This window comes from Saccharopolyspora sp. NPDC000995 (genome assembly GCF_053599315.1).
This window is the reverse complement of the sequence record NZ_JBSFLZ010000018.1, coordinates 1-57,671: the sequence shown is the minus strand read 5'-3', so window position 1 is coordinate 57,671 and position 57,671 is coordinate 1. Positions and strand designations below refer to the sequence as shown.

General features: G+C 69.7%; 48 protein-coding genes and 1 pseudogene (1 of these 49 running past the window's edge). 29 read left to right on the top strand and 20 right to left on the bottom strand.

What is annotated here, in order from left to right; translation table 11 throughout:
* Together ACWDKQ_RS09295 and ACWDKQ_RS09290 are read left to right on the top strand one after the other, a co-directional pair.
* A protein-coding gene (locus ACWDKQ_RS09295; RefSeq protein WP_010315655.1) for a response regulator transcription factor crosses the window boundary here: on the top strand, positions 1 to 83 show its final stretch. The gene continues 592 nt to the left of window position 1, outside the view; only the last 83 of its 675 coding nucleotides appear in the window; its start codon lies off the left edge, out of view; the stop codon is at positions 81 to 83.
* A gap of 6 nt (positions 84 to 89) precedes the next feature.
* A complete protein-coding gene (locus tag ACWDKQ_RS09290) occupies positions 90 to 1,364 on the top strand; it encodes an ATP-binding protein (RefSeq protein WP_450138256.1) in 1,275 nt (424 codons plus the stop codon).
* 309 nt (positions 1,365 to 1,673) lie between these two features.
* Here the strand turns inward: ACWDKQ_RS09290 and ACWDKQ_RS09285 are convergent, their stop codons facing one another.
* Positions 1,674 to 2,201, bottom strand: coding sequence for a GtrA family protein (locus ACWDKQ_RS09285; RefSeq protein WP_450138255.1), 528 nt, complete (start codon positions 2,199 to 2,201; stop codon positions 1,674 to 1,676).
* Positions 2,202 to 2,250: 49 nt separating this feature from the next.
* Positions 2,251 to 4,710, bottom strand: a complete 2,460-nt coding sequence (locus tag ACWDKQ_RS09280; protein WP_450138254.1) for a sigma-70 family RNA polymerase sigma factor — start codon at positions 4,708 to 4,710, stop codon at positions 2,251 to 2,253.
* Between the two features lie 225 nt (positions 4,711 to 4,935).
* Between ACWDKQ_RS09280 and ACWDKQ_RS09275 the strand changes: the two genes are divergently transcribed.
* The 3 genes from ACWDKQ_RS09275 to purE all read left to right on the top strand — a co-directional run bounded on the left by ACWDKQ_RS09275 (position 4,936) and on the right by purE (position 7,635).
* A complete protein-coding gene (locus ACWDKQ_RS09275) occupies positions 4,936 to 5,709 on the top strand; it encodes a hypothetical protein (protein WP_450138253.1) in 774 nt (257 codons plus the stop codon).
* Between the two features lie 185 nt (positions 5,710 to 5,894).
* The gene (locus ACWDKQ_RS09270; protein ID WP_450138252.1) at positions 5,895 to 7,079 is read left to right on the top strand and encodes a 5-(carboxyamino)imidazole ribonucleotide synthase; all 1,185 of its coding nucleotides are present in this window, start codon (positions 5,895 to 5,897) and stop codon (positions 7,077 to 7,079) included.
* 67 nt (positions 7,080 to 7,146) lie between these two features.
* Entirely contained in the window at positions 7,147 to 7,635 is a 489-nt protein-coding gene (purE, locus tag ACWDKQ_RS09265; RefSeq protein ID WP_450138273.1) for a 5-(carboxyamino)imidazole ribonucleotide mutase, read from the top strand.
* A 383-nt stretch (positions 7,636 to 8,018) separates the two neighbouring features.
* Here purE and ACWDKQ_RS09260 read toward each other — a convergent pair whose 3' ends face one another.
* The 5 genes and pseudogenes from ACWDKQ_RS09260 to ACWDKQ_RS09240 form a co-directional block, all read right to left on the bottom strand.
* Positions 8,019 to 8,729, bottom strand: coding sequence for a TIGR03089 family protein (locus ACWDKQ_RS09260; protein WP_450138251.1), 711 nt, complete (start codon positions 8,727 to 8,729; stop codon positions 8,019 to 8,021).
* Between the two features lie 16 nt (positions 8,730 to 8,745).
* Positions 8,746 to 8,877: pseudogene (locus ACWDKQ_RS09255) on the bottom strand (LuxR C-terminal-related transcriptional regulator); the annotation flags it as partial.
* 37 nt (positions 8,878 to 8,914) lie between these two features.
* Positions 8,915 to 9,319: a hypothetical protein gene (locus ACWDKQ_RS09250; protein WP_450138250.1), complete on the bottom strand. Its 405-nt coding sequence runs from the start codon at positions 9,317 to 9,319 to the stop codon at positions 8,915 to 8,917.
* 248 nt (positions 9,320 to 9,567) lie between these two features.
* Positions 9,568 to 10,749, bottom strand: coding sequence for an LCP family protein (locus ACWDKQ_RS09245; protein ID WP_450138249.1), 1,182 nt, complete (start codon positions 10,747 to 10,749; stop codon positions 9,568 to 9,570).
* A 136-nt stretch (positions 10,750 to 10,885) separates the two neighbouring features.
* The gene (locus tag ACWDKQ_RS09240) at positions 10,886 to 12,301 is read right to left on the bottom strand and encodes an LCP family protein (RefSeq protein WP_450138272.1); all 1,416 of its coding nucleotides are present in this window, start codon (positions 12,299 to 12,301) and stop codon (positions 10,886 to 10,888) included.
* Positions 12,302 to 12,855: 554 nt separating this feature from the next.
* On the opposite strand from ACWDKQ_RS09240, the gene rfbB reads away from it, so the two are divergent.
* Positions 12,856 to 13,845, top strand: a complete 990-nt coding sequence (gene rfbB, locus ACWDKQ_RS09235; RefSeq protein WP_450138248.1) for a dTDP-glucose 4,6-dehydratase — start codon at positions 12,856 to 12,858, stop codon at positions 13,843 to 13,845.
* A complete protein-coding gene (rfbD, locus tag ACWDKQ_RS09230) occupies positions 13,842 to 14,759 on the top strand; it encodes a dTDP-4-dehydrorhamnose reductase (RefSeq protein ID WP_450138247.1) in 918 nt (305 codons plus the stop codon). Before rfbB ends, rfbD begins: the two co-directional genes overlap by 4 nt.
* A 170-nt stretch (positions 14,760 to 14,929) precedes the next feature.
* Here the strand turns inward: rfbD and ACWDKQ_RS09225 are convergent, their stop codons facing one another.
* From ACWDKQ_RS09225 to ACWDKQ_RS09215, 3 genes are all read right to left on the bottom strand, one after another.
* Entirely contained in the window at positions 14,930 to 15,988 is a 1,059-nt protein-coding gene (locus tag ACWDKQ_RS09225; protein ID WP_450138246.1) for a glycosyltransferase family 4 protein, read from the bottom strand.
* Positions 15,978 to 18,488, bottom strand: a complete 2,511-nt coding sequence (locus tag ACWDKQ_RS09220) for a glycosyltransferase (RefSeq protein ID WP_450138245.1) — start codon at positions 18,486 to 18,488, stop codon at positions 15,978 to 15,980. The genes ACWDKQ_RS09225 and ACWDKQ_RS09220 overlap by 11 nt, the downstream gene beginning before the upstream one ends.
* 384 nt (positions 18,489 to 18,872) lie before the next feature.
* Positions 18,873 to 19,820: a glycosyltransferase family 2 protein gene (locus ACWDKQ_RS09215; protein ID WP_450138244.1), complete on the bottom strand. Its 948-nt coding sequence runs from the start codon at positions 19,818 to 19,820 to the stop codon at positions 18,873 to 18,875.
* A gap of 171 nt (positions 19,821 to 19,991) precedes the next feature.
* On the opposite strand from ACWDKQ_RS09215, the gene ACWDKQ_RS09210 reads away from it, so the two are divergent.
* The 3 genes from ACWDKQ_RS09210 to ACWDKQ_RS09200 all read left to right on the top strand — a co-directional run bounded on the left by ACWDKQ_RS09210 (position 19,992) and on the right by ACWDKQ_RS09200 (position 23,382).
* A complete protein-coding gene (locus ACWDKQ_RS09210; RefSeq protein ID WP_450138243.1) occupies positions 19,992 to 21,092 on the top strand; it encodes a glycosyltransferase family 4 protein in 1,101 nt (366 codons plus the stop codon).
* A gap of 129 nt (positions 21,093 to 21,221) precedes the next feature.
* On the top strand, positions 21,222 to 22,352 hold the full coding sequence (locus ACWDKQ_RS09205; protein WP_450138271.1) for a glycosyltransferase family 4 protein: 1,131 nt from the start codon (positions 21,222 to 21,224) through the stop codon (positions 22,350 to 22,352).
* A gap of 169 nt (positions 22,353 to 22,521) precedes the next feature.
* Positions 22,522 to 23,382 carry a glycosyltransferase family 2 protein gene (locus ACWDKQ_RS09200; protein ID WP_450138242.1) on the top strand — a complete coding sequence of 287 codons (861 nt, stop codon included), beginning with the start codon at positions 22,522 to 22,524 and terminating at the stop codon, positions 23,380 to 23,382.
* A 60-nt stretch (positions 23,383 to 23,442) separates the two neighbouring features.
* Here the strand turns inward: ACWDKQ_RS09200 and ACWDKQ_RS09195 are convergent, their stop codons facing one another.
* Positions 23,443 to 23,808 (bottom strand): hypothetical protein, encoded by a 366-nt coding sequence (locus ACWDKQ_RS09195; protein ID WP_450138241.1) that lies wholly within the window; start codon positions 23,806 to 23,808, stop codon positions 23,443 to 23,445.
* Positions 23,809 to 23,978: 170 nt separating this feature from the next.
* On the opposite strand from ACWDKQ_RS09195, the gene ACWDKQ_RS09190 reads away from it, so the two are divergent.
* Positions 23,979 to 25,076, top strand: a complete 1,098-nt coding sequence (locus ACWDKQ_RS09190) for a sugar phosphate nucleotidyltransferase (RefSeq protein WP_450138240.1) — start codon at positions 23,979 to 23,981, stop codon at positions 25,074 to 25,076.
* Positions 25,077 to 25,096: 20 nt separating this feature from the next.
* Positions 25,097 to 26,008, top strand: coding sequence for a DNA-3-methyladenine glycosylase family protein (locus ACWDKQ_RS09185; protein ID WP_450138239.1), 912 nt, complete (start codon positions 25,097 to 25,099; stop codon positions 26,006 to 26,008).
* 90 nt (positions 26,009 to 26,098) lie between these two features.
* On the opposite strand, the gene ACWDKQ_RS09180 is transcribed toward ACWDKQ_RS09185, so the two are convergent.
* The 4 genes from ACWDKQ_RS09180 to ACWDKQ_RS09165 all read right to left on the bottom strand — a co-directional run bounded on the left by ACWDKQ_RS09180 (position 26,099) and on the right by ACWDKQ_RS09165 (position 29,907).
* Entirely contained in the window at positions 26,099 to 26,635 is a 537-nt protein-coding gene (locus ACWDKQ_RS09180) for an NUDIX hydrolase (protein ID WP_450138238.1), read from the bottom strand.
* Positions 26,632 to 27,975, bottom strand: coding sequence for a coenzyme F420-0:L-glutamate ligase (locus tag ACWDKQ_RS09175; RefSeq protein WP_450138237.1), 1,344 nt, complete (start codon positions 27,973 to 27,975; stop codon positions 26,632 to 26,634). The genes ACWDKQ_RS09180 and ACWDKQ_RS09175 overlap by 4 nt, the downstream gene beginning before the upstream one ends.
* Positions 27,972 to 28,964, bottom strand: a complete 993-nt coding sequence (gene cofD / locus ACWDKQ_RS09170) for a 2-phospho-L-lactate transferase (RefSeq protein ID WP_450138236.1) — start codon at positions 28,962 to 28,964, stop codon at positions 27,972 to 27,974. The genes ACWDKQ_RS09175 and cofD overlap by 4 nt, the downstream gene beginning before the upstream one ends.
* Before the next feature lie 181 nt (positions 28,965 to 29,145).
* Positions 29,146 to 29,907 carry a site-2 protease family protein gene (locus tag ACWDKQ_RS09165; RefSeq protein ID WP_450138235.1) on the bottom strand — a complete coding sequence of 254 codons (762 nt, stop codon included), beginning with the start codon at positions 29,905 to 29,907 and terminating at the stop codon, positions 29,146 to 29,148.
* Positions 29,908 to 30,395: 488 nt separating this feature from the next.
* Between ACWDKQ_RS09165 and ACWDKQ_RS09160 the strand changes: the two genes are divergently transcribed.
* Both ACWDKQ_RS09160 and ACWDKQ_RS09155 read left to right on the top strand, forming a co-directional pair.
* Positions 30,396 to 30,710, top strand: a complete 315-nt coding sequence (locus tag ACWDKQ_RS09160) for a WhiB family transcriptional regulator (protein WP_044577168.1) — start codon at positions 30,396 to 30,398, stop codon at positions 30,708 to 30,710.
* 117 nt (positions 30,711 to 30,827) lie between these two features.
* Positions 30,828 to 33,947 carry a glycosyltransferase gene (locus ACWDKQ_RS09155; RefSeq protein ID WP_450138234.1) on the top strand — a complete coding sequence of 1,040 codons (3,120 nt, stop codon included), beginning with the start codon at positions 30,828 to 30,830 and terminating at the stop codon, positions 33,945 to 33,947.
* A gap of 201 nt (positions 33,948 to 34,148) precedes the next feature.
* Here ACWDKQ_RS09155 and ACWDKQ_RS09150 read toward each other — a convergent pair whose 3' ends face one another.
* Positions 34,149 to 34,622: a metallopeptidase family protein gene (locus ACWDKQ_RS09150; RefSeq protein ID WP_450138233.1), complete on the bottom strand. Its 474-nt coding sequence runs from the start codon at positions 34,620 to 34,622 to the stop codon at positions 34,149 to 34,151.
* A 320-nt stretch (positions 34,623 to 34,942) separates the two neighbouring features.
* Here ACWDKQ_RS09150 and ACWDKQ_RS09145 point away from each other — a divergent pair, with 320 nt between their 5' ends.
* From ACWDKQ_RS09145 to ACWDKQ_RS09115, 7 genes are all read left to right on the top strand, one after another.
* Positions 34,943 to 35,302, top strand: coding sequence for a DUF3499 domain-containing protein (locus ACWDKQ_RS09145; RefSeq protein ID WP_083822372.1), 360 nt, complete (start codon positions 34,943 to 34,945; stop codon positions 35,300 to 35,302).
* Between the two features lie 107 nt (positions 35,303 to 35,409).
* Entirely contained in the window at positions 35,410 to 36,759 is a 1,350-nt protein-coding gene (locus tag ACWDKQ_RS09140; RefSeq protein ID WP_450138232.1) for a phosphomannomutase/phosphoglucomutase, read from the top strand.
* A gap of 59 nt (positions 36,760 to 36,818) precedes the next feature.
* A complete protein-coding gene (locus ACWDKQ_RS09135; protein ID WP_450138231.1) occupies positions 36,819 to 37,034 on the top strand; it encodes a Trm112 family protein in 216 nt (71 codons plus the stop codon).
* A 5-nt stretch (positions 37,035 to 37,039) separates the two neighbouring features.
* Positions 37,040 to 38,119, top strand: coding sequence for a hypothetical protein (locus ACWDKQ_RS09130; RefSeq protein WP_450138230.1), 1,080 nt, complete (start codon positions 37,040 to 37,042; stop codon positions 38,117 to 38,119).
* 102 nt (positions 38,120 to 38,221) lie between these two features.
* Positions 38,222 to 39,478: a mannose-6-phosphate isomerase, class I gene (gene manA / locus ACWDKQ_RS09125; RefSeq protein WP_450138229.1), complete on the top strand. Its 1,257-nt coding sequence runs from the start codon at positions 38,222 to 38,224 to the stop codon at positions 39,476 to 39,478.
* Positions 39,479 to 39,590: 112 nt separating this feature from the next.
* Positions 39,591 to 40,514 (top strand): cation diffusion facilitator family transporter, encoded by a 924-nt coding sequence (locus tag ACWDKQ_RS09120; protein WP_450138228.1) that lies wholly within the window; start codon positions 39,591 to 39,593, stop codon positions 40,512 to 40,514.
* A gap of 134 nt (positions 40,515 to 40,648) precedes the next feature.
* Positions 40,649 to 42,187: an amino acid permease gene (locus ACWDKQ_RS09115; RefSeq protein ID WP_450138227.1), complete on the top strand. Its 1,539-nt coding sequence runs from the start codon at positions 40,649 to 40,651 to the stop codon at positions 42,185 to 42,187.
* A gap of 398 nt (positions 42,188 to 42,585) precedes the next feature.
* On the opposite strand, the gene ACWDKQ_RS09110 is transcribed toward ACWDKQ_RS09115, so the two are convergent.
* The 3 genes from ACWDKQ_RS09110 to ACWDKQ_RS09100 form a co-directional block, all read right to left on the bottom strand.
* The gene (locus ACWDKQ_RS09110; protein ID WP_450138226.1) at positions 42,586 to 45,315 is read right to left on the bottom strand and encodes a hypothetical protein; all 2,730 of its coding nucleotides are present in this window, start codon (positions 45,313 to 45,315) and stop codon (positions 42,586 to 42,588) included.
* A 376-nt stretch (positions 45,316 to 45,691) separates the two neighbouring features.
* Positions 45,692 to 45,880 (bottom strand): hypothetical protein, encoded by a 189-nt coding sequence (locus ACWDKQ_RS09105; protein ID WP_450138225.1) that lies wholly within the window; start codon positions 45,878 to 45,880, stop codon positions 45,692 to 45,694.
* A gap of 66 nt (positions 45,881 to 45,946) precedes the next feature.
* Entirely contained in the window at positions 45,947 to 46,267 is a 321-nt protein-coding gene (locus tag ACWDKQ_RS09100; protein WP_450138224.1) for a hypothetical protein, read from the bottom strand.
* Between the two features lie 4 nt (positions 46,268 to 46,271).
* Here ACWDKQ_RS09100 and ACWDKQ_RS09095 point away from each other — a divergent pair, with 4 nt between their 5' ends.
* The 7 genes from ACWDKQ_RS09095 to secA all read left to right on the top strand — a co-directional run bounded on the left by ACWDKQ_RS09095 (position 46,272) and on the right by secA (position 56,542).
* Entirely contained in the window at positions 46,272 to 46,919 is a 648-nt protein-coding gene (locus tag ACWDKQ_RS09095) for a dTMP kinase (RefSeq protein WP_450138223.1), read from the top strand.
* Positions 46,920 to 47,175: 256 nt separating this feature from the next.
* Positions 47,176 to 47,853 (top strand): MtrAB system response regulator MtrA, encoded by a 678-nt coding sequence (gene mtrA / locus ACWDKQ_RS09090; RefSeq protein WP_450138270.1) that lies wholly within the window; start codon positions 47,176 to 47,178, stop codon positions 47,851 to 47,853.
* 298 nt (positions 47,854 to 48,151) lie between these two features.
* Positions 48,152 to 49,912, top strand: coding sequence for an MtrAB system histidine kinase MtrB (mtrB, locus tag ACWDKQ_RS09085; protein WP_450138222.1), 1,761 nt, complete (start codon positions 48,152 to 48,154; stop codon positions 49,910 to 49,912).
* Entirely contained in the window at positions 49,909 to 51,639 is a 1,731-nt protein-coding gene (locus ACWDKQ_RS09080) for an LpqB family beta-propeller domain-containing protein (protein ID WP_450138221.1), read from the top strand. Before mtrB ends, ACWDKQ_RS09080 begins: the two co-directional genes overlap by 4 nt.
* Positions 51,640 to 51,694: 55 nt before the next feature.
* Positions 51,695 to 52,381: a ComF family protein gene (locus ACWDKQ_RS09075; protein ID WP_450138220.1), complete on the top strand. Its 687-nt coding sequence runs from the start codon at positions 51,695 to 51,697 to the stop codon at positions 52,379 to 52,381.
* Positions 52,382 to 52,796: 415 nt separating this feature from the next.
* Positions 52,797 to 53,474 carry a ribosome hibernation-promoting factor, HPF/YfiA family gene (gene hpf / locus ACWDKQ_RS09070; RefSeq protein WP_450138219.1) on the top strand — a complete coding sequence of 226 codons (678 nt, stop codon included), beginning with the start codon at positions 52,797 to 52,799 and terminating at the stop codon, positions 53,472 to 53,474.
* Between the two features lie 182 nt (positions 53,475 to 53,656).
* On the top strand, positions 53,657 to 56,542 hold the full coding sequence (gene secA, locus ACWDKQ_RS09065) for a preprotein translocase subunit SecA (protein ID WP_450138218.1): 2,886 nt from the start codon (positions 53,657 to 53,659) through the stop codon (positions 56,540 to 56,542).
* On the opposite strand, the gene ACWDKQ_RS09060 is transcribed toward secA, so the two are convergent.
* The gene (locus ACWDKQ_RS09060; protein WP_450138217.1) at positions 56,543 to 56,899 is read right to left on the bottom strand and encodes an Rv3235 family protein; all 357 of its coding nucleotides are present in this window, start codon (positions 56,897 to 56,899) and stop codon (positions 56,543 to 56,545) included.
* A gap of 109 nt (positions 56,900 to 57,008) precedes the next feature.
* Between ACWDKQ_RS09060 and ACWDKQ_RS09055 the strand changes: the two genes are divergently transcribed.
* Complete coding sequence (locus tag ACWDKQ_RS09055; protein ID WP_450138216.1) at positions 57,009 to 57,416, top strand: HAD-IA family hydrolase; 408 nt, start codon at positions 57,009 to 57,011, stop codon at positions 57,414 to 57,416.
* Positions 57,417 to 57,671 lie beyond the last annotated feature (255 nt).

Sequence of the window (57,671 nt, the reverse complement as noted above, 5' to 3'; positions counted from 1 at the left end):
AGCTCAGCGACAGCAACGGGCGACTCGACGAGACCCGGATCGCCACCGTGCGCGGCGTCGGGTTCCGCTTCAACGCGGACTGATCCGCGATGCGCCGTCGGATCCTGCAGGCCACGTTGCTCGCGGTAGCGGTCACCGCGGTCGTGCTCGGTCTGCCGCTGGGGTTCAGCGCACTGAAGCTCGTCCAGGACCTCACCGCAGGCGACCTGACCACCCGGGCGCAGCAGATCGCGACGCTGCTCGACGAGCAGATCGCCTCGCAGCGCTCGATCGACCTCAACGCGGCGCGGCTGGCGGTGCCCGACGGAGCCCGGCTGATCGTGCGCACGCAGGCGCACGACTACGTCTACGGCCCGGATCCCGGGCAGGATCCGCTGGTGGAGAGCGTGCCGATGGTGCAGAGCGGCACGGTCACGATCGCCGCGCCGAGCGCCTCGGTGCGCACTCAGCAACTCCAGGTGGCGGCGTTGGTGCTGATGCTGGTGGTGCTCTCAGCTGGAACCGGGATGATCGTCGCGACGCTCACCGCCCGACGGCTCGCCGACCCGTTGAAGCACGTCGCGGCGCGTGCGGCCCGGCTCGGTGCTGGCGATTTCCGCGCCGATCCGCAGCGGCACCAGGTCCCGGAACTGGACCGCGTCGCCGATGCGCTGGACGCCTCCGGCGCGGCGTTGTCGCAGCTGGTGCAGCGCGAGCGCGATCTCGTGGGCGACGTCTCGCACCAGTTGCGCAGTCGGCTCACCGCGCTTCACCTGAGGCTGGAGGCGATCGCTGCGGCGGACGACCCGGAGATCTCCGAGGAGGCCAGCGCGGCTCTTGAGCAGGCCGAAAGGCTCTCCGGGGTGCTCGACGACCTGCTCGCGGCGGCCACTGCGGCGCGAGCCCGGGACGCCGAGCCCGTGGACGTGTCCAACCTGCTCACCGATGTCGCGGGCGAGTGGCGGGAGCCGCTGAAGGCTGCTGGGCGGACGCTGCGGCTGAAGGTGTCGGAAGGCCTGCTCGCGCGGGCCACCCCCACGCGCCTGCGGGAGACGATCGGTGTGCTGCTCGACAACGCGCTGCGGCACGGCGAGGGAACCGTGATGCTTGCCGCGAGGCAGGGCGGCGGAACCGTCGTCGTCGAGGTCGGCGACTCCGGACCAGGCGTCCCGGATGCCCTGGTGCCGTACCTTTTCGAACGCGGCTTCTCGGGCAGGGGCTCGACCGGTGTCGGCCTGGCATTGGCCCGAGCGCTGGTGGAGGCGGACGGCGGGCGCCTGGAGCTGAGCCAAGCGCGCCCGGCGATGTTCGAGGTGTTCCTCCCGATCGCCCGAGCAGACGACATCCTCGGCGTCTCCTGGAACCGCGAGTCCACCCCCCGCTGACCCGGCACGGCACTCAACCGGAGAAGACCACGTCTTTCGCTGTTCAAAACCCGTGAGTGGTTTAGGGGCAGCGACAGGGGCTGATTGAGAACCCCTGCCTGGCGGTTCCGGTACTGACCCCATCGGGTGTGGCCCGACTCCGCCTCACCAGTCGGGGCGTCGGGCGAGCGGCCTGTTCATGTCGGTAGGTGGCGCGAACGGCCCGTTCGCACCAAACAGCACCGTCCAAAACAGCCTTTACAGCCCAAGGCACTCACGGCGGGGATCCGCTAACCGCAGCGCCAGGTGGGGCGAGTTCGCGAACAGTTCTCAGCGGGCCGAGATTCGGTCGCGGGGCGAGGGGCGGCGGGCGGGCTGCTCGGCGGGGAAGACCCACTTGCGAAACGCCCACCAGCGGAACGCCATGCCGACCAGCAGCCCGATGATCTGCCCCGCCGTGAAGTCGGCGATCTCCTCCACCAGCCGACTCGTGAAGGGCGTCTGCAGGTGCAGCACGTACCGCGATATCCACAGCGGCGCCGAGTAAAACCCGACCCCGATGCCGCTGATCACGAAGTACAGCGTCGCCTCGTAGTGCCGCCGCCGACCGCCGCGGGTGCGAAACGACCACTCCCGGTTCAGCACGTACGACACGATCGTCGCGACCAGCACCGCGATGACCTTCGAGGTGACGGGCTTCGGCGACAGGATCGTCAGCTTCAGCGCGTAGAAGATGCCTGTGTCGATGAAAAACGTGATCGCGCCGACGACCCCGAACTTGAGCAACTCGCGGTGCCGGATCGCGAAAGATCGGTACGGCTGCGGGATGCGCGCGAGTACCGAATCGACAGCGGACACGTCCCCGAGTCTACGGAGCTACTCCACCTGAGCGACTTCAGTCGGCGATTTAACTCGGTTGTGGGCGCGTCGTGGAACCCGTCGTAGAGCTGTTGAGCGGCGCGGTGCTGCTCGGCGGCGCTGACGTCGTCGGCGTCGTCGAGCTGGTGTGCGGCGTTGTGCTGGTCGGCGGCGTGCTGCTGGGCGGTGTCGACGTGGTCGGCTGCGTGGTGGTCAATGGCATCGTGCTCGGCGGAGCGGTCGTCGTAGTACTGCTCGATGGCGGGACCGGCTGCGACAAGTTCGACGGCCAAGCCCACCAGCAGTGCGGCGGGGTCCACGGCGGCCGGTCACCCCAGCCGTCCTCGTCCCACGGCGGGCGGTTGCCCCAGCCCGGCGGCCACCATGGGCACTCCAACGGAGTGCTTGTGGGTGTCGGGGTCGGCGCGGGAGGTTCCGGCGGTGCGGGCGGCACCCACGGGTACCAGAGCCGCACGGACACCGGGTCGCTGTCGCGAGCCGAACCCAAGGTCCCGGACACTGGGATCGTCACATCACGGATGATCCAGCGGTCGTCCGGCTCGGCCCCGGCCGGCATGGGCCCTGCCGGGTCGGCTTCGACGAGAGAAGCCCAGATCGGTTCCGGCCATGGGAAGCCGGGCAGGGCGCTGACCCAAACCTCGCTGTGGAAGGACTTGCCCGGGGCCAGCTCGGCGGCGCACCGGACCTGGCGTTGGTTTACGGGCTCGGCGGCGCACTTCGGCGACATCCCGGCCGCATGGACGCCCTCGGGCAGCTGGGCCACGGCTTCGGCGCGCCCGGTGCTGGTCCCGGTGTTGCGCACGTCGATCGTGATCCGGCTGCACAGCCACGGCGCGTGGTCCAAGGTGCCGGTTGCGCACAGCTGCAGCGTTCCCGGGTTCCAGGCGGAAGTCCGGACGTCCACGCCGTCCACCGGTGCCGGCGGGCGTACCACGACCGGAACCGTCGGCAGCCGCAGCTGGATCTCGGTACCGGCGTTGATGCGCGCCGTGATATCGCCGCCGGTGGCGGACTCGTCGGCCTGCACGCGGTAGTCGAAGACGAACGTCTCGCCGGGCCGGAGGCCGCGATCGGCGGTGCAGGTGATCGCGCTGGTCTGGTTCGTGCAGCTCACCGACGGCGCGTCCGGGGCTTGGGAGCGGGCGGGGGTCGATGCGACCCAGCTCTGCGGAGTGGTCGAGGCAGGCCCGGACCGCACGGCGGTCGGCAGCTGCGCGGACACGCCCGGCGGCAGCTTCAGCGTCGAGATGACCGGCTCGGACGGCCCGGAGCCGCTGTTGCTCACCGTGATCGGCAACGCCGCCGGGGCGCCCCCAGCGACCAGCTGGATCGGCCCACCCGGGCCCGAGGCGTTCAGGCTCGGTGTCACCGGCGGCGGTGCGGGCTGCGGAGCCGGTTGCTGCGGCGGCGGGGGCTTCGGGGCTGGAGGCTTGGGCGCCGCCGGAGCCGGGGACTGCGGAGCCGGAGGCGGCGACTGGAGCGCGGGTGGCGGAGTCGACGCGACGGGCACGGGCTGTTCCGTGCCGGAGGTCAAGGCGATGGCGATGGCTGCGGCGAGCACTGCGGTCGCCGCTCCGGCAGTGAGCGCTTGGCGGAGCGCACTGCTGCTCGCCGCGCCCGCAACTCCGGAGGCGTTACCGGCGGCGACCGCCGCACCAGCGGCCGTTCCTCCGGAGGAAGCGAGCGCGAGGTAACCGGTGACCGAACCACCGAGCATCAGCGGCGCGATGATGACCCGCAGTGCACCGTTGACGTCGGCGAGCTCGGCGGCCAGCGCGCGGCAGCGGTCGCAGCCGTCTAGATGCGCTTCGACCTGGGTCGTTTCCCGCTTGGACAGCCCGCCTCGGGTCCAAGCACCGAGCCGGTCGACGGCGGCCCGGCACTGCTCGACTCCGGACTCGGCGTCGTCCAGCTGCCCGAGGTGAACCTGCAGGTAGGCCTGGCGGAGTCCCTCGCGGGCCCGGTAGGCGAGTGCGGAAACCCCGTTGGGGGTCAGGCCGAGCAGCGGCGCCACCTGGGCCGGGGTCTGGCCTTCGACCTCGACGTGCCACAGCACGGTCTGCCAGCGTTCCGGCAGCCGCGCGAACGCCTGCGCGGCGAGCGTGCGCTCCAGGCCGGCGACCGCGGTGTCGGTGAAGGGCACGCTGACGTCGGCGCCGGACACCTCCGCGACGTCGTCGGCGAGCTGCACCTTGCGCTCCCGGCGGGTCCGGTCGTAGGCGGTGTGCCGCAGGGCCGTGAGCAGGTAGGCGCGGAATGCGGTGTTCGGCCCGCGACCGTCCCGTAGCGTGTCGAGCACCTTCGCGAAGGCCTCGGACACCAGGTCATCGGCTTCCGCCGGGGACTTCGCGACCTGCCGAGCCATGTTGTACGCGGCTGCCACGTGTCGCTCGTACAGCTGCGCGTAAGCCGTGGACGAGCCGTTGCGGACCTTTTCCAGCAGTTCACCGTCGCTGGGGCCCTGCACTTCCGCCGGGACTGTCGCCACGCCGCACCTACCTCCCCGCAGGGCGCTCGCCGTTTTCGTGTGTTCTAGGGAGCCATCCTCGCCAGATGACATGACGCGAAAAAGCTGAAGAATATTGTGATCTAGATCTTATTGGTCGCGCCATCAACTCCACCGTCATGGGCGACCCGCTGCTTCGTCCCATCGGCGGGTTGTTGAAGAGGAGGAGCGTTGAGCATGAGGGAGTGGCCGCTGCGGTGTGACGCAATGACCGACGAGGGACGGCGCAGGGCGCTTCGGTTGCGCTGGCGCACCGCGAGCCTAACTGCGGGGTGGCCGTTTCCGAGCGACTGGGCGTCGGATGCGGTCGACGCGGTGTGCTCGGCGGTCGTCGCGAAAGAAGACCTGGAGGATCCGCTGGCCGATCTCGGCGCGTCCCGAGCGGAAGCCGGTGTCGGGCTCGCCGGGACGTTGCAGGACCTCGCCGCGTTGCACGCGGTGTCGGAAGGCGAGCACGACGGGCTGGTGTCCGCCGACCCGGATGCGGTGCCGACGGCGATGGTTCGCGCCACCGCGCTGGGCTGGTCGGACGTGGTGGCCCGGATGTCGGTTGGCCGCGAGGTGGAGGACCCGCTCACCGGCCTGACCACTGCCAGCTACCTGCGCACCCGGCTGCACGAGGTCTACCGCGCGGCACGCGTGGAGGGGCGGGCAGCTGGTGATGGGCACGCCTTGGTGACGGTTTCGCTCGCCGTCAACGCCGACGACTACCCCCGGATGATGGCGATGGTGTTGATCGCCGACGCGCTGCGGACCGTGTTCGACGGCGGGGAGACGACATCGCTGCTGCGGTCCGCGACGGCAGTGGTGCTCGCGTCGCGCGACCGGTTGCTTCCGGCCCGCTGTCTCCAGGCGCGTTGGACCATCCAGCACCGCCTGGCGGTGGACCCGGCACTGCACGGTTGCGGGCCTTTGCTCTTGCGGGAGGAGCTCCTGCCGCAAGAGCACGACCAGGCCTGCGAGCTGCTGGCGTCCCTGTGACGGCAGTTTCAATTGAAACTGCGCAAGTCCTCCAAGTCGTCGGGGGCCGGGGTCGGGGCCGTCGGCACGTCCCCAGTTTCGATTGAAACTGGAGGACCGATTCCGCGGACCTCCGTGCTGTGAGGTGGGTCGCGTCGGGGTGGTCCCCACGCAGGTTCGGGGCATGCGCGCTTTAGGCTTGCGGGGTGGACCACCGCACCGGAACCCCAGTTGTCGGCATGATCGGTGGCGGCCAGCTCGCGAGGATGACCCACCAGGCTGCGATCCCGTTGGGGCAGTCGCTGAAGGTGTTGGCCACCTCGGCGGACGACGCCGCCGCGCTCGTCGCGCCGAACGTGGAGATCGGGCACCACGCGGACCTCGACGCGCTGAAGAACTTCGCGCAGGGGTGCGATGTGGTCACCTTCGACCACGAGCACGTGCCTGGCGAACACCTCCGCGCGCTGGCTGCGGCGGGGGTTTCCGTGCAGCCGGGCCCGGATGCGTTGCTGCACGCGCAGGACAAGCTCGTGATGCGCCGCAAGCTGACCGAACTCGGTCTCCCGGTGCCGCCGTTCGCGGAGGTCACCGAGGTCGCCGATGTGCTGGAGTTCGGCGCGGAGCACGGCTGGCCGTGCGTGCTGAAGACCGCCCGCGGCGGCTACGACGGCCGTGGCGTTTGGGTGCTCGACACCCCGGATGGCGCCAAGCGCACCGTCACCGAGCTACTGGGAAGCGGCTCGCAGCTGCTCGTCGAGCAGCTGGTGCCGCTGCGCCGCGAGCTCGCTGCGCTGGTCGCGCGCTCGCCGTTTGGACAGGGCGCGGTGTGGCCGCTGGTGGAGACGGTGCAGGAGGACGGCATCTGCATGCAGGTGCTCGCGCCAGCCCCGAACGCCTCAGAGGAACTCGTCGAGCAGGCCCAAGGCCTCGCGCTGAAGATCGTCGAATCGCTTGATGTCACCGGCGTCCTCGCGGTCGAGCTGTTCGAGACCGACGACGGCCTGGTGATCAACGAGCTGGCGATGCGCCCGCACAACTCCGGGCACTGGACTATCGAAGGCTCCCGGACCTCGCAGTTCGAGCAGCACCTGCGCGCGGTGCTGGACTACCCGCTGGGCAGCACCGAGCAGACCGCGCCGGCCGTGGTGATGGCCAACCTGCTGGGCTCGCCGATCGAGCTGAAGATGGGCGTGGACGAGCGGCTGCACCACTTGTTCGCCCGCTACACGCACGCGAAGGTCCACCTGTACGGCAAGAGCGAGCGCCCGGGGCGCAAACTCGGCCACGTGACCGTCCTCGGGGACCAGATGGACGAAGTGCGGGAGCAGGCGCGGCTGGCCGCGCACTGGCTGTCGCACGCCGAGTGGCTCGACGGCCACCAGATCCACTGACGCAACACGACGCAGCGAAGCGAGAGGTCCGAGCGTGGCAGGCGAGAATCCCCTGGTCGGCGTGATCATGGGCAGCGACTCCGACTGGCCGGTGATGCAGGCCGCCGCGGACGCGCTCACCGAGTTCGACGTGCCGTTCGAGGCGGGTGTCTACTCCGCGCACCGCACGCCGCAGCGGATGCTCGACTACGCGCGCACCGCGGCCGACCGCGGCATCCGGGTGATCATCGCCGGAGCCGGTGGTGCCGCGCACCTGCCGGGCATGGTCGCCTCGGCCACTGTACTGCCGGTGATCGGCGTGCCGGTGCCGCTGAAGTACCTGGACGGGATGGATTCGCTGCTGTCGATCGTGCAGATGCCCGCCGGGGTGCCGGTGGCGACGGTGTCGGTGGGCGGGGCGCGAAACGCGGGTCTGCTCGCGGTCCGGACGCTGGCGGCGGACTCCGGAGAACTGGGTGCCCGCCTTCGCGCGGACATGGCCAAGTTCCAGTCCGACCTGGAAGAGATGGTGCTCGGCAAGCACACCGCCCTCCAGGAGAAGGCCTCCCAGCGCTGACCCCACCCGGGGTTGCCCACAATGTAAGGGAAGTCGGACTTTCGATTTTCCATTGATCCTTTTTCATCTTGGTCGGCCGATTCGCGGCCGTGACGCCGGAAATCCCACGGTGCGGGGCTATCGCGAGCGGCGAAGCCGTATTAGCGCATGCCGGCGACTTGCACCGCCGCTGAGGTTCCGCCACCCGCACCGCTACGCAAGAACGGGTTGGAAAACACTCAATTGAAATTGCGGGGAAATGGGGTGCTCAGCCGAATTGGTTGACCCATCACTGCTTCTTGGGCGTTGCCGATCGGGGCGCTTGACCGGAGATTCCACAGCCCAGGCGGCGTCTGGGGTTCCGCTATCCGCACCGCCCCGCAGAACGAGCTCGGGAACAGTCCCTAGTTCAGCTCGACGGTGATGCGTTCGTCGCAGCGGCGTTGGTCCAGCTTCTGCGGATCCGGGTTGGTGCAGTGCACGAGGGATGCCTGCGCGGCCAGCACCGCGAGGAAGCCGTCCACCACCCCGCCCGGCAGCCACCATTCCAATGTCGACATGACCCGGTCGTCGCGGCCGATTTGGAGGGATTCGGCGCGCTGCCGGGCCTCGGCGACAAGTTCGTCGACCGACAGCTCCAGCAGCGCCGGGTCATCACCGCTGGTCGGCGAGAGCGGTCTGAAGTCGTCGCCGTGCACGCGGATGTCCGATGCGTAATCGGCGACGCCGCCGGGCAGGTCGCGCACCGGAGCTCCGAGCGCGTCCAGGCCCACGGCCGCGATCGTGTGCGCGCCCTTGCCGCGGTCCAGGTCGGCCGCCGGGACGAACGCCACCTCGGCGCCCTGCGGTTCGTCCGTGATGTGCGCCCCGCACCACCAAGCCCCCAGCAACACCCCGACGGTCTGCCAATGCGAAGGCAGCGCCACCAGCACCGGCGCGCCCGGCTCCAGGTCGAGCTCGTCGACCAGCCAGTTCGCTGTCTTCGCCGCCCAGTTCGCGGTGGTCGCGCGGGACAGCTCGATGCGCGCACCGGTGGCGTCGTCGTAGTGCGTGATCAGCGGTTTCGGCGCCCCGCTGACCAGCAGCGGACCGAGCAGTGCCTGGGTAACGCTCATGGTGCGAGCGTAACGGTCACGGTCCGAGGTCGAAGTCGCGGAGCCGTCCGCGGCCGGAGATCCCGAGCTTCGGCAACATCTTGTGCAGGTGGTACCCGACAGTTCGGTTGCTGATGAACAACCGGGCGGCGAGCTCGCGGTGCTCAGCCCCGGGCGCGAGCGCGGCACTTCGCGTTCCTGCGCCCTCAGCGCCGCTGTACCGTCACGGCGCGCCGATCTGCCGCAGGCGCGCAGCTCCGGCCGGGTGGAACCGGAGGGGTGCAGATGATCATGCTGGCGCAGGCCAGCAGGTGCGGCACGTTTTTGACCGACAGGAAGATCCCGCGTTCGTTGGTGAGGTGCAGTTCGTCGAAGTCCTTCGGCCGCATCTCGTGCAGCGGCGCGGACTTGGTGATGCCAGCGTTGTTGAAGGCGATGTCCAGGCTGGGCGCGGCGGCGGGCGCGGGCCGAGTGGCGGGCGCGGGCCGGGTGGCGGGCCCGGCGGGGTAGGCAGGGTAGGCGGGCAGCGTCGCACCGGTCACAGCGCCGACGGCACCCACCGCGCCTGCGACGGTGGCGATGCCGAGCAGGGCGCGGCGGCTCCGGCGCACCGGCGGGCGATGGTTTCTTCTTCTGTGACAGGTGAACCCGTCATGACGCCGGGGGAGACCCTTGCCGGAAGCGATGTCCCCCGTGAGTGCTTTTGGCCGCCACAGCAACCGAAACCACTCCCGCGCGTCGATCAGCGGCGTCCCTGACCAAGTACCGAGGGCGGCGATTTCGCGCGGAATCGGCGTCACGCCGGATGGCGGGCGAGTGCGAGCACTTCAACGACGTGGTCGAGGTCGTAGCCGAGGTGCTAGTTGACGCAAGGGATTCCACCGTCGGATGTGATCGGCTGCTGGGTGCGCGCCGTGCCGTCCAGGCGCAGCCGTGGCGTCGCGGCCAGCCGCGGCGGTCCGGGAATGATCAGCTTGCCGAAGAAGGCCTGCGCCGCCGTCGGCTCAACGCTGACGATGTACTGCCCGCGGTCGTCGCGGGCGCCGTTGTCGATCACCGGCATCGTCACGAACGTGACCCGCCCCGCGGCCACTTCCTGCATCTGCTGCACGAAGCCCAGCGGGTCCCAGCCGTCGTCGAGCACCACCGCGCGGCGGGTGGCCTGCACCAGGTCGTTGATCACCTCGGGGTCGGCGAGCGCGCCGGTGGACAGCACCTTGCTGGCCAGCCCGGCCATGAACACCTGCTGGCGCACGATCCGGTCCAGGTCGCCGCGCGGTAGGCCATGCCGCTGCCGCACGAACGCCAGCGCGTCGCCGCCGGTGATGGTGTGCCGTCCCGCGGTGAAGTCCGCGCCAGAATCTTTGTCGCTGGTGGCCTGCTGCAGGCAGACGTCGACCCCGCCGACGGCCTCGGTGAGCTCGAAGAACCCGAGCAGGTTGATCTCCGCGTAGTGGTCGATGCGCAACCCGGTGAGGTTCTGCACGGTCTGCACCAGCGCGCGCTGCCCGGCCAGCCGCGCGTTGTGCTCGACCTCCGCCTCCGGCATGCCGTCGGCCCGCAGCTTGGCCGCCGTGGCGCCCTTCGTCAGCCCGTAGACGGCGTTGATCTTCTCCGGACGGCTGCCAGGCACGTTGGTGTAGGTGTCGCGCGGAATCGACACGGCGGTCGGCTGCGTGGTGTTGTGCGGGATCCGGATCACCACGAGGCTGTCCGTGTTCAGGCCCCCGGCCGCCTCGGTGCGCAGCTGCTTCAGCACGCCCTCCGGCAGCGGGTTGCCCTGCGCATCGGCGCGGCTGTCGCTGCCGACCAACAGAACGTCCGTCGCGCCGTCGTCGGCGGGTGGCGTCTGCGGCACGTCGGCGAGGACCTTCGCCGAGCTGACGTCGCTGAGCCGGTCGACCACGATCCAGCCGATGGCGGTGAGGGCGAGCACGACGGCCGAGATCAGCGCGATCGCGCTTCGTCCGGCGATGCGGATTCCGGACCGGCGCGGATGGCTCGATGCCGCAGCGTCCGGCTCCTGTTCCGGTTCGCCCACTTCGTTCTCCCCCAACCGTTGTCCTGCCGACGAACTAGGTTAACCGCCCGGAAATCCCCTGGCGGCAGCACGGCGGTTAACCGTGGCTGAAACCTCGCGGGGGAGAGACGCCCTCACATCGCGCGCGTCGCGCCGGTCATCGCACGCAGGGCACGCCGTCCGCGGTGATAACCGGCTCCTCATCGGGTGCCGTCTGAGCCGGCAGCGGCGCGGCTTGGCGCAACCCGTCGAGCCGAACGGTCTGGGCACCGGCGAAGTTCTGCGTGCCCGGGCCCTTGTAGTCCTTGCCCAGGTAGACCTGCACGTTGCCGGCTTTGACGCTCGAGCGTGCTTCCGTGGGCACTCCGCCGAGAGCGTCCGAGACCTGCTTCGCGGCCGCCTCTTCACCGGCTGCGTAGTAGAGAACCGAACGGTCCATGGTCTCGGCATTCGAGCTGCCGCCGGCCTTGAAGCCCTGCCCGGAGATTTCGTCGAGCACCCGTGCGGCCAGGCCGCTGACGCCGGAGGAGTTGAAGACGCTGACCGAAATGTCCGCCCGGGCCTGCACCGCGATCTGCTTTTGCTGCCGTTCCTGCGGCGACAGCAGCAAATCCGCTGCGAACTGCTTGACCTCCGGGATGTTGATCGTGACGTCCTCCGACCCGGAGGAGCCGACCAGGTGCACCGGGGCGGTGAAGAACTGCACGTCGCCGCCCGCGATGCCCTGCATCTGCTGGGCGAATCCCAGCACATCGCTGGCCAGCCCGGGGTCCAGGATCACCGACTTCTGGATGGCGGTGACCAGTTCGGTCAGCTTGGCCGGGTTGGTCAGCGTCCCGGTGGACATGACCTTGCGGACGAGCGCGGACATGAAGACCTGCTGGCGCTTGCCGCGGTCCAGCTCGTTGATCAGGCCGTGTCGCTGGCGGACGAAGGCCAGCGCGTCGGCGCCCTGGATGGTCTGCTGGCCCTTGCGGAAGTTCGCACCGGACATGGGGTCCTTGGTGTCGTCCTTCAAGCAGACCTCGACACCGCCGATGGCGTTGGTCACGTCGTAGAAGCCGAGCAGGTTGACCTCGGCGTAGTGGTCGATGCTGACGCCGGTGATGTTCTCGATGGTGTGCAGCAGCAGCTGCTTGCCGGCCAGCCTCGACTTCTCGTCGAGTTCGGTCTGATCGGTGACGCCCTGTTTCTTCAGCTTCGCCACTTCGGCCTGCTTGCCGCGGTTCATCGTCTCGGTGAGCTTGGTCTTGCCCTCTCCGAGACCGATGTCGACGAGCGTGTCGCGGGGGAAGGAGATCGCGCTAGCGCTCTGCCCGCCGTTGGGGATGCGGACCAGGATCATCGCGTCGGTGAGGTCGCCGCCGTCAAAGCTGGTGCGCAGTTCCCGCAAGACGTTCTCGGGCAGCGGGTTCCCGTAGGCGTCGGTGCGGCTGTCGTTGCCGATCAGCAGGATGTCGGTGGCGCCGTCCGGGGCGCTGAGGCCTTTGCCGATGACGTCGGCGGTGGAGGTGTTGCCGCTGCCGGGTCGCAACATCGCCCAGCCGAACCCGGTGGTGCCCAGCACCAGCACGGACAACAGCGCGAACAGGGTCCGGCCGAAGGTGCGGGCGCCCCGGTGGTCGCGTCGCCGTTGCCAGACATCGCCTTCCGGGGGGAGGCGCGCGTTCCCTGAACGGGTGGAAGAACGGCGACGAGCGTCACTCTGGGCGGACCTGCGGCCGGGGCCGCCGGGCGGTGGGGCGGCTCCGCCGCGACGACTACTCGGCGGGGTGCCGCCGACCCCGGGCCGGCCTTGGGCGCCGGATCCGCGGGGCGGAACGGGTCTGCCGGGCTGACCCTGCGGGCCGCCTGGCCACCTCGGCCGGTCCTCCACGAATCCTCCTTGGCCTGCCGGCGGGCGTTACACGTTCGGGAAGTGATTTTGCTCGTGTTCCGAATGCAGGCTAGCGGTGTTCGCGGGGCGGTTGGGCAGGTCCCAGTAACAGTGGTGATATCACTCATAAGGGTGAAGCGTCTTTGTCACGTTGTGTAATGAGGGAGCCTGCTTTGTAGCTCGGTGTGTCATGCAAGACTTCGCGACGCGGACCTGCAGCGGGCCGCGAAATCCCGGCTAGGAAGGGCGCGATGCGGATTTTGGTCACCGGCGGAGCCGGTTTTATCGGCTCGCACTACGTTCGGCAGTTGCTCGGTGGTGCGTACCCCGCGTTCGCCGACGCCGACGTGGTCGTGCTCGACAAGCTCACCTACGCCGGCAACGAGGCGAACCTGGCGCTGGTCGCGGACAACCCGCGGCTGAAGTTCGTCCGCGGCGACATCTGCGACCACGAACTGGCTGGCGGCCTGATGTCCGGCGTGGACCTGGTGGTGCACTTCGCCGCCGAAACCCACGTCGACCGCTCGATCACCGGCTCGGACGCCTTCGTGATCACCAACGTGGTCGGCACCAACGTGCTGCTGCAGGCCGCGCTCGACGCCGGGGTCGGCAAGTTCGTGCACGTTTCCACCGACGAGGTCTACGGCTCCATCGCGGACGGCTCGTGGCCCGAAGACCACGCGCTGGAGCCGAATTCCCCGTACTCGGCGGCGAAAGCGGGCTCGGACCTGCTGGCCCGCGCCTATCACCGCACCCACGGCCTGCCGGTGTGCATCACCCGCTGCTCCAACAACTACGGGCCCTACCAGTTCCCGGAGAAGGTGCTGCCGCTGTTCATCACGAATCTGATGGACGGCATCCAGGTGCCGCTCTACGGCGACGGGCTCAACGTGCGGGACTGGCTGCACGTCAGCGATCACTGCCGGGGCATCCAGCTGGTGGCCGAGTCCGGGCACGCGGGCGAGGTCTACAACATCGGCGGCGGCACCGAGCTGACCAACAAGGAGCTGACCGAGCGGCTGCTGGCAGAGCTGGGCCTCGACTGGTCGGTGGTGCGGCCGGTCGCCGACCGCAAGGGCCACGACCGCCGCTACTCGGTGGACCACAGCAAAATCGTCGAGAAACTGGGGTACGCGCCGCAGGTCGACTTCGAGACCGGGCTGCGCGAGACGATCCGCTGGTACCGGGACAACCGCGGCTGGTGGGAGCCGCTGAAGGCCCGATCGGCGGTGGCTCGATGAGCCGCCTCGCCGTGCTGGTGCCCGGCGGCCGCGGCCAGCTGGGCTCGGAGCTGGCCCGGATCCTCGCCGCGCGGGCGGGGGCGCTGGTGCACCGGCCGGGTTCCGGCGAACTGGACGTAACCGACGCCGAGGAGGTCGCCGACGCGGTGGGTTCCTTCGCGGAGACGGCGAAGGACGCGGACCTGCGACCGGTAGTAATCAACGCCGCGGCTTATACGGCGGTGGACGCGGCCGAGTCCGACCCAGACGGCGCGGCCCGGATCAACGCCGAAGGCGCGGCCTTGCTTGCGAATGCGTGCCGGAGCAGCGGTCTGCCCCTGGTGCACGTGTCGACGGATTACGTGTTCCCCGGTGATGGGATCCGGCCGTACGAGCCGACGGACCCGACCGGGCCGCGATCGGTCTACGGGCGCACCAAGCTCGAAGGCGAACGGGCCGTACTGGAGTCCGGCGCGCGGGCCTGGGTGGTGCGCACGGCGTGGGTGTACGGCGCGAGCGGCAAGAACTTCCTGAAAACGATGATCCGCCTATCCCGGGAGCGCGACACGCTGTCCGTTGTGGACGATCAGATCGGCTCGCCGACGTGGGCGGCAGACCTGGCGAGTGGCCTGCTGGAGCTGGCCGAACGGCTCGCCGAACGCCGCGGGCCCGGGCAGAAGGTGCTGCACTGCACCAATTCCGGCCAGGTGACCTGGTACGAGTTCGCGCGGGCGATCTTCGCGGAACTCGGCTTGGATGAGAACCGCGTCCACCCGTGCACCACGGCGGACTTCCCCCTCCCGGCGCACCGTCCGGCCTACTCGGTCCTGTCCGACGCGGCCTGGCGAGAGGCGGGCCTGGCCCCGATGCGCACCTGGCGGGAAGCCCTGACGGCGGCCTTCGAGAAAGACGGTGAAACCCTCCGAACCCGCTGACCAGCCACCAGAAGGCGAGTCGCCCCTGCAGGGCCGCTTCGACGCGATATCGGCTGGTGCGGCCTGGTGCGGTGTGCGCAATGGGTATCGCCGAGCCCTGTGGGGGCGAGGAAGGAAGGCCGGGTGGCCCTGGGGCATTACCGCCTGGCCTGATGCCTGTCTGGGGTCGTTCAGCCTGCGGCGAGTTGGTATGCGTTCAGGGTTGCTTCGGCGCAGGTTCGCCAGGTGAAGGATTTTGCTTGGGCACGGCCCGTTTCCGCGTCTGGGGGACTGGTCAGGGCTTGGTGCAGGGCTTCGTTGAGGGCCGTCGGGTCGCCGCCGGGGAAGCGGATCGCTTGGCCCGCCGTGACTTCGCGGAGGGCTGGGATGTCCGAGCACACCACCGGCGTGCCGCAGGCGAGTGCTTCCAGGGCCGGCAGGCCGAACCCCTCGTCGCGGGAGGGGAGGACGAGAGCGCTGGCTCCGGCGACCAGGCGGCGCAGGTGGTCTTCCGGGAGGTAGCCGGTGCGGATGACCCCATTGCGGATTCCTGCCTTGCCGGGGCCCGCGATGACCAGTGGCGGTAGGCCCGACCCGTTGGCTTCCAAGGATTCCAGCAGCCCCTGGAGTCCTTTGCGAGGGCCCTGTGCGCCGACGAACAGCAGGTACTCCGACGGAAGTCCGTAGTGGACCCTGAGCTCGAAATCCATTGGTGTTGCGGAGAACCACTCCGGATCGACGCCGAGCGGAGTTACCGCGACCTTGCACCGCGGCACGTCGAGGCGGAAGCTGAGGGCATCGGCGACCGCAGCCGTCGGCGTGCACACCACCCGCGCCCGCCGGGCGGAGCTGCGCACGAGCTCGGGCAAGTCGGGCTCGGCCAGCGATGGGTCGTCCAGGAACGCAAGGTCGTGCACGGTCACCACTCCGCCCGCTCGGATCGACGGTGGCAGCACGAAGTTCGTGCCGTGCACCACCTGCGCCGCCCCGGCGAGCAGTTCCACCGGCGGGAAAGTTCCCAGCTGCCAGAGCTTCCGCAGGACACGCGCCGGGACCGGCGGCCCCACCGCGCGCGTTCCGGCCGGGGCCAGCGAACGCAACTTCCGCCAGCCGCGCGTGGTGAGCCCGATCAGTCGAACGTCCGCAAAGGATGCGAGCTCAGCCACCAGGGACGCGGTGTAGCGACCGATCCCGGTGCGTCGACCGAGCAGCGGGGTGCCGTCCAGCAGGACGCGCAGGTCAGCGGCCACGGAACCGCTCGCCAACGAGCCGCCGGAGCCGACCGGTCGCCCGCTTCGCGACCTCGAAAGGCCCGCCCGCGTCGAGGTATTCGCGCAGCAGCGCGATGTCGCGTCGCACCGTCTCGACCCGGTTCAGTTGCGGGCTGCGCACGAGCGGCGCGCTCGCCTTGAGCCGGTCCGCGGCCGGGCGCGGGTCGCGGCAGAACTCCGTCAGCGGCGCGAGCACCGACTCCCAGGTGAACCGCTCGCGGACCGGGGCGATGCGGCGGCGGCACTTGGCGGCGAACTCCTCGTCGTAGAGCACCTTCTCCAGCGCCGCGGCCAGCGCGTCCGGATCCCCGGCCGGCACCACGACCCCGATGCCCTCCTCGCGTACCAGGTCGGCGAACGAGTCGCCGTCGGTGGTCACCACCGGCAGCCCGGACCACAGGTAGTCCAGCACGCGGGTCCGGAACGCGAACGTCGTCTCCACGTGCTCGAAGTGGGTGGTGACGCCGCAGTCCGCATCGAGCAGGTAGTTCTGCCGCTCGCCGTAGGGAACCCAGGTCTCGTTGAAGAACACGAACTTGTCGGTCAGCCCGAGCCGCAGGGCCAGGCCGCGGGTCTGCTCGGCCATGCCCATCTCCGGGACGTCCGGGTTCGGGTGCTTCATGCCGAGGAAGAACAACCGGACGTCGTCGTGCTGCTGGGAAAGCCGGTGCACCGCGTGCAGCAGCGTCAACGGGTCGAACCAGCTGTAGACGCCGCCGGCCCACAGCACCACCTTGTCCTCGGCCGCGATGCCGGACCGGTTGCCCTTGATCGCAGGGCCGGTGCGGCGCGGCGCCACCGACGGCAGGCCGAACGGCACGACCGAGAGCAGCGAGCGGACCGTCGGGTCGTTGTCGTACAGGCCGGGGGTCAAACGTCCCAGCGAGGCGAGGTGGCCCAGCCAGAAGTGCCGCTGCCGCTCCGAGGCGCAGAGGAAGAAATCGCCGCGCAGCAGTTGTGCGTTGAGCACCTTGGTGACGCCGGCCAAGTCCTTCGCGCGGCGCTCGTCGTCGGTGTCGCGGCCTTGTTCCAGCAGTTCCAGGTGCATCGGGTCGTAGACGTCGCACACCACGACCTTGGTGGACCCGACGTGCTTGAGGGCTGGCACCATCTCCATCACGTGGCCCTGCAGCACCACGACGTCCGCCCAGTCGACATGGGCGCCGAGCTCGCGCGGTTTCGCCGCGACCACTGCGAAATCCGACTCCGGCGGGCTGACCAGCGCGTTGACGCTGACCAACCGGACCTCGTGCTCGGCGCAGAGGACATCGGCCATGTGCCACGCGCGGATCGCCGGGCCGGCCATCCGCTCGGTGACTGCGTCGCCGGTGATCACCACGACCTTCCGCGGGCGGCCAAAGACCCCGTCCAGCTCGAACGCCTCGACCAGGGCGTCGTGCGCGGCCAGGTAGCGCGGCAGCGGGTAGGCGGGCTCCATCGCCTTGCGCATCAGCGGCACCAGGTCCGCGTCGGTGCGCACGCGCGCCTGCTGCTCCTGCTCTCGGGACTGCTTCAGCGACGGCAGCATCTCGACGAACTGGTCGATGGCCAGCATCCCGGCCAGCGCGGAGCGGTCGATCGGTACCGGGCTGTAGTCCTCGCGGTCGCCGCGCCGGGTGATCTCCAGTTGCGTCGGGTCGATCTCGCCGCGCGCGGTGGCCCGCCGCACGGACAGCGCCATAGCGGCGGGCAGCGCCTTCGCCAGCGTCTCGTCGGAGACGTTCTTATAGAGCGCCGCCAGCGCGTTGCGCTCCAGCAGGTAATGCTCCCGGGCCGAGGACACCTCGGTCATCGACGCGTGGTGGCGGTGCAACGTCAACGAACTCGGCTCGTAGCGGACCCGCCAGCCGCGCAGGTTCAACCGCCAGCCGAGGTCGACGTCCTCGTAGAACATGAAGAAGCGCTCGTCGAAGCCGTCGAGGGCGGCGAACAGATCGGCCCGCACGAACAACGCAGAACCGGTCCCGAACAGCACGTCCCGTGCCGCGTCGTGCGAACCGTCGTCGACCTCGCCCGCGTGGCGTTTGTAGCCCATGCCGAACCATGTCAGGCCGCCGTCGACGAAGTCGATGTGCCGACCCTCCCAGTCCAGGACCTTGCTGGCGACCGCGCCCACGGTCGGCTCCGACCGCAGCACCGCGACGGCTGCCCGAACCCAGTCGCGGTCCGGCTTGGCGTCGTTGTTGAGGAAGGCCAGCACCTGGCCGGTGGCGTTGCGTGCCGCGAGGTTGCACCCGCCGGCGAAGCCGAGGTTGGTGTCCGACTCGATCAGCCGCACCTCCGGCGCGGCGGCCCGGATCTGCTCGGCGCTGCCGTCACCGGAGGCGTTGTCGACGCAGATCACCTCCAGCCGGTCGGCCGGGTAGTCGAGATCCTCACGGAGCGCTCGCAGGCAGGTGATGGTGTCGTGCGTGCCGCGGTAGTTGACCACGATCACCGACACCACGGGCAGGTTGCTGCGGTCGGACAATTCAGCCACGTCCTAAAGCGTGCACCATCACCCGGCGCGGCCTGCGGGGTGTCGGAGAAAATCGCGACCATCCCGACACCTCGGACCGCCCGACCAACACAACGTGGCGTGTGGGTGCCGGTGGGTGTGTTGGGTGGTGCGAACGGACTGTTGGCGCCGTCTAGCGGGGTGCATAGGCCGTTCGCTCCACTGAAAATGCTCGATGGCGCTTGTGGTGTGGGTGATTTGGATCGCATTCGTTGCATTGTCCGGTCGGATTCGGACACACCGGGGCGTGTGGGTTCGGGTGGGTGTGTTGGGTGGCGCGAACGGACTGTCGGCGCCGTCTAGCGAGGTGTATAGGCCGTTGGCTTCACCCAACGAGCGGCGAATGCGTGCCGGGAGGGGATGGACTCAAGCACCTGCCCACGTCTGCCAGATTTCGTGCCGCGGAACCCGGGCCGCCCGGCCGATCTGACGCCGGGCGCGGAGCGCCGCGGGCAGGCCCACCACGACCTCGGCAAGCACGCCGAGCCGCAAGGCGACGCGGAAGTTCGCTGCGTCGGGAACGAAACGATTCCCGGTTGCGCGCCGCAACGGCAAGGCGAAGGTGATCGCCGCGAAGCGGGCGAGCTCTCGCACCGCGACCGCAGCGGGAGCGCAGCGAAGCAGCGTGAGCAGGCGGTTCCGCTCGTTCCAGCGGTGGAACAATGCTGAACCCGGCAGCGCCGTCGCGCCGTGCAGGTGCGAGGCGGCGGCGTCGAGCGCGGGGATGATCCGATGCCCGGCTAGGCGGAGCCGCCACGCAGTGTCGGTGTCCTCGTAGTAGCAGAAGAAGTGAGCCGGCACGCCACCGGCGGAACGGAGGTGCGCGGTGCGCAGCAGCGCCGCGCCACCGCAGAAGCCGAACACGCCGCCGGAGGCATCAGGCGCGTCAGCGCCGTGGCCGTCGGCGGTGAGGCGCAGGCCGGCGGACTGCACGCGGCCGTCCGGCGTGCGGAGCACGGAGGACGCTGCGGCGGCGGAGCCGTCCGCGTCGAGCGCGCCTTCGAGCGCCGCGAGCCAGCCAGAGGCTGGCGCAGCGTCGTCGTTTAGCCACGCGACGTAAGGGGTGCGGATGCGGTCGAGCGCGGCGGCGATTCCACCGGCGTAGCCGGTGTTGCGGCGTAGCCGCAGCACTTCCGGCGCTGATGGATGGGCGGCGATCAGATCGGCTGTGCCGTCGTCGGAGGCGTTGTCGACCACGAGTGTCTGATGTGGACGGTCTTGGGTCGCCAGTGCGTCCAGGCACGCCTCGATGTGGTCCCGCCCTCGCCAGGTCACCACGACCACGGTGCTGCGCACCCGTTCCGACGCCGTCACGCCCGAAGACGTTACGCACCAGCACCACTGAGCTGCTCGCAGTCCCCGGCCCTCGATCTCGCACAGCCTTGACCACCTGCGGTAACGGCCCGGTCGGCGGCTTCACGGGGGCCGCGCTGGACGTCGAGCTCGGAAACCGGCGGTCGTCCCAGCCTGCGGGTGCGGGAAGCTGTGCGGGTGCCTGAGCTCGTCACGATCGCCGAACAGCTGCTCGCCCCGGTTCCCGGCGGAACCGGGCGCTATACCCGGGAGCTGCTGCGCGCGATGGCCGAAACCGCGCCTAGCAGGTGGGAGCTGAGTAGCGTCGTCAGCCGTGGCGGCGATCCCGAAGCTGCCCGGGTTCCCGGCGTCCACGGGCCGCGAGTGCTGCCGGTCCCGCGCCGCGCGCTGATCGCCGCTTGGGAGCGGGGGGTCCCGTTCTGGCCGGGCGGCGATTCGGTGCACGCCATGACGCCCCTCTCGCCACCTGCGAAACGCGGGCGCGGTCTGGTGGTGACCGTGCACGACACGGTTCCGTGGACGCATCCGGAAACCCTGACGCCGCGCGGAGTTTCCTGGCACCGGCGGGCGATCAGCCGCGCCGCGCGGCACGCCGACGCACTGGTCGTGCCGACCGCCGCAGTGGCCGACGATCTCGCGAAGCGCATCCCGATCAACGCTCGCCTGCAGGTCATCGGCGCAGGCGTCACCCCTTCCCTGCTGGTAGAACCCGACACTGCCACCGTCGCGGAACTGGCGTTGCCCGCGCGGTACGTGCTGGCGATCGGCACGGTCGAGCCGCGCAAGGGCTACGAACACCTGGTGCGGGCGATGGCCGAACCCGGCGCCCCGGACATGCCGCTGCTGATCGTCGGCCACCGCGGCTGGGGCGACGTCGACTTGCCGCGGATCGCCGCCGAGTGCGGTGTGCCACATGTGCGCGTGCTGGAGTCGGTTTCCGATGCCGAACTCGCCGCCCTGCTGCGGAACGCGACGGCGCTGGCCGCACCGAGCCTCGCGGAAGGCTTCGGCCTCCCGCTCGTCGAGGCGATGGCGCTCGGCGTGCCGATCGTGCATTCCGATGCGCCGGCACTGGTTGAGGTCGCAGGTGGAGCCGGTGTAACTGTCCCGCGTGCCGACCCGTCCGCGCTCGCCGCAGCCCTGCGCACCGTCATCGACGATCCCACTCGCCGGGACGAACTGATCGCGGCAGGAACCCGGCGGGTCGCGGATTTCACCTGGCGGCAGGCGGCGCTGGAAGTCTGGCGCGTGCACCTCGACATCGCCGGCTGATTTCGTGCAAGCCAGGAACCCGAGCGTTGGCGCACCGGGCAAAGCAGGGCAGAACACATTTTCGCCTACTCGTCACAGACCCGGGCATCCGCACCGTAATCTGCTCAGGTGCACATAGGCGAGCCGCACATTCTCATCGACGCCACCGCAGTTCCCGCGGATCGAGGCGGTGTCGGCCGGTACGTCGACTCCCTGCTGGCGGCCCTGGACGCGGACGGCGCCCGGCTCACCGTCACCTGCCAACCGCGCGACGCGGAGCTGTACGCGACCCTCGCGCCGAACGCCGAAGTCGTGCCCGCCACCGAAGCCGTCGCCACCCGGACCGCCCGCCTGACCTGGGAGCAGACCACCCTGCCGCTGCTGGTGCGCCGACTCGGGATCGACGTCCTGCACTCGCCGCACTACACGACGCCACTGGCCAACCCGGCCGCGTCGGTGGTCACCCTGCACGATGCGACGTTTTTCACCAACCCGGCGGTCCACTCGCCGGTCAAGGCCAGGTTCTTCCGCGCGTGGACGCGCACCGCGCTGCGCCGCGCAACGCTGTGCATTGTGCCGAGCAAGGCGACAGCGGCAGAGTTGTCCCGCGCCGTAGGTGCAAACCGCGTCCGCATGCCGGTCATGTACCACGGCGTCGACCCGGACCGGTTCCACCCGCCGACACCGGAGGAGATCCGGGAGGTGCGCGAGCGGCTGAGACTGCATGACCAGCCGTACGTGGCGTTCCTCGGCGCGCTGGAACCGCGAAAGAACGTGCCGGCGTTGATCCGCGGCTTCATGCTGGCCTGCCAGAGCCGGACCGACTCGCCGGCGCTGGTGCTGGCCGGTCAGCCGGGCTGGGACACCCGCGTTGAACGGGCGCTGGAGGCCGTGCCGCACCGGATCCGGGTGATCCGGGCCGGTTATCTGCCGTTGAAGCAGCTGGCCGGTTTCCTCGGCGGCGCCCACCTGGTTGCGTACCCGAGCATCGGCGAGGGCTTCGGCCTGCCCGTGCTGGAGGCGATGGCCTGCGGTGCCGCAGTCTTAACGACGCGGCGGCTGAGCCTCCCCGAGGTCGGCGGCGACGCCGTCGCCTACTGCGGCGTGGGCGCGGGCGACATCGCGGCGGGCCTGACGGAGCTGCTGGACGACCCGGCCCGCCGAGCGGCGCTGGCCACGGTGGCCCAACTCCGCGCGAAGGAGTTCACCTGGGCGGCCTGCGCGACCCAGCACCGCGCGGCCTTCGCCAGAGCCCACCACATCCACACCCGCACCCGCTGATCACGAGCAGCTCCGCCTCGTGAGTGCTTTGGGCTGCCCTGGCGACCCCCTGCGCATGATTTCTGACCAGGCAAAACGTGTCTTCCGTTCGGTGCGCGGACGATGAATCCCACATGGAACTCCGGTCGGGTGGCTCTCCGGTTGGCGGCGTTGGGCAGAATGTGGTGGCGTGACCGATGCGCGTACCTATGGCGACGAACTCGCCGTTGTCTCCGTGACCTACTCCCCGGGCGAGACCCTGAAACGGTTCCTCGACACCCTGGACAAGGCGACGGACCGGTCGGTCCGGGTGATCCTCGCCGACAACGGCTCCGCCGACGGCGTTCCGGAACACGCCGCCGCAGCACGTGCGAACGTCGACTTCGTGCCCACCGGCGGCAACCTCGGCTACGGCGGCGCGGCCAACCGCGGCGTGGCCGAGCTCGGCGACGAGTACGGCTGGGTCGTGATCGCCAACCCCGACCTGGAGTGGGGTGCCGGTTCACTCGACGAACTCCTAGCCGCCGCCAAGCGCTGGCCGCGCGGGGGATCGTTCGGCCCGCTGATCAAGGAACCCAACGGCGAGGTCTACCCGTCGGCCCGGCTGCTGCCGTCGATCGGCCGCGGCGCCGGACACGCGCTGCTGGGCAAGATCTGGCCGAAGAACCCATGGTCCAGCGCCTACCGCCAGTCCGAGGCGGCGATCACCGAGCGACCGGCGGGCTGGCTGTCGGGTTCCTGCCTGCTTCTGCGCCGCGAGGCCTTCGACTCAATCGACGGTTTCGACCCGCGCTACTTCATGTACTTCGAGGACGTCGACCTCGGCGATCGGCTGGGCAGGAAGGGCTGGCTCAATGTCTACGTGCCGAGCGCGGAGATCATGCACATCGGCGGGCACTCCACCTCGGGCTCCTCGAAGCGAATGCTGGTCGAACATCACCGCAGCGCCTACCGCTACCTCGCCGACCGCTACCGGGGGCCGGTCTGGGCCCCGCTGCGGTTCGCGTTTCGGGCGGCGCTTACCGTCCGCGCGCGCATCGCGGCGCGCTGAGTGCGAGTGGCGTCCTCCGCACGGGCATTGCCGTCGCAGCCCCGCGCTCGCAGCACAGCCTCAGTGGGGGTACTGGTTCGCCTGCGAACCCAGTGGTCCGAACTCATTCGGTCCACGCTGCGCGTGGTACGGGTTCGGCGGCAGATGTTGCTGGCCCTGCCCGTAATCCTCCGTCGGCCAGCCGTCGTGTTGTGGCTCCAGCCGCTGGCGTGGGGACTGGTTCTGAGGGCGCTGCCGGGGTTGCTGGCCCTGCGAGGGGAGCACCTGCGTGATGTCCGCGGAATCGGCCTGGTTGACGACCTCGCGCGGGATGCGAACGGTGCTCGCGGCATCCATCGGCGAGGTGGCATTGTCGGGGGTGACGACGAACGCGCCACGTGCCCGCGCGCGAGCAAGTGCTTCATCGGCTCGGCGGCGCGGGTCCATGTGGGTGCCCTCTCAGTCGTTCGCAGTCGGTAGTTCGCGTGGGCGGGCTCGAGGTGGACACGGCCGCTGCGCGGGCGAGCCCGGTGTTGATTATGCCGTTCCCCTGCCAGAGTATTCCCCCAATGGGTTTTCGTCACTGAAGTCCATCAGGTGGAGGAGGATCAACGCCGATGTCCGCGGATTCGCAGGACCCGGCCGCGTCGCCGACGGCGGAAGCGGTAGTGCTGGTAGGTGGTCGGGGCGTGCGGCTGCGGCCGCTGACCCTGTCGGCGCCCAAGCCGATGTTGCCCACCGCCGGAGTCCCTTTCCTGAGCCACCTGCTGTCCCGGATCCGGGCGGTCGGCATCGAGCACGTGGTGCTCGGCACGTCCTACAAGGCGGAGGTGTTCGCCGAGCACTTCGGCGACGGATCCGAGTTCGGCCTGCGTCTGGAGTACGTCGCCGAGCCGGAGCCGCTGGACACCGCGGGCGCGATCCGCAACGTGGCGGACCGGCTCACCGCCGACGACGTGCTGGTGTTCAACGGCGACATCCTCTCCGGGGTGGACCTGGCGAAGCTGCTGGAAACCCACCGCGGCGCCGCGGCGGACGTGACGATGCACCTCGTCAAGGTCGCCGACCCACGCCGGTTCGGCTGCGTGCCCACCGACGCCGCCGGGCGGGTCACCGCGTTCCTGGAGAAGACCGAGGACCCGCCGGTCGACCAGATCAACGCGGGCTGCTACGTGTTCCGCCGCGAGGTGATCGACACGATCCCGGCCGGGCGGCCGGTGTCGGTGGAGCGCGAGACCTTCCCCCAGCTGCTGGCCTCGGGCGCGCACGTGCAGGGCTACATCGACACCTCGTACTGGCTGGACATGGGAACCCCGGCGGCGTTCGTCCGCGGCTCGGCGGACCTGGTGCTGGGCGCGGCGCCGTCGAACGCGCTGCCCGGTGAACGCGGCGAGGCGCTGGTGCTGGACGGCGCGGAGGTCGCCGCCGATGCGGAAGTCTGCGGTGGGACCGCGGTGGGCAAGGGCAGCGTCGTGGAGACCGGGGCGCGCGTCGTCGAATCCGTGCTCTTCGACGGGGTTCGCATCGAGCGCAACGCCGTGATCGAGCGGAGCGTGATCGGCAGGGGCGCGACGATCGGTGCGGGTGCCGTGCTGCGCGACGCGATCGTCGGTGACGACGCGCGGATCGGTGCGGACTGCGAGCTGCTGAACGGGGTGCGGGTGTGGCCGGGCGTTGAGCTGCCCGACCGCGGCGTCCGCTTCTCCGGGGACTGACGGCGTACTTTCGGAGCAGCATGACTGATGCCCTGACCCGAACCTGGCGCCCGTCCTACCCGCTGGACCTGCCGCGGGTGCTGGCACCGTTGCGCCGGGGCAGCGGTGATCCGACCACCCGGGTGGATGCGTCGGGCGAGGTGTGGTGGGCAACCACGACCCCGACCGGCCCGACGACGCTGCGGCTGCAGAAGGACGGCGCCGCAACGGTGACCGCGACGGCGTGGGGGCCGGGCGCGCGTTCGGTGCTGCACAACGTCCCGCACCTGCTCGGGGACTCCGATGACGACACCGGTTTCGTCGCGGTGCACGACGTCGTCGAACGCGGCCGGCGCGCATCGCGGGGAGTGCGGTTGTGCGCTTCGGGGCGGGTTTGGGACGTTCTGGTCGCCGCGGTGCTGGAGCAGAAGGTCACCAACCGGGAGGCGTGGCGATCCTGGCGGGAGCTGTGCTGGCGCTTCGGCAGCCGCGCCCCGGGGCCGGTGGAGAAGCTCTGGGTGGCGCCTGATCCGTTGCAGCTGCGCCGAATCCGGGACTGGGAGTGGCATCGAGCGGGCATCGATGGAGCCCGCCGCCGCACGCTGATCGCCGCCGCGTCGGTGGCCGGACGCCTGGAGCGAGCGGTCGAGCTGCGCGGAGTCGGCGGTCGGGAGCTGCTGCAGAAGGTTCCGGGCATCGGCCCGTGGACGGCGGCGGAAGTCGCGCAACGGGCCTGGGGCGACCCGGACGCGGTCAGCGTCGGCGACTTCCACCTGCCGACGATCGTCGGCACGGCACTGGTCGGCCACCCCCTGGACGACGAAGGGATGCTCGAAGCCCTGGCCCCGTACGAAGGCCACCGCCACCGAGCGGTCCGCTACCTCGCAGCGGCAGGTGTCAACCGCCCTCGCTACGCCCCGAGAATGCCGATCCGCAACTACCGCACCATGTGATTGGAACAAGAACCCCTGAGTGCTTTTGGGCGATATAGCCGCGATATAGCCCCAAAAGCACTCACAGTCGTTTACCTGGCACCCCCTGAATTACCCGCGGGCTTGGGCTGCGGTGATCAGGGGGCCGAGGTCGGTTTCTTCGGGGAGCGCGTTCACCGGCCACCAGCGGAGGTCGAGGGACTCGTCGCTGCGGGCCGGTTCCGCGCCTTCCGGGGCCCGCACGATGAAGCGCACGTCGAAGTGGCGGGTCGGCTTGCCCAGCGAGCAGGTGATCGGGTGCACGTCCAGGTGCACCGGCTCCGGGTCCACGACCAGACCGCCCACACCGGATTCCTCGGTCGCCTCGCGCAACGCGGCACCCGCCAGCGACATGTCCTCCGGCTCGCAGTGGCCGCCGAGCTGCAACCACATGCCCACCCGTGGGTGCAGCGTGAGCAGCACGTTCTCGCCCTCGGCGTCGAACAGCACGGCCGACGCCGTCACGTGGCCCGGCTCGCACGCCCGCAGGCAGGCGTCCTCGCGCGCGTCCAGCAAGGTCAGGAAGCAATGACGCAGTGCCTCCTGCTGCGGATCGTCCGGTCGCCACTCGCCGAGCACGCGCAGCGCGTCCGCGTGAAGTCCGCTCACAGCTCCAACAATCCGTCGTCGAGATCCCGCGGCTCCCGGGGGCCGGCGACGGGCTCCGCGGCATGGCCCACCGCCACCGCGCCCAACGGCTCCCAAGATTCGGGCAGGTCGAGCGAGGCCCGCACGACTTCCGGGCAGAACAGCGTCGAGGACACCCAGCACGAGCCGAGCTCCTCGGCCGCCAGCGCGACCAGCAAGCCCTGCACCGCCGCGCCGCCGGCGACGGTGAACATCTGCCGCTCCGCCTCGGTGCGCTTCGGGTCGGGGTAGTCGTGCGAGCCCTCGCGGACCAGGAACGGCAGCACCAGCTCCGGCGCCGCGTAGAGCAGATCGCCGCGCCCGACCCGGCGCTGCGCCGCCTCCTCGGAGATGCCGTCGGCGCGCAGGTCTTCCAGCCAGGCGGTGCGCATCGCGTCCAACAGTTTCGTCCGAAGTGGACGATCGCGCAGCCAGACGAACCGGACCGGGCGGGTGTGATGCGGCGCGGGTGCGGTCAGCGCGGCACCGACGGCGCGGCGTATCGCGTCGGCGTCCACGAGGGTATCGGCGAACGAACGCACCGAGCGGCGTAACAGCACCGCCTCGCGGCGACCCTGCGCCAGCGCTTCCGCCGTGCCCATCCGGAACAGGTCTTCTTCGACGGGACGCACCAGATCGCGGGCACTCGACCCGTCGGCGGTGGTGGACATCCCGCGCACCACGGCGACCGGGACCGCCCCCAGCTTGCCCTTGACCAGGTCGGCCGCCCCGGCGATCTCGTCGGCCACCGCGACCTCGGTTACCGCCAGCTCGTTGCCCTGCGAATCGGTGGCGCCCGCGTAGCGGTGCAGCACGCGCAGACCGGCGGCGCCGATCGCCACATCGGTCTGCCCGACCCGCCAGGCGCGGCCCATCGTGTCGGTCACCACGACCGCGACCTGTACGCCGAGGCGCTCGGCTAGCCCGGCGCGCAGCTTGCGCGCGGACTCATCCGGGTCTTCCGGCAGCAGCGCGATCTGGTCCAGCGCGACGTTCGAGGCGTCGACGCCCGAGGCCGCCTGCACGATGCCTAGCTTGTTCTGGGTGATCATGAACCGCTCGCGGCGCGCCAGCACGTGGGTGGCCTCAGCCAGCACCAGCTCGCGGCGCAGCTTGTCGCGCAGTTCCGGGTCGCGGGGCGCTGACACCATCCGGCCCTCGACCTTCGATACCACCTTGCTGGTGACCACCACGACATCGCCGTCGCTGAGCCATGGGGCGGCGGCCGCGATCGATGCGGCCAGGTCGTCGCCCGGTCCGAACTCGGGCAGCCCCCCCACCGCGAACAGCTGCAACCCACCCGCGGCCGCGTGATCCTTCATCGCCCCTCCTGGGCAAGGTCGAAAGCCGCCTGCACCATCGCGGCGGTGGCGTCCACATCGGACATCAACAGCGGCACCGCGCGAACCCGCACTCCGGCGACGTCGGCCTCGTCTCCGGAGTGCACCAACCAGCCATCCAGGATGCCCTCGTCGCCCTGCCGGGAGCCGTAGTACCGACCGACCGCCTCGGCGGTGCTGTCCACCCCGATCGCGGTCAGGCACGCGTCCGCCATGCCCCGCAACGGCCGACCGCCGATGATCGGCGACAGCCCCACCACCGGCGCGGAGGTCTCCCGCAGCGCGGCGCGCAAGCCCGGCACCGCGAGCAATGTTCCGATGCTGACCACCGGGTTCGACGGCGCCAACAGCACAACGTCCGCCTGCGCGATCGCGTCCAGCACGGCTGGCGTCGGCTTCGCCTCGTCCGCTCCCACCGGCACGATCGCATGCGCTTTCGGCTCCGCGCGGTAGCGCACCCACCACTCCTGGAAGTGCACCGCCCGCTGGTCGCCGTGCTCGGGGGCGTCGATCGCGACGTGCGTCTCGACCCGCTCGTCGGTGACCGGCAACAACCGGACCCCAGGCCGCCAGCGGACGCACAGCGCCTCGGTCACAGCCGACAGCGAGTAGCCCGCGCGCAGCATTCGCGACCGCACCAGGTGGGTGGCGATGTCGCGGTCACCGAGCCCGAACCAGGTCGGCTCGGCGCCGTAGGCCGCCAACTCCTCCTTGACCGACCAGGTCTCGTCGACCCGGCCCCAACCCTTCTCGGTGTCGATGCCGTCGCCGAGGGTGTACATGCACGTGTCGAGGTCGGGGCAGACCCGCAGCCCGTGCATCCACGCGTCGTCGCCCACGTTGACCACCGCGGTGACCTCGTGCTCGGACTCCTGCTGCGGTTCGCCGGTCGCGGGCAAGCCCAACGCCGCTTTGACCCCGAGCAGGAACCGTGCGCCGCCGACACCGCCGACCAGAACTACGACCTTCACGGCCCCGATCCTCGCACGTCCGCCGAACCCGACGGTGAGAACCTCGATGTCTGCTAGGTCACTGCGCGGCTGCTGCTGATCGCAGCTCTCCGACGCAGACGGTGGGCTCCGCCTGGACGGGCCGGTGCGTGCTTTGGGCTCTACGGCACCCGAAAGCGCTCACGACCGGCTGGGCGGACGATCACAAGAAACCGAAGATGCTGCGGAACATTCCTTGACCAACGAGGGCCTGGAGCGCGTCGCCGCCGGCGAGGCCGAACACGAAGTAGGCGAGCCCGAAGAACGCCCTGCCGACGAACGGCACCCCGATCAGCAGCAGGAACAGCACCAGCGGCGCCCACGGCCGCGCCTTCTCGCCGAACTGCCGGGCCGGACCGGACAGCCACGGCTCGATCGCGCCGTACCCGTCCAGGCCGGGGATCGGCAGGATGTTCAGCACGAACGCGATCACCTGCAGGAAGGCCAGGTAGGACAAGCCCGCCGACAAGGCGGTCGGCATCGTAGGCACGACGGCCACGGCGATCGAGATCAGCAGGCCCAGCACCAGGTTCGTCAGCGGCCCGGCCAATGACACCATCGACTCGGTGCGTCGAGACCGCAGCGCGTGGTGGTTGATCCACACCGCGCCGCCCGGCAGCGGGATGCCGCCGAGGGCCACGAACAGCAGCGGCAGCACGATGCTCAGGACCGGGTCGGTGTAGCGCCGGGGGTCCAGCGTCAGGTAGCCCTTCGCGCGCACCGACCAGTCGCCGCCGCGGAATGCGGTGATCGCGTGGCCGAATTCGTGCAGGCACAACGAGGAGGCCCAGCCGCCGAGCACGATCAGCACCACACCGCCGACCTGGGCGGCGTTGTTCTCCAGCGTGGCGAGCACGCCGCCGAGCACGGTCAAGCCGACGAGGCCGAGGAACAGGGGGCTTACGCGCACAGCGGATTTGGTCACGCCTCCAGTGTCCACGAACAATTCGGTGGCCGTCCGGGCTTGTGCCCCGGCGAAGATGATGTTCGGGTGGTATTCATGATCTTGGGGGTTTTGACGGTGCTGCACAAGGAGTACCGGCGATGCGCCGAATGAGCGCATCCCCGAGGCGGAGAGGGATGTCCCCCTACGGAAGGTCTCCGCTTGACCGCAAGGAGCTACACGGGTGTAATCACAGCAGTGTCATTCGTCGCTGAATGATCGTTCCTCGGGTGGAAGCCGGTTGGATGGTTGTGGCGGCGGCCGATCGGGTACGGGAGATCCGGTCGGGCACCGGTCGATCGAGGCGCCGCCGGCGGTGAGAGGCAGGCGGTGTGGCCGATCGGCGACGGCACCGCCGCCGTCGAAGCGCGGAGTCCCCGCAGCGGGGATCGGCGACCTGTGAGCAGGAGTGCGTCCTGTTCCGGCCCTGGGGAGGGCCGGTGGGAACGGGAGAAATCGGGGGACCAACGATGTGGGAATCAGGAGATAGCCGCCTCGCGGAGCGTGGGGACGCCACCGCAGTGGAACTCGACGTCCTGGCCGAGCTGTTCGAGGCGACGGACGAAGAACAGGAATGGCAGGAGCGCGCGTTGTGCGCGCAAACCGATCCGGAGGCGTTCTTCCCGGAAAAGGGCGGCTCGACCCGGGAGGCCAAGCGCATCTGCGCGGGCTGCGAAGTTCGCTCCGAATGCCTGGAGTACGCGCTGCAGCACGACGAGCGCTTCGGCATCTGGGGCGGACTGTCCGAAAGGGAACGCCGGAAGCTCAAGCGTCGCGCGGTCTGACCGGTCGCGCCTCGCCGGCGGCGGTTCCGCTGCGACCACCAGCGCAAGCCCACCCAGTGAACGCTGTTTCATTCGGGGGGTTTTCTTCCGCTCCTGGTGCATTACCGTTCAGCGGTAGTGGATCAGTTAGCGGGAGGCATTTTGGTCGCGCCGGTGCTGGCGGTGTTGGTCTGTCACGACGGGGAGACGTGGCTGCCGGAGGTCTTCGCGGCACTGGGCGACCTGACGGAACGACCGCAACACGTGGTGGCCGTCGACACCGGCTCGAAGGACCGCACCCCGGAACTGCTCGCGCGGGCGCGCACGGATCGCGTCGTCGACGATGTGCTCACGATGTCGTGCGAAACCCAGTCCGGCGCCGCCATCGCGGAAGCGTTGGCGTACGCGACGAAGAGGTGGGCCGATCCGGGGCGCTGGTTGTGGCTGTTGCACGACGATTCCGCACCCGAACCGGAGTGCCTGGAGCATTTACTGCGAGCTGCCGAGGAAGATTCGTCCGCCGCGCTGCTCGGCCCGCTCGGGTTGGACTGGGCGGATCCCCGGCTGGTGGTGGATGCGGGCCTGAGCACCGATGCGTCCGGGCATCGGCAGACCGGCATCGGACGGTCCGAACTGGACCCCGAGCTGCTCGGCAGCGCGCCACCGGCGTCCGGTGCGCTGGCGGTGGCGACGGCCGGTGCGCTGGTGCGGCGCGATGTCTTCGAGCAGCTCAAAGGTTTCGACCTCGATCTCGCCGACAACGCGGACATCGACCTGGGTTGGCGGATCAACCTGGACGGGCACGGCGTCCGGTGGGTTCCCGCCGCGCGGATGCGGCATGCGGTCGCGAGGCGCGGTTCCCGGGCAGGGGAGCGCGCCGACCAGGTCCGCACGTTCCTGGTCAACGCTGGGATGCGGGCGTTCTTGCTCGGCCTGCCGCGACTGTTCCTCCTGACGTTGTTGCGGATGTGCGGTTTCGCGGCTCTGCGGCGGTGGAGCGAGTCGGGCGCCGAGCTCACGGTGTTGCGCGGATTGCTCGGCGGGCGGCTGAACCTACTGAAAGGAAGGGCTGCGCGCGCCGCGACGATCTCCGTCCGGCACGGCGTCCGCGGCCTGTTCACGAGTCGGTTGGCGCGGCTGCGGAACTCGGCGCGTGCCGCGTTCGAGGGTTTGGTCCGTGAACGGGTGCGGCGGGACCTGGCCTTGGGACGGGAACCGGAAGGCTGGCGGATCAAGGCCGTTGCAGAAGCGCCGCCGCAGATTGCGAAGCCAGGACGGTCGGGGCTGGTCGTAGTGCCGGCGCCGGAGACAGGGGCGCCGAAGCCGTCGCCGTCGAAGCGGGACGCGGCGCGGCCGGATCTGCTGCTCGTTCCGGTCGACCGCTGGCGGGTGCTGCGCGAGCTGCTGCTGACGCCGCCCGTGGTGCTCGCGGTCCTGCTGGCGGTATTCGCCTTGTTCACCAATGGATTGCTCGCGGACCGGTTCGGGGCCGGCCTGCAAGGCGGCAGGTTGCTGCCGGTGGCAGATCTGGCGACGACGTGGCGCGACTACCTGGCGGCCTGGCATCCGGTCAACGGTGGCACCGGCGCGCCAGCGTCCCCGTCGCTGCTGGTGCTGGCGTTGTTCGGCACCGTCCTAGGTGGACCGTCGGTGGTGGTGTCGGTCCTGCTGCTGTTCGGTGCTCCGCTCGCGGGCTTGAGCGCTTACCTGGCGGCACGTGCGATTCCGGTGTCTCGACTGCGGCGAGCCCTCGCAGCCGGTGCTTACGCCTTGCTGCCCGCGGCGTCGCTTTCCGCTGGGCAAGGGCGTTTGGACGTGGTGGTCGCGCACATCCTGGTGCCGCTGCTGCTGGCCGGGATCGCCTCATTGGTCGGGCGGTCCGACGGGCATTGGTTGGGCATGGCGTGCCTGACCGCATTGGGCCTCGCGGCCTTGGGTGCGTTCGCGCCGCTGCTGCACATCGCGTTGGTCGTGTTCGCTCTGCTTGCTTTCGTCCTTTTGCCCAGCCAAGGGCAGCGTGATCGACGCCGGGTGGCCGGGCTGATGGCGGTGGCGCTGCTGTCCTTCGCGTGCCTGCTGCCGTGGCCTTCCGTCCTGCTGCGCGACCCGAAGATGGCGTTGCACGGGATCGGTGCGCGGGTCACCGAAGATCCGGCCGGGGCCTGGCTGTTGGCATTGAGCCCGGACGGATCACCGGCGAGCCTGGTCGGCGCGTTGTTCGTCCTCGCTGCCGTCGTCGCGTTGGTCACGGCCTGGTCCCCGCGGATGCTGCCGGGGGCGGCCGTCGCGATCTTCGGTTGGGCGCTGGCGGCTTTGGTGGACAATGTTCCCGCTCAACCGATCACCGGCGTCGTGAGCACGACCGGCTGGACCGGTGGGCCGCTGGTGATCGTCGCGGCCGGGTGCGGCTGGATCGTGCTGGTGGCCCGGAAGCCGCGCGTGCCCGGCAAGATCCTGCTGCCAGTGCTGGCCGTCGGCCTGCTTGGCCTGGCGACCAGCGCCGCGTTCGCCACGATCGGCGGGCCGCTGCGCGTTCAGCGCAACACCGCCGCGGATCTGCCTGGTTCGCTGCTGATCCTCGATCCCAGCCCGCAGCCCGCACGGCTCGTGGACGGCACCGGGCCCCGCTTCGGCGACGACGACCTCGCGTCGGTCGGCACGGCTGTCGACTGGCTCCGCCAGGTCGACGACGACCTGCAGTCCGGCGACGCCGCGCGAGTGCGCGGCGCGCTCGCGGCCACGGCGGCTCGCGGCACCGGATTCATCGCGGTTCCGGCCGACTCCCGGATCCCGGAGCTCTCCGGCGGCCTGGCCACCGAGCACGAACGGCTGCCCGACGGACGGCGCGTCCTGAAGTTGCAGATGCCGAGCAGCCAGGTGGAGCTGCTCGGGCCGGACCTCGCGCGGCAGGCTCGAACTGAGCCTGCCCCGACACCAGAGGCGAGGCCGTTGCCGGTCGCCGCCGAGCTGCCGCTGTTCACGGTCCAGGTGTCCGAGGGCGGTGCCGGTCGGGCGCTGGTCCTCGGCGCGGAGAACGAGCCCGGCTGGTACGCCCGGATCGACGGGCGGCCGTTCCCGCTGGCCACCGCATGGGGCCACCAGGTGGCGATCCCGCTGCCGGGGAACGCGGCCGAAGTCCAGGTCGGCTACACCGAGACCCCCCGCACGGCGCTGCTGGGCCTGCAGTTGGCGTTCATCCTGTTTACCGTCATCGCGGCGCTCCCCGAACGCCGCCGGACTCGATCCGGGAACAGCTGACGCGCGGAGGATTCCTGTTTTCACCTGAACTCGGCGTTGTGACGTCGCAGCGCCCGCTGGCGATTCCGCCCGCTGCCTGGCGCTTTCGGCTCGTGTCAGACGGCGGCTCGCTCGTCGGTGCCCGGGATCTTGGCCGTGCTGAGCAGGTGGGCCAGCTCCGGATCTGGGCTCTAGGTGCCCATCACCGCCGGAAGTCGATGGTCACTGGCCTTCGATAACGTCGGGGTCCAGCCCGAGGTAGGTCGCGACCTGCTCGACGAGCACGTCGTGCAGCAGGTCCGCCATGTCCGTGCCGTCGCGCGCCCGTGCTTCCAACGGCCGCCGGTACAGCACGATGCGCGCACGGGTTGGCAGCCCGCGCCGGTCGACGCCCGCCGGGACGAGCCGGGCCAGCGGCACGTTGGCGTCGACCACCACATCGTCGTCCCAGACCAGCTTCTCCGGGATGGTGCTGGTGATCTCGGGCACCTCGTCGACGGCGACGTCGAGCTGGGCCAGCTCGGCATGCCAGCGCTGCTCGATCGGTTCGAGGGCCTCCAGCACCAGCGCATCGAACCGCTGCGAGCGGCTGCGCGATACCGGAACCGAAGACGGGTACAGCGGTCCGCGCAGCCCACGGCCCCGCCGGTCCCGGCGGAAGCGGCTTCGACGCAGAGATCCACGTGCGGTCACCACGGGCCGAGGGTACGCCTTCGGCCGTCAAGGTCGGGACAAGCGTCAGGGGATTCGGTGCCTGTCTCCCGACTCACTCCGCGTGACCGCCCCGACGGGAGCAGTGGCCGCCCTGTCCAGGCATAAACCGGGATCACGTGGCCGGTGCGAAGCCGTTCGACCGGCGGGCCCCCGACCTCCTCCCGCCAGCCCGGAACAACCACCGCGACCCGGACTGTTCGCGCAGAGCAGACAGGACGGAGACAGGTGCCAGCGGCGCCTATCGCGAGAGGTTTCCGCGTGCCTTCGCCGCGCGCCGGAACGGGGGCGCTATCGTGCGTGTCGTGCGGAGCGTGAGGCGTTGCTCGCGGACCGGGTGTACCAACCCGGCCGTCGCCACGCTCACTTATGCCTACGCGGACTCCACTGCGGTCGTCGGCCCCCTGGCCACCTACGCCGAGCCCCACAGCTACGACCTGTGCGAAGCGCACGCGTTGCGGCTCACCGTGCCGAAGGGCTGGGAGGTCGTGCGGCACGAAGGCGAGTTCGCGCCACCAGAGCCCTCCGATGACGACCTGACCGCGCTCGCCGAGGCGGTGCGAGAGGCCGGTCGCCCGGACCGGCCGGTCGAGGCCCAGGGCCTCACTCCGGGCGGGAGCCGCCGCGGACACCTGCGGGCGCTTCCCGATCCGATCGACGAATGAATAGATCGTGACGAACGACTTGCGCGGGCCAACTTGGCTCCACCGGGCACTCGATCGCCGGTAGGCTTCGGACCACGTCGTCGGACGCGAAACGGGGAGGGTGCAGCGTGCGAGACCTGTCGGGGATCGTCAAGGCCTACGACATCCGGGGCGTGGTCGGCGACGGCTTGGACGCCGGCGTGGTCCGGGAGATCGGCGCCGCTTTCACCCGGCTCGTCGGTGGCCCGGCGGTGATCATCGGGCACGACATGCGGGAATCCTCACCGGGGTTGGCTGCGGCGTTCGCCGAAGGCGTCACCGGGCAGGGCGTCGATGTGATCAACATCGGCCTGGCGAGCACCGACATGCTGTACTTCGCCTCTGGTCGGCTGGACCTGCCCGGCGCGATGTTCACCGCCAGCCACAACCCGGCCCGCTACAACGGCATCAAGTTGTGCCGCGCCGGGGCCGCCCCGGTCGGCCAGGACAGCGGCCTGTCCGAGATCCAGGAGCTGGTCGCTCACGGCGTGCCGGAGTTCCTGGGGGCGAAGGGCACCGCCACGCAGCGGGACCTGGTCGACGAATACGCCGCCTTCCTGCGCGAACTCGTCGACATCAGCGGTATCCGCCCGCTGAAGGTCGTAGTAGACGCCGGCAACGGGATGGGCGGGCACACGGTCCCGACCGTCTTCGTCGGCCTGCCGATCGAGCTCGTGCCGATGTACTTCGAGCTGGACGGAACCTTCCCCAACCACGAGGCCAACCCGCTGGACCCGGCGAACCTGGTCGACCTGCAGGCCAAGGTCCGCGAGGTCGGCGCCGACGCCGGGCTGGCCTTCGATGGCGACGCCGACCGCTGCTTCGTGGTCGACGAGCGCGCCGAATCGGTCTCGCCGAGCGCGATCACCGCGCTGGTCGCCGTCCGGGAACTGGCCAAGGAGCCCGGCGGGACGATCATCCACAACCTGATCACTTCCAAGGTCGTGCCCGAGATCGTCGCCGAGTACGGCGGCAAGCCGGTGCGGACCCGCGTCGGGCACTCGTTCATCAAGCAGACGATGGCCGAGTCCGGGGCGATCTTCGGCGGGGAGCACTCCGCCCACTACTACTTCCGCGACTTCTGGCGCGCCGATTCCGGCATGCTCGCCGCGCTGCACGTGCTCGCCGCGCTCGGTGGCCAGGACAAGCCACTGTCGGAGCTGATGGCCGACTACTCGCGGTACGCCGCCTCCGGCGAGATCAACTCCACGGTCGACGACCAGCAGGGCCGGATGCGCGCCGTCGCAGCGGCCTTCAGCGACCGCAATGGCGCTCGTGTGGACGAGCTCGACGGGCTTACCGTGGAGCTGTCGGACGGCTCGTGGTTCAACTTGCGCCCGTCCAACACCGAACCGCTGCTCCGGCTCAACGTCGAGGCGAGGGACACTGACGCGATGGCCGCGCTGCGCGATGAGGTGCTGGCGATCGTCCGCGGATGACGTCCTTGCGGTCGGAGTGCGTGCCCGCGAGGTCGGTGCGGGTGAGTTTGGGAGGAAAAGTGGCCGTTGACCTGCAACCACAGCTGTTGGAGATCCTGGCTTGCCCGTGCCCTGAGCACGCGTCGCTGCGGCCGGGCCTGGAGGAGGACGCGCAGGCCGACTACCTGACCTGTACCTCCTGCGGCCGCGGGTTCCCCGTCCGGGACGGGATTCCGGTGCTGCTGCTGGAAGAGGCCGTCGGGGGCCCGGCCCCGGTCGCTGCCGGGGAGGGGTGACGTTCGTGCTGGACGACAGTCTCTTCGACGATCCGGCCAGGTTGGCCGACGTGGACTCCGGTGGCCTGCTGCGGCTCGCCGCCCTCTCCGGAGCGCAGGTCCGAGCCGCGCTGGAGACCGCGCGCGAGGTAGGGCTCGACGACCTCGCGGACGGTCGCCCGCGCGCCGTAGTGCTGCTGGCGCGGCCGGGCGTGGGGTCGGCCGTCTGCAGCCTGCTAGTCGCCCTCGCCGGGCCGCGCTGCCCGGTTCCGATGGTGATCGCCGAAGCCGTCCCGGCATGGGTCGGCGCGTTGGACGTCGTCTTCGCGCACACCGACGACGTCGGCGATGCGGTGCTGGCCGAATCGGTCTCGGTGGCCTGTCGCCGCGGCGCGACGGTCGTGCTCGCGGTCCCGGCGAACGGTCCGGTCGCCGCCGCTGGTGCGGGCCGCGCGAAGGTGTTCCCGCCGCGCATCCCGGTGCCGCCGGCGCTGTCGTTCGCACATGTCTTCGCGGCCGGGCTCAACACGCTCGGCGCCCTCGGGCTGCTGCGCTTCGACGCCGAGCACCTGGCCGACGTGCTCGACCGGGAAGCCGAACGCGCACACCCGAGCCACGAGTCGTTGATCAACCCCGCGAAGTCGCTGGCGTTGCGCCTGGCCGACCGCACCCCGCTGCTCTGGGGCCTCGACCCGGTATCCACGGCAGTCGCCGCGCACGGCGCGTTCGCACTCGGCTGCCACGCCGGAGTGCCCTGCGACGTCGCCGACTATCCGCAGGCGGTCACCGAGCGGGCGCTGCACCGAGCCGCTGCGGCGGTCGGATCCGAGGCGGACCTGTTCGCCGACCCCGAAGACACCCCTGGTGCTCTGCTGCGCGTGTTCCTGGTCAGCGCGCGGCACGACGCACACGGGGAGGCCATCGAACGAGCCGCTGTGCGCGACTTGCCCAGCGCGGACCTCATCACGCCCGGCGAGTCGGTGAGCGACGACGCCGTGCTGCGGTCCGCAGCGCTGGCCGCCCGGTTCGACCTGGCCGCTGTTTACCTGGGGTTGGCCGCCGGAACTTTGAACGGGCCAGGCTGGCCGGCGTTGGCGATGCAATGAGGGAAAGTTCGGGGGGATGCCCCGATGCCGCCCGCCGGTCCGGCGCGGTGTGCTAGGCGTCGAGCACGGGCAGACGCGAGGAAGAGGAAGCGAGAAACGACTGTGGAGCTACTGCGGAACGCGGTGCGCCCCTATGCGTGGGGCTCGCGTACCGCTATTGCTGATCTGCTCGGTCGGCCTGTCCCGGCACCGCACCCCGAAGCCGAGCTGTGGATAGGCGCCCACCCGGGAGATCCGTCGCGGGTGGTCCGGTCCGACGGGGAAGAGGTGTCGCTGCTGTCCCTGTTGGACAGCGACCCTGCGCACCACCTGGGCCCGGAGTGCGTGGGCCGGTGGGGCGGCCGGTTGCCGTTCCTGCTCAAGGTGCTCGCGGCCGACGAGCCGCTGAGCCTGCAGGCGCACCCGTCGGCGGCGCAGGCCGCAGAAGGTTTCCGCCGGGAAGAAGAAGCGGGCATCGCCCGCAACGCCCCCAACCGCAATTACCCGGACTCCACCGCGAAACCCGAGCTGATTTGCGCGTTGACCGAGTTCCACGCACTAGCCGGGTTCCGCGACGCGCAACTCACCGTGCGGCTGCTGGACGAACTGGCCGTGCCCAGCCTGCGCGCCCACCGCGAGCTGATCGCCGCGCAACCCGATGCAGACGGGCTGCGCGCCCTGTTCACGACCTGGATCACGCTCCCCGAGCACTACCTGCGGGAAGTTGTGCCGGACCTGCTGGACGCCTGCGTGGCGCACGTGCGCGGCCCCGGCGAGTTCGCCCTCGAATGCCGGACTGTGCTCGAACTCGGCGAGGCTTACCCGAACGATGCCGGGGTGCTGGCCAGCTTGCTGCTGAACCGGCTCGTGCTCCAGCCGGGCGAGGCGATCTTCCTGCCCGCCGGGAACCTGCACGCCTACCTGCAAGGCACCGGCATCGAGATCCTGGCCAACTCCGACAACATCCTGCGCTGCGGCCTGACGCCCAAGCACGTCGACGTCCCGGAGCTGCTGCGGGTGCTGGATTTCGCCTGCGGCAACATGCGGGTGCTCAAGGGCGAGTCGCTGGACGCCAACCTGACCGCCTACCGGACCCCAGCCGCCGAGTTCGAGCTGTCCAGATTGGACTGGACCCCGGCCGAATCCGGCCCGGTCCGGCTGGATTCCGCCGGGCCGCAGATCCTGCTGTGCACCAGGGGAAGCGTCCGGCTGACCAGCGGCGCGCACGGCGGCAACGGGTCGTTGCCGCGCGAACTGGTGCTGGAACGCGGGCACTCGGTGTGGCTGGCGGCGTCCGACCCCGCCGTGCAGGTGCACCCCGTCGAGCTCGACGCCGACGGCAACGCCCAAGTCTTCCGCGCCGCCGCGGGCACGTTCTGAAACCCCGCGTTTCCGCGGACTCGATCCCCCGCGCGGGAAGCAGCGGGTAGATTTCTTCCGTCATCGGGCCGGGCATCGGCCCGCTTTCGCATACCGAATCGGGAGAAACATCGTGTCAGCAGGAGGCGGGACCAAGGCCATCGTGGCCGCGCTGGCCGCCAACGCGGGCATCGCCGTCGCCAAGTTCGGCGGGTTCCTGTTCACCGGGTCCTCGTCGATGCTGGCGGAATCGGTGCACTCGCTCGCCGACACCTCGAACCAGGGCCTGTTGCTGCTGGGGCAGAAGACCTCGCGGCGCAAACCCACCGAGGAGCACCCCTTCGGGTACGGGCGGGACCGCTACTTCTACTCGTTCGTCGTCGCGCTGCTGCTGTTCAGCCTGGGCTCGGTGTTCGCGCTCTACGAGGGCATCCACAAGGTCCAGCACCCCGAGCCGCTGGAGTCGGCGTGGGTGGCGGTGGTCATCCTGCTGATCGCGATCGGCCTGGAGTCCTTCAGCTTCATCACGGCGATCAAGGAATCGAAGGCGCTCAAGGGCGGGCTGTCCTGGTGGCAGTTCATCCGGCAGGCCAAGACCCCGGAGCTACCCGTGGTGCTGCTGGAGGATTTCGGCGCGCTGATCGGTCTGGTACTCGCACTCGGCGGCGTCGGGCTCACCGTGCTGACCGGCAACCCGGTGTGGGACGGCATCGGCACCGTGTGCATCGGCCTCCTGCTGGGGGGGATCGCGATCGTGCTGATCGTCGAGACGAAGAGTCTGCTCATCGGCGAGGGCGCCGCCCGCGACGTGCTCGACGAGATCGTGGCGCAGCTCGAGTCCGAGCGCGTCGAGAAGGTCATCCACATCCGCACCCAGTACCTCGGTCCGGACGAGTTGCTGATCGCCGCCAAGATCGGCCTCTCCCCGTCGTTGTCGGTGCGGGAGGTGGCCGCCGAGATCGACGGTGCCGAGGCGAGGATCAGGGCGAAGGTGCCCGCGGCGCACCTCATCTACCTCGAACCGGACTTGGAACGGGGCCGGGCTACGACCGGGTGAATCCCATCTGCATGATGGAGACGCATCACAAAGCGTTAACGAATCGGGTGCCGGACTCAAGTCAGCGAGTACCGATCGAGAGATTCCGGGGTTAAGGTGCGATCCACAATTTGGGATTACTGAGGGAGGCGACAGTGCCAGGCACTGGGCTGTGGCGAACCAAGTCGGTCGAACAATCCATTCTGGATACCGACGAACCGGACACCAAGCTACGAAAGAACCTCGGCACCTGGGACCTGATCGTCTTCGGCGTGTCCGTGGTCATCGGTGCCGGCATCTTCACCCTCGCCGCGAGAACCGCAGGCGATGTCACTGGTCCTTCGGTATCACTCGCGTTCGTGCTCGCGGCGATCGCCTGCGGGTTGGCGGCGCTGTGCTACGCCGAGTTCGCATCCACCGTTCCGGTCGCGGGCAGCGCGTACACGTACTCCTACGCCACGTTCGGCGAGTTCATTGCCTGGATCATCGGCTGGGACCTGATCCTGGAGTTCGCCGTCGCGGCGGCCGCGGTGGCCAAGGGCTGGTCGATCTACCTGGAGCAGGTGCTCAAGCTGATCGGCATCGAAGTGCCCACGGTGCTGCCGCTCGGGCCGCTGCAGTTCGACTGGGGCGCCGTGCTGCTCACGGTGGTGCTGTGCACCCTGCTGGCCGTCGGCACGAAGCTGTCGGCACGCGTCAGCCTCGTGATCACGCTGATCAAGGTGGCCGTGGTGCTGCTGGTCATCGTGGTCGGCCTGGCCTACATCAACGCGTCGAACTACACCCCGTTCGTCCCGCCGGCGCAGACCGCCACGGAGGACAGCCCGAAGCTGGAGCAGTCGCTGCTGTCGTTGATCCTCGGCGGCGAGACCAGCACCTACGGCGTCTTCGGCCTGCTGGCAGCGGCATCGCTGGTGTTCTTCGCGTTCATCGGCTTCGACATCGTGGCCACCACCGCTGAGGAGACCCGCAACCCGCAGAAGATGGCGCCGCGCGGCATCCTCGGAAGCCTGGCGATCGTCACCGTGCTCTACGTCGCGGTCGCGATGGTGGTCACCGGCATGGTGCCTTACACCGACCTCGCCACGGCCGAGGACGGCACCCGCTCCACGCTGGCCACGGCGTTCGCCCAGCACGGCATTACCTGGGCGGCGACGATCATCGCGGTCGGTGCCCTAGCCGGTCTGACCACGGTCGTCATGGTGCTGCTGCTGGGGCAGACCCGTGTGCTGTTCGCGATGTCCCGCGACGGCCTAGTGCCGCGCGGCCTGGCCAAGACCGATCCGAAGACCGGCACCCCGGTCCGGGCGACAGTGCTGGTCGGTGTGGTCGTGGTCGTCGCGTCCGGGTTCTTCCCAGCGGACAAGCTGGAAGAGATGGTCAACGTCGGCACGCTGTTCGCCTTCGTGCTCGTCTCTCTCGGCGTGATCGTGCTCCGCAGGACCCGGCCCGACCTGCCGCGCGGATTCCGCGCCCCGCTCGTGCCGTTCGTGCCGATCCTGGCGGTCATCTCCTGCATCTGGCTGATGCTGAACCTGACCGCGCTGACCTGGGTCCGGTTCGTGGTCTGGATGGCCGCTGGCGTGGTGATCTACTTCCTGTACAGCCGCAGCCACTCGCGGCTGGGTCAACGTCAGGCCGACGAGGTGGCCGCGGGGGGCGCGGTGTCCCGCGACGTGGATTCGACCGAGTAGAGCAGCGATGCGCTGATTGATCGAAGCGGCGCCGCCCCACGAGGGCGGCGCCGCTTTTTCGTATTTCATTCGAACTGATGTTCACCTGACTGAGTGGTGACCTTCAGGTCTCGGGCCTGGATCATGGGATGCATGACATCGAAATCAGCTGTGACCAGGAACGTTCACTCCGCCGCGCGCTCGTCCAGCAGGGCGGAGGGAGTTGGGTGGAGGACAGGCGCGGGCCCTGATGGCTGCTTCGCGCGCGCCGAGTTTGCGCGTGAGGCGAGGTCTTCGGGTGGACCGCCGCCGAGGTGGTCCATGCCTGGAGGCGGCCCTCCGCCAGGCATAGAGCGTGGTGTGCTGTCGTGGTGGCCCCTCGGACGCCCAACGTCCGGTGGTCAGCGGTCCGACGCTGCTCAGCGATCGGAGGAGCGCAGCGCCATGCCGCGTTCCCACGGGGCAGTACGGCCGCGGGGTTCGGTGATCTCTGGTGGCACCGACGGCTCCGGTCGGGGCTTCGCATCCTGCTGCCGCGGCACCACTGCGGTGGCCCGCGCCCGCTCGTCGACCCGAGTCGTCTCCGTCTCCTCGTCGTCGACCGGTTTGCGGGCCAATTCCTCGACGGTCTCGCCGAGGGACCCGCCGTCACCGCCCTGCGCCGTAAGGTGAGGTGCCTTCGGCGTGCTGGCCGGAGCCTGCGTCGTGGCCGGGACCTGCGTCGCGGCCGGGACCTGTGCCGGGGTCGGGGTCTGCGGTCGTAGCGGCAGAGCGGCCCCGCGGACCGGGGTTTCCAAGCCTGCTGCCATCGCGACGGCGCGGTCCCATTCCGGGTCGCCGCTGTAGTCAGTGTGCCCGAGCACGCCGGGAACCCAGCGGCGGCAGGAGAACGGGCCGCGCTGCGGGTCCGGGAGCCAGTGGTCGCTGCCGAGCACCAGAGCGCCGGTCGGTCCGCGAGTGGCGGCTGGCAGTGGCCCCTCGGTGCCGTCGGCCCGGAGCCCGACCCCGATCAGCATGCCGTCGTATACCTGCCGGTTCCAGGTGGTCACGGCGCCGCCGATCGGGTCGGTGCCGCGGCACAGCGAGCGCCAGCGACCGCCGAGCGCGCCGGCGAGGTCGCGCAACGACGCGTGCGGCACCACGCCGGGGAACGCGCGCGGGTACGCCCACTGGAGTTGAGAGCCCGCGGTCACCAGTCCGACCCGTTCGCGGTCGGCCTCGGGCAGCGACTCCAGCAGCCGGGCGGTCGCGACGGTCGCGAGCAGGCTGCCCTGGCTGTGCCCGACGAGCACCACGCGGGTGTTCGGGTCGGTGAGGTGCTCGGTGGCGCGGGCGGCGAGTTCGGGGATCACCTTCAGCGCGTAGCACGGTGGCACCACGGGATGCGCCTCGCGCGGCCAGAACAGGGCCAGATCGCAGAGCACGCCGAGGTAGCGGGCCGTGTCGCGCTTGGTGGCGGCCAGGTACACCATCCGCAGCAACCCGACGGCGAGCGTCGCTAGCGCGGCGACCCCCACTCCGACCAGCCAGCCATACCAGGCGAAGCCCGGCAATTCAGCAACCCGCGCCACCAGGGCCAACGCGGCGCTGACCGCCAGCACCCCAGCGATCACGAGGAGGACGAGATGTGAATAGCGGCGCTGCAGGTCCGCCCACTTCCAAGCGTTGGCCGCCGCGCGCTGGTCAGCAGGCCGACCGGCGTGCAGCAGGGCGACCTCGTCGGGGATCGAGTCGTCGGCTCCCAAGGAACCGTCCGGGCCGTCCCCGCCGGGACCGTCGTTGTCGGTGCGTCCCGCGCGCCACTGCTTCACCAGCATCCACGGGGTTCCGATGATCGCGGCAGCCAGGAGGAGCACGGCGGTCGTGCCCCAGAAGATCGTCACGTCGTCGTACGCGGCGGGCAGGAGCAGCACCGGGTCGCCGGGGTCGTGCGAGGCGGAGAGCGCTTTGCTCACGCTCAGCCCGAGGCCCGCGCCGAACCCGTTGCCGAGCATGCACGCGACCATCAGTACTGGAGCGGCCATCCAGCCGCCGGCCCATGGGCGGAGCCTGGGCGGGCAAGCCTTCCAGCCGGGCCGTGCCAGCAGTGCGACGGGCGCGAGCAGGACGGCCACCGCCAGGCAGGTGATCACCAGCGCGCCGGTGATCGCGTCGATCGTGGCGCCCGAGCCCGGCAGCTCGCCCGCCAGAGGTCCGGGGAGGAACGCGACCGAGCACAGCAGCACTACGCCGGTGGAGATCAGTGCGCGGCGCGGAGTGCGACTGAGAACGCTCCGAAGCGTCTTCTCTTTACCGTCGAGGTGCATTCGGGCCGGGTCGTCGAGCGCGACGGTTCCGATCACGGCGATGGCGAGCAGTGCTGCGGCGACTAGCCAACGCGGATCGGCGCTGATCGCGAACGGCCCACCGAGCGCGACCAAAGCCACTGTGGACAGTGCGGCGACGATGTGCAGTGCGCGCAGTGCGGGGGTGTCCGGGTCAGCGACGACATTCGCGCCGGGCAGCATCGGTGCTCGGGCCGAGTACTGCGGTTTGTCGTTCTTCGGCGCGGATACCTGCCATGACACAGTGGACAATCGATACATGAGGAGGATCACGAGCCCAACAGGCAGCAGGCCGGCCGAGGAGCGCAGGATGTCGATGTGCCGGACGGCCTCGGGGACGAACTCCATGCATGGCACACCGGGCTGGAGGCATTGCGCGGCGACCAGGTCCAGGGTGACGACCGTCAGCTGAGCTACGAACAGCATCGTCAGCAGTACGGCGGAGAGCCGGAGCAGCGCGCGTAGCGCGGACGAGAGCGCGCCGCTTAGCGGGTTGCCGGAGTTGGCCGGCGGCAACATCCAGTGGGCCATGTTGGCCAGCGCGAACGGGAACAGCAGGGCCCAGGTCGCCTTGGCCAGGCCGCCGGAGGTCATGCCACCCCAGACGTAGCCTTCGACGATGCGGGGCACCGAGCGGTCTCCGGCCGACAGCATCGGTCCGGGAACGGGACGGCGCAGCCGGTCGGCCGGGCGCATGATGCGACCCATGCCGTCGCCGGCGACGTCCACCGAGGCCACCGAATCGGTCAGCTCGTTGCCCGTAGTGCCGAGGATGCCGTGTACCCGCAGCTCGACGACGCGGGTGTCGGGCCCGGGTATTTGCACTGGATCCTCCCGAAAGGTTGATCGTCGAAATGTCGGTGGCGATTCTCCACCGCTGATCGACATCTGGCGAGCTATGCCCCTCCGATTGTGATCGTCCGGAGTACTCCATGTCCCGGATTCCCCGCAGGTTTCCGGGCTGGTTTGGCGCGGCGGTGGGGTTGTGGCCCCGTCCGGAGCAGCTGGTCCCGGCTCGGGTGAGACGGCCGCAGTTGTGCGCAAGGCAATCGGCGGGGCCGGTTTGCGTCGCGCGGACCAGCAAGTTTGATCGCATTCCCGGGAAAAGCGCGGGTGCTGATGAGAGGACTTAGCGAGCAGCGCCGGTCGGTGGTGACCTGCGCCTGAATCCGCCGCCTGTCGGCGGAGTCCCCGGCAAACGTCACTTGGGGTGGTGATCTCGGGCTCGTGGCGGGACCGGGAAGCTGATCGAGTTGGCGATGAAGCACTTGATGTGCGCCTGCTCGTGCAGCTTCTCGGCTAGCGGCAATATCGCCGCGTCGGCAGTCATCACCTGTGGGAGGAGCACGACCTCGGTGAAGTGCCCACCGGTGTCGGGGTCTTCGACCATGCCTCCGCTCGCGTCGTCCTGGTAGGCGGTGACGACGACGCCCGAGGTGCTGCACAGCGCGAGGTATCACAGCATGTGGCACTCGGACAAAGCCGCGACCAGGCGGTCTTCCGGGTTGCGGCTTTGGGGATCGCCGCCGAAAGCGGGATCGGCCGACGCCTTCGGCGGCGTGCCGGCGATGTCAATGACGTGTTCGCGGCTGTAGCCGCGGTACGAGCGGTGCCGTCGCCGGTGTTGCCGGTCCAGGTGACTGTCGCTCGACAAAAATGGTTCCTGCGGCATACCCGTTGTATACCGAAGAACCGCTTGTGGAAGAAACGGATTCGTGCACTCAGGCGAGTGGTCGAGGGCATCCGGATGGGAGGCGACCGACTCGACTACCGTCATTGGCGTGGGTCGACTAATCGTCATCGAGGGTCTGGACGGCGCTGGCAAGCGCACGCTCGCCAACGGGATCGAGGCGGAGCTGACCGTTCGCGGCCGCTCCGTGGCGCGCTCGGCGTTTCCGCGTTACACGGACGACGTCCACGCTGAGCTCTTCGCCGAGGCGCTTCGCGGTCGCCACGGCGATCTCGGCGACTCCGTCCACGGCATGGCCGTCCTCAACGCGCTCGACCGCCGCGCCGCGACGGATTCGCTGCGCGCGGACCTCCGCGCGCATGACGTCGTCATCCTTGACCGCTACGTCGCCTCGAACGCCGCCTACGGCGCCGCTCGGCTCCACCAGGACGGCCACGGCGACTTCGTCGCCTGGATCTACGAGTTGGAGGTGACGCGCTTCGCGCTGCCGAAACCGGATCTGCAGATCCTGCTGCAGGTGCCGTCGGAGGTAGCGGCCGCCCGCGCCGAGCACCGCGAACGGACCGAAGTGGACCGCCAGCGCGATGCCTTCGAGTCGGATGCGTCGTTGCAGCAGCGCTGCGGCAAGGTCTACGAGCAGCTCGCGGCGGAGAGCTGGTGGTCGCCATGGGTCGTGGTGGACGGCGTGAACCACGTGGACTTCGCGGCCCTCGTCGACTCGCACGTCCTGGTGCGGTGATCGGCAGGCGGTCCCGCGCGGAACAGTCCTAAGTGCACATTCGCCCGAAGACGCAGGTCCAGGCCGAGTTCTCGTTGCTACGCGGCGTGATTCGATAGACACCCGCGGTGGAGTTCCGGCGGTGTGCAAAACCACTGACCGGAGTACTCCATTCAGCGGTATTGGTTGGGTCGAACCGGTCGCTGTGCCGCGACCTGCGGCGACGATCAGCGGGTGGATGCACGGCGGCGGGGTGACAAGTGCAACCATGTTGGCCATGAAGGCACGCGTGCTCGTGGTGGACGACGATCCGGCCCTGGCCGAAATGCTGACCATCGTGCTCCGGAGCGAGGGGTTCGAGACCGCCGTCGTCAGTGATGGCACCAAGGCGTTGCCTGCCTTGCGGGAGCTAAAGCCGGACCTTGTCCTGCTGGACCTGATGCTGCCGGGGATGAACGGCATCGACGTCTGCAAGGCCATCCGCACCGAGTCCGTCGTGCCGATCGTGATGTTGACCGCGAAGAGCGACACGGTCGACGTGGTGCTGGGCCTGGAGTCCGGCGCCGACGACTACGTGGTCAAGCCGTTCAAGCCGAAGGAGCTGGTCGCCCGGCTGCGGGCCAGGCTGCGCCGGACCGATGCGGAGCCGGCCGAGGTGCTGACCATCGGCGACGTGACCATCGACGTGCCCGGCCACGAGGTGACCCGCGACGGCCAGCCGATCGCGCTGACCCCGTTGGAGTTCGACCTGCTTGTGGCGCTGGCCCGCAAGCCGCGCCAGGTGTTCACCCGCGAGGTCCTGCTGGAGCAGGTATGGGGTTACCGGCATGCCGCCGACACCCGATTGGTCAACGTCCACGTCCAGCGCCTGCGGTCCAAGGTGGAGCGCGACCCGGAGCGCCCCGAGGTGGTGCTCACTGTCCGTGGCGTCGGTTACAAGGCCGGCCCCCCGTGATGTTCGTGATCGAGGATCGAGAGTCGGGGCGCCTGCTCGCGAGCAAGCGCCCCGACTCTTCCAAGCGCAGTTCCGGGGTGGTGTCGCAGCCCCGGGGACCGTACCGTGCCCGGCCCGCCTCTGGAGGACGAGGTGTGCGAAATGCGTGCGTGGTGGAAGGAGCGGCTTGGGCGGCAGACCTCCCACCGCGCGCAGTGGTCTCGCGACCGGTCGCTGGCACCGGTGTAGGTCGTCGGTCGAGCCTTTGACAAAGTTGCTAGCCGGGTCGTAGTCGCGGAGGGCCCGGGGGACGGTTGCCGTGAGCGTGTGGACGCGTCGAGGCCGCTTGGTGCAGCGGCTGGTCAGCCGTGTCCGCGAAGAGGTCCGCAGCCGGTGGCGCCGCTTCGAGGCGCTGTGGCGACGCTCGATGCAATTGCGCGTCGTGGTCAGCACCCTCGCCCTGTCGATGGCCGTGGTCTTCGTGTTGGGCATGGTGCTGCAGTGGCAGATCACCTCGCAGCTGTTGACCGCCAAGGAGACCGCAGCGATCTCGCAGGTCGAGGTCAGCCAGCCGATCCTGGAGCGCGAACTGACCGCGGTCGACCCGAACGCGGACAACGTCGCAGAACAGCTGCAGGCCGCGCTGAACCGGCTGACGACGACTTCCTCCGGGCAGTCGACGACCGACACGGTGGCCGGGGCGTTCGAGCCGGTGCTGGTCGACGGGCGCGCGCCGGGTGACCGGCGGCTGCAACCGGCGGCGGGCCCGATCTCCTACGTGCCGGACGACCTGCGCCAGTTCGTCGAACGCGGCCAGCTGACCACCAAGATCACCACCGTGACCAACGAGACCGGCCCCGTCACGATGCTGGCGGTGGGCACCCCGGTGAGCACCGCGACCCGGCCGCTGCAGGTCTACCTGCTGTTCCCGCTGACCGCCGAGCAGAACACCCTCCGGGTCGTGCAGCAAACCCTGCTCCTCGGCGCGCTGGTGCTGCTGGTGCTGCTGGGCGCCATCACGAACCTGGTGACCCGCCAGGTCGTGCGCCCAGTGCGGCAGGCCGCGCAGATCGCCGAGCAGCTTGCCGAGGGCGATCTCGACAAGCGGATGAGGGTGATCGGCGAAGACGACGTGGCCCGGCTGGCCGAGTCGTTCAACGAGATGGCCGACAGCCTCAAACACCAGATCACGAAGCTCGAGGAGTTCAGCCAGCTGCAGCGCCGGTTCACTTCGGACGTCTCCCACGAGCTTCGCACCCCGCTGACCACGGTGCGGATGGCCGCTGACGTGCTGCACGCCTCCCGCGAGCAGTTCCCACCCGGTCTGTCCCGCTCGTCCGAGCTGCTGGTGGACGAACTCGACCGGTTCGAGTCGCTGCTGGCCGACCTGCTGGAGATCTCCCGGCTGGACGCCGGCGTCGCCGACCTGGCCGCCGAGCCGCTGGACCTCACCGGGCTGGCGGAGCGCTCGGTGGAGTCGTTGCGCGCGATCGCCGACACCAGTGGTGTCGCGCTGCGGGTGATCGCGCCGTCCGCCGCGGGCGCGGACCTCACCATCGTCGCCGACGCGCGCCGGGTGGAGCGGATCATGCGGAACCTGGTGGCCAACGCCATCGACCACGCCGAAGGAGGGCCGGTGGAGATCCGCTTCGGCGGGAACGAGCAGGCCGTCGCGGTGACCGTCCGGGACTACGGCGTCGGGCTGCGCTCGGGCGAGGCCGAGCTGGTGTTCACCCGGTTTTGGCGGGCCGACCCGTCCCGGAACAGGCGCACCGGCGGCACCGGCCTCGGGCTGTCGATCAGTCAGGAGGACGCCCGGCTGCACGGCGGCAGGCTGGACGCGTGGGGCGAGCCCGGCGAGGGCTCCTGCTTCCGGCTCACCCTGCCCCGACGGCCGGGAGACTCATTCGACGAAAGCCCGCTGCAGCTGGCCGGCACCCGCCGCATCGCGGCGCCGGAGGCGCTGCTCGCAGCCGGCGTCGGTCCGCCGCAGGACGGCGAGGCAGCGGAGCTCGGTGAATGGGAGATCCGTGACCTCGGACCGGCGCGGCTGTCCGAGGAGACCTGGGAGGACAAGTGAGGGACGTGCGTCTCGTCCGCCGGGTGGCGGTGCTGTTGGCCCTGCTGCTGTCAGTGTCGGCGTGCGCATCGATCCCGGAGAGTTCGGATCCGAAGGCGGTCCGGGCGGTCGATGAGAGCAATGCGACCGCGCCGGTGCCCCAGCCACCCAGCGGCACCGACCCGCTCGCCCTGGTCCGCAGCTTCGTCAACTCGTCCGCCGTCCCGGTGAGCAACCACGAGTCGGCCCGGCTGCACCTCTCCCCGCCGGTCGGCCGGGCTTGGGCCCCGCCGTCGGGCCTACTGATCGTGGACAACGTTGACACCATCCCGGCGCAGCCGACCGTGCAATTGCCCGACGGTGCGCAGATGGTCGGCCTGCAGGCCGACAAGGTGGGGCGGCTTCTGCCGGACTCGTCCTTCGTGCCCGAGACCGGTGAGTACCAGACGCAGGTGCGCGTGGAGCGGCAGCCCAATGGCGAGTGGCGCATCGCGACGCCACCACCCGAACTCGTCACCAGCAGGAGCTCGTTCAACGCCGTGTACCGGGCGGTCCCGATCTACTTCATGGACCACGATTCGACCGGCGTCGTCCCGGATTTGCGGTACGTGGTGTCGCAGCCGGCGAGCACGCTGCCCAGGCGGGTCGTCGACCTGCTGACCAGCGGGCCGTCCGAAGGTCTGCAGTCGGCGATGCACACGGCCATCCCCGCCGGGGTGCATCCGAAGACCAACCCCACTGAAACCAGGGACGGTGCCTTGGAGGTCAACCTCAGCGATCTCGGCACTTTGCCGCGTGAAAACCGTCGGCTGATCGCGGCCCAGGTCGTGTTCACCCTGCAAAGCGTCAGCAACGCACGCGTGCGGCTGAAGGTGGAGGGCTCGCCGCTGCTGTTGGACGGGAAGGACCTGTGGCCCACCGACCTCGGGTCTTATGAGACCAACAACATCCCGCGTCAGGACTTGCCCGGGTTGGCCGTGGTCGACGAGCGACTGGTGGTCCTGAACGAGAACGCGCCGCCGATCCCGGGCCCGGCCGGCTCGGGCGAGTACGACGTGCTCCGGGCTGGGCAGTCGCCCGACGGCGCACAGCTAGCGGCGGTCACCCGACGCCCCGGTGGAGTGGGTGTCGAGCTGCGGGTTGGCCGCTATGGCGGGCACCTGCCCGAACTCCCGACGACCGGTGCCGACATGAGCAAACCGACCTGGCGCGGGAAATCCGAGGTGTGGACCGTTGTGGACGGTCGCGACGTGGTCCGCGCGCTGGCCAGTGGCAACAGCTGGGTGCCGCGTCAAGTAGATGCCGGGGCGCTCTCCGGTCGCGGGCCGATCAACGACCTGCGGCTGTCCCGCGACGGCACCCGGGTCGCGGCGGTGGTCAACGGGCGGCTCGTGGTGGCCGGCGTGTCCGATCAGGACGATCGGGTGGTGCTGCAGCGGCCGATCGAGCTGCCGGCCCCGGAGGCAGTGCGGATCACCGGCGTCGAGTGGCTGCGGAACGACTCGCTGGTGGCGGTCACTGACAGCAACACCACGCCGGTTTTCGAGGTGTCGGTCGACGGGTTCCGCTGGGCCCCGTTCACCGCGGCGAACCTCGGCCAGCCGTTGAAAGCGGTGACTGTCGCCAGCGGTGGCCGGGTGGTCGTCGGAGACCGCAGCGGGATCTGGGAGTCCCGGGACACCGACGACGTCTGGTCTCTGCTTCCGGTCCCGATCCGCGGTGGCTCCTTCCCGTTCTTTCCCGGCTGATCCGACCCGACACGCGTCGGTGAGTCGGGCGAGCGGTCTGCGGCACGATCTGCCAATGCACGTTCCTTGGCTCGGCGCCGGGCTTTCCGGGCTGGTCGACCTGATGCTGCCGCTGCGCTGCGCGGGCTGCGACGTGGCGGGCACGGCTTGGTGCCGGGGCTGCTCGCGCGAGCTGGGCGGGCTCCGCCGCGTCGAGCGACCGCTGCTGGAACAGGGCCCACCGGCGTACGCGCTCGGCAGGTATCGGGGCGCGGCCCGCCGTGCGGTGCTCGCCTACAAGGAATCCGGCCGCCGCCATCTAGCCGAGCCGCTGGCCCGGCACCTCGCGGTCGGGCTGTGCGCGATCGCTGCGGAGCACCGGCTCGACCAGGCGTGGTGCCTGGTGCCGGCGCCATCGAGGGCGATCGCCTCCCGCCGCCGGGGTGGCCCGCACATGTCCCGCATCGCGCACCGGACGGCGACCGCGCTGACCGCTTCCGGGCAACCCTCGGTCGTCGCGGATTGCTTGATCACCGCACGTCGCGCGGCGGACTCGGCCGGTCTGGATGCGGCCGAACGAGTGCGCAACCTGTCCGGCCGAGTGCTCGGCCGGACAGGTCGAATTCCACCGCCGACGGCGCAAGTGGCCCTGATCGACGACGTCATCACCACCGCGGCGACAGCCGCGAGCTGCGTGGCGGTGCTCGGAAACGCAGGTGTCGAAGTCGCTGCGGTGCTCAGCCTGACCGCGACGGCGGGCTGAAGCATTCGGGTGGATCGCGGTTCCCCGAACGGCCTCGGGAACTTCACCTGTCGCCCACGCGTTTTCCCATTGTGAGCAGGCACAATCCAGCCCTTCGGCGACCGCGGCGCGGAGCTACTGTGCGTAGCCTCCAAACGGGTGAAAATTGCGGTCCCGATGAGTTTCCATGGATGGGTGGTGCACGCCCGGGGCCTGCTTCCAACGGTGGCAACAATCACTCTCGGTGGCCGCTTGACGTCGCCCGACAAGGGGGGTGTCACAAATCGGTAAACCGAGCTAACGTGCCACTCAATCCAGCCAACCGAGGCGGAGGGAAGGAAAGTCCATGTCCCTGGCGCCGGAGGTGAGCTGATCGCCTTCCGCGGCGCCCGCCGTGCACACCTCGCCTACGGCACGCAAGGAACGGAGGTCGTGAATGGACATCGTCGTCAAGGGTCGCAACGTAGAGGTTCCCGAGCACTACCGGGAACACGTCAATGCGAAGCTGACCCGGCTTGAGCGGTACAACAAGAAGGCCATTCGGGCTGATGTGGAACTGTTCCACGAGCGGAACCCCCGCCAGGCCAAGAACTGCCAGCGAGTCGAGATCACGCTGATGGGCAAGGGCACGCCCGTTCGTGCCGAGGCCTGCGCCGGCGATTTCTACGCCGCACTCGACGCCGCGACGACCAAGCTGGAGAGCAGGCTCCGGCGCATGCACGACCGTAGAAAGGTGCACTACGGACAGCACAACCCGACTTCTGTGGCAGAGGCGACCGCAGCGATGGCGGGCCGGCCCGTGGTGATGGGCCAGGGCGCCGCGGCGGCCGAAGGCCGGACCGCGCTGCTGGAAGCGCCCCGGGAGGTGGACGAGTACGCCGCCGAAGTACCGGAACAGCGGATGGCCGCGGAAAATGGGTACCAACCCGGTCGGGTCGTCCGAGAAAAGGAACACCCGGCCAAACCGATGACCGTTGACCAGGCCCTCTACGAGATGGAACTGGTCGGACACGACTTCTACCTCTTCTCCGACGCCGACAGCGGTAGGCCAAGCGTGGTCTACAGGAGGAAGGGCTTCGACTACGGAGTGATCAGGTTGGCGGACGCCCTGTAGGGCGAGTCTGCGCCAACGCCGACCCGAACGGCTGTCCCCCGCGTACCGTGGTTCGCGGGGGACAGCTACGTGTGGGGTCCGCCGGGCCGCACCGTATCGCGGGTTCCCACGACCAGCTCTAATACGATGGCCACAAAGCGTCCGTGACGGACGCGTCACGATCAGCTAGTGAGGTCGACCGGATGGTCCTGTCCCGACTGCTCCGCGCCGGCGAGGGCAAGATGCTCAAGCGTCTGCGCAACATCGCGGCGCACATCAACGAGCTTGAAAAGGACGTCGTCGCACTGTCCGACGCCGAGCTGCGGGGCAAGACCGACGAGTTCAAACGCCGACACGCCGAAGGCGAAGTCCTCGACGAACTGCTGCCCGAGGCCTTCGCGGTGGCCCGGGAGGGCGCCAAGCGCACTCTGGGCCAGCGCCACTTCGACGTGCAGCTGATGGGTGGCGCGGCCCTGCACCTCGGCAACATCGCTGAGATGAAGACCGGTGAGGGCAAGACCCTGACCTGCGTGCTGCCCGCCTATCTCAACGCGATCACCGGCAATGGTGTGCACGTCGTTACGACCAACGACTACCTGGCACGCCGGGACGCCGAGTGGATGGGCCGCGTGCACCGCTTCCTTGGCCTAGAAGTCGGCGCGATCCTGGCCGACATGACGCCGGAGCAGCGGCGCAAGGCCTACGCGGCGGACATCACCTATGGCACGAACAACGAGTTCGGCTTCGACTATCTGCGCGACAACATGGCCTGGAGCCTGTCCGACTGCGTGCAGCGCGGACACAACTTCGCCGTCGTCGACGAGGTCGACTCCATCCTGATCGACGAGGCACGGACGCCGCTGATCATCTCCGGTCCCGCCGACCAGTCCTCGCGCTGGTACCAGGAGTTTGCTCGGCTCGCCCCGATGCTCAAGCGCGATCAGCACTACGAGGTGGACGAGCGCAAGCGCACCGTCGGTGTCACCGAAGACGGCGTCACCCTCATCGAGGACCAGCTCGGCATCGACAACCTCTACGAGGCGGCCAACACCCCGCTGGTCGGCTACCTCAACAACGCACTGAAGGCCAAGGAACTCTACAAGAGCGACAAGGACTACATCGTCCGCGACGGCGAGGTGCTGATCGTCGACGAGTTCACCGGCCGCATCCTGGCCGGGCGCCGCTACAACGAGGGCATGCACCAGGCGATCGAGGCCAAGGAAGGCGTCGAGATCAAGGCCGAGAACCAGACTCTCGCCACGATCACGCTGCAGAACTACTTCCGCCTCTACGACAAGCTGGCCGGCATGACCGGTACGGCCGAGACCGAGGCGGCCGAGTTCCACACCACCTACAAGCTCGGTGTAGTGCCGATCCCGACCAACAAGCCGATGGCCCGCGCCGACCAGCCCGACCTGGTCTACAAGACCGAGCCGGCGAAGTTCGAGGCAGTCGCCGAGGACATCGAGGAGAGGTACCAGGCGGGCCAGCCGGTCCTGGTGGGCACCACCAGCGTGGAGCGCTCCGAGTATCTGTCGAAGCTGCTCACCCAGAAGGGCATCCCGCACAATGTGCTGAACGCGAAGAATCACGCGCGAGAAGCCACGATCATCGCCGAGGCGGGTCGCAAGGGCGCGGTCACGGTCGCCACCAACATGGCCGGTCGCGGTACCGACATCGTGCTCGGCGGCAACATCGACCACCTCGCGGATGCCGAACTGCGCAGCCGCGGCCTCGACCCGGTAGAAAACCGCGAGCAGTACGAAGCCGAATGGCCTGCGGTTGTCGAGAAGATCACCGCGCAGGCCAAGGCCGAGGGCGACGAGATCCGCGAGGTCGGCGGCCTCTACGTGCTGGGTACCGAGCGGCACGAGTCGCGGCGCATCGACAACCAGCTCCGCGGCCGCTCCGGCCGGCAGGGCGACCCCGGCGAGTCTCGGTTCTACCTGTCGCTGGGCGACGAGCTGATGCGGCGCTTTAACGCCGCGATGGTCGAGACAGTGATGACCCGCCTCAAGGTGCCCGACGACGTGCCAATCGAGCACAAGATGGTCAGCCGCGCCATCCGCAGCGCGCAGACCCAGGTCGAGCAGCAGAACATGGAGATCCGCAAGAACGTCCTCAAGTACGACGAGGTCATGAACCAGCAGCGGACCGTCATCTACGACGAACGGCACCGCGTGCTGGCCGGTGAGGACCTGCACGAGCAGGTCATGCACATGCTCACCGACGTGGTGACCGCTTACACCGACGCGGAGACCGCCGAGGGCTACGCCGAGGACTGGGACTTTGAGAAGCTCTGGACCGCGCTGAAGACCCTCTACCCGGTGTCGATCAGCTGGGAAGCGCTCGTCGAGGACGAGGAGGACCTGTCCAAGGAGCGCCTGCTGGAACTGGTCCGGGAGGACGCGCGCGACGCGTACGCGAAACGCGAGGCCGAGGTCGACGGCAAGGTCGGGCCGGGCGCGATGCGCGAGCTCGAGCGCCGGGTGGTGCTCAGCGTCCTGGACCGAAAGTGGCGCGAACACCTCTACGAGATGGACTACCTCAAGGAGGGCATCGGGCTGCGGGCGATGGCGCAGCGAGACCCGTTGATCGAGTACCGCCGGGAGGGCTTCGACATGTTCGGGGCGATGCTGGAGGCGCTCAAGGAGGAGTCCGTCGGATTCCTGTTCAACGTCCAGGTCGAGGCGGCCGAGCCGCAGCCCGCGCCGGAGGCCCCGACGGTTCCGGTGTCGGTCAGCCAGGTTGCCAGCGGAACTCCGGACGTGCCGCAGGCCCCGCGACCGACACAACCGGCCCCGCAGCAGGCCGCGCAACCGCGTCCCAGGCGAGCCCGGCCCGCGTCCGCTGGCCCCGCCTTGAGCCAGCTCGCTCCGGCGGGTGACGGCGAGCAGGTCCCGTCCGCGCTGCGCGGCAAGGGCCTCGGTTCGCCGCAGCAGCAGGGGCTGAGCTACTCCGGGCCGAACGAGGCCGGCGGCGTGGAGACCAGCAGCGACGCGGACCAGGGCCCGGAGGCGCGCGGCGGCACCCGTCGCGAGCGCCGGGCGGCCGCCCGAGCCGAGGCGAAGAAGCAGAAGAAGCGCTGATCAAACCAGGGACAACAGGGTGCAAACCCAGTGCCCGTTGTCCTGTTCGATGCGCATGACCAGGGCCCGGACCCGGTAGCGCGTTCCGACGATCATGCAGGCCTCCACCGCAAACCCGGTGACCAGGCAGGCGTGAATGGAACGCAGCCGGTAGTCCGGGCCTTGTGCCGCGTGCAGCCGGGTCGTCAGCAGCAGCCCAGCCACTTCCCGCGAGACGTGCTCGCGCACCTCGTGTAAAGCGCGGCGCCCGGACAGCACTTCGCAGACCTGCTCGCCGATGAACTCGGCGAGGGCGGAAGCGCTGCTACCGGCCACAGTCTGGGCCAGCGGCGTCTCGATCGTCAGCACTGCGGTCATGGCACCTCCGGGCGTGCGGCGGACTGTCCCCGCTTAACTGAGGAACTTGCGCTGCGGATCCGGTCACCTTCGGCCCTGGAACACTTCGATCGTGTGAGAGCGTGCGGCCGTGGATCTCAAGGGGCTGCTGCTGGATTACGCCGGGGTGCTCGACGATCAGGGCAACGATCCGTCCGGTGCGCCGCCGCTGGTCGAGGTCGCCCGTTGCGTTCGCGGCGCCGGGATTCGCACCGCGCTGGTATCCAACGTCGGCGGCCTTTGCGATCCAGATTTGGCTGATCTGTTCGACGCGGTGGTGCGCTCCGGAGCGGTCGGTGTCTCGAAGCCGAACGCCGAGATCTATCTGTTGGCCGCCCGCCGACTGGGACTCGAGCCGGGTCAGTGCGTTTTCGTCGACGACCTTCCCCGGAACGTGGCCGGCGCGGCCGGTGCGGGGATGGTCGGCGTCCACCACAGCGACGTCGCTTCGACGGTCACCGAGCTGGCCGCGCTCTTCGACCTGGAGATCACCCTCTGACCTGCTGTTTCGGTACTTAAGGGGGGTGGTTGCCGGGAGTGTTTCGGGGGTGTGTAAATTTATGCGAGTCAGAGCGACACGGGACGGGAAACCGGACCGGGGCCTGGCAGCGGGTCGCGAACCAAGCTTCCACCTTCGGTGGACAGGGTGGGCGAGCCAAAAGAGGAAATGCTCCCCGGAGCTGCGGGTCCCTTGGGTGGGGTCGGGTGATGGTGTGGGTGTGTTCTTTGAGAACTCAACAGCGGACTGTTTTGG

What these genes read in the sequence shown, in the direction of transcription:
- ACWDKQ_RS09105 (WP_450138225.1), bottom strand. Translation starts at nt 45,880, where the DNA reads ATGGTCGAAGACCCCGACACCGGTGGGCACTTCACCGAGGTCGTGCTC.
- ACWDKQ_RS09100 (WP_450138224.1), bottom strand. Translation starts at nt 46,267, where the DNA reads ATGACGGTAGTCGAGTCGGTCGCCTCCCATCCGGATGCCCTCGACCAC.
- secA (WP_450138218.1), top strand. Translation starts at nt 53,657, where the DNA reads ATGGTCCTGTCCCGACTGCTCCGCGCCGGCGAGGGCAAGATGCTCAAG.
- ACWDKQ_RS09175 (WP_450138237.1), bottom strand. Translation starts at nt 27,975, where the DNA reads ATGAAGGATCACGCGGCCGCGGGTGGGTTGCAGCTGTTCGCGGTGGGG.
- ACWDKQ_RS09275 (WP_450138253.1), top strand. Translation starts at nt 4,936, where the DNA reads ATGACCGACGAGGGACGGCGCAGGGCGCTTCGGTTGCGCTGGCGCACC.
- ACWDKQ_RS09185 (WP_450138239.1), top strand. Translation starts at nt 25,097, where the DNA reads ATGACTGATGCCCTGACCCGAACCTGGCGCCCGTCCTACCCGCTGGAC.
- ACWDKQ_RS09160 (WP_044577168.1), top strand. Translation starts at nt 30,396, where the DNA reads ATGTGGGAATCAGGAGATAGCCGCCTCGCGGAGCGTGGGGACGCCACC.
- purE (WP_450138273.1), top strand. Translation starts at nt 7,147, where the DNA reads ATGGGCAGCGACTCCGACTGGCCGGTGATGCAGGCCGCCGCGGACGCG.
- ACWDKQ_RS09190 (WP_450138240.1), top strand. Translation starts at nt 23,979, where the DNA reads ATGTCCGCGGATTCGCAGGACCCGGCCGCGTCGCCGACGGCGGAAGCG.
- ACWDKQ_RS09195 (WP_450138241.1), bottom strand. Translation starts at nt 23,808, where the DNA reads ATGGACCCGCGCCGCCGAGCCGATGAAGCACTTGCTCGCGCGCGGGCA.
- ACWDKQ_RS09060 (WP_450138217.1), bottom strand. Translation starts at nt 56,899, where the DNA reads ATGACCGCAGTGCTGACGATCGAGACGCCGCTGGCCCAGACTGTGGCC.
- hpf (WP_450138219.1), top strand. Translation starts at nt 52,797, where the DNA reads ATGGACATCGTCGTCAAGGGTCGCAACGTAGAGGTTCCCGAGCACTAC.
- ACWDKQ_RS09290 (WP_450138256.1), top strand. Translation starts at nt 90, where the DNA reads ATGCGCCGTCGGATCCTGCAGGCCACGTTGCTCGCGGTAGCGGTCACC.
- ACWDKQ_RS09260 (WP_450138251.1), bottom strand. Translation starts at nt 8,729, where the DNA reads ATGAGCGTTACCCAGGCACTGCTCGGTCCGCTGCTGGTCAGCGGGGCG.
- ACWDKQ_RS09075 (WP_450138220.1), top strand. Translation starts at nt 51,695, where the DNA reads ATGCACGTTCCTTGGCTCGGCGCCGGGCTTTCCGGGCTGGTCGACCTG.
- mtrA (WP_450138270.1), top strand. Translation starts at nt 47,176, where the DNA reads ATGAAGGCACGCGTGCTCGTGGTGGACGACGATCCGGCCCTGGCCGAA.
- rfbD (WP_450138247.1), top strand. Translation starts at nt 13,842, where the DNA reads ATGAGCCGCCTCGCCGTGCTGGTGCCCGGCGGCCGCGGCCAGCTGGGC.
- rfbB (WP_450138248.1), top strand. Translation starts at nt 12,856, where the DNA reads ATGCGGATTTTGGTCACCGGCGGAGCCGGTTTTATCGGCTCGCACTAC.